Origin of the sequence: Acidovorax sp. 93 (genome assembly GCF_003633835.1) — a bacterium.
In the GTDB taxonomy this organism is placed as follows: domain Bacteria; phylum Pseudomonadota; class Gammaproteobacteria; order Burkholderiales; family Burkholderiaceae_C; genus Acidovorax; species Acidovorax facilis.
The window spans coordinates 2,978,006-3,035,676 of record NZ_RBIT01000001.1 but is presented as its reverse complement, the minus strand read 5'-3'; the positions used below and the strand labels follow the sequence as shown (position 1 = coordinate 3,035,676).

General features: G+C 65.5%; 43 protein-coding genes and 1 pseudogene (2 of these 44 running past the window's edge). 29 read left to right on the top strand and 15 right to left on the bottom strand.

The window, feature by feature from the left end; genetic code table 11:
- Positions 1-111, top strand: partial view of a lipoprotein-releasing ABC transporter ATP-binding protein LolD gene (gene lolD, locus C8C93_RS13815; RefSeq protein WP_121507281.1) — the 3' end only. The gene continues 579 nt to the left of window position 1, outside the view; the window shows 111 of its 690 coding nt (coding positions 580-690); the start codon falls outside the window, past its left edge; its stop codon occupies positions 109-111.
- 882 nt (positions 112-993) lie between these two features.
- On the opposite strand, the gene xdhB is transcribed toward lolD, so the two are convergent.
- On the bottom strand, positions 994-3,426 hold the full coding sequence (xdhB, locus tag C8C93_RS13810) for a xanthine dehydrogenase molybdopterin binding subunit (protein WP_121507280.1): 2,433 nt from the start codon (positions 3,424-3,426) through the stop codon (positions 994-996).
- Complete coding sequence (gene xdhA, locus C8C93_RS13805; protein WP_121507279.1) at positions 3,423-4,931, bottom strand: xanthine dehydrogenase small subunit; 1,509 nt, start codon at positions 4,929-4,931, stop codon at positions 3,423-3,425. Before xdhA ends, xdhB begins: the two co-directional genes overlap by 4 nt.
- A 104-nt stretch (positions 4,932-5,035) precedes the next feature.
- Here xdhA and C8C93_RS13800 point away from each other — a divergent pair, with 104 nt between their 5' ends.
- The 12 genes from C8C93_RS13800 to C8C93_RS13745 all read left to right on the top strand — a co-directional run bounded on the left by C8C93_RS13800 (position 5,036) and on the right by C8C93_RS13745 (position 18,762).
- On the top strand, positions 5,036-5,968 hold the full coding sequence (locus C8C93_RS13800) for a LysR family transcriptional regulator (RefSeq protein WP_121507278.1): 933 nt from the start codon (positions 5,036-5,038) through the stop codon (positions 5,966-5,968).
- 79 nt (positions 5,969-6,047) lie between these two features.
- Positions 6,048-7,643 (top strand): ABC transporter ATP-binding protein, encoded by a 1,596-nt coding sequence (locus C8C93_RS13795; RefSeq protein ID WP_121507277.1) that lies wholly within the window; start codon positions 6,048-6,050, stop codon positions 7,641-7,643.
- Positions 7,636-8,706, top strand: a complete 1,071-nt coding sequence (locus tag C8C93_RS13790) for an ABC transporter permease (protein ID WP_121507276.1) — start codon at positions 7,636-7,638, stop codon at positions 8,704-8,706. The genes C8C93_RS13795 and C8C93_RS13790 overlap by 8 nt, the downstream gene beginning before the upstream one ends.
- Positions 8,706-9,626 (top strand): ABC transporter permease, encoded by a 921-nt coding sequence (locus C8C93_RS13785; protein ID WP_121507275.1) that lies wholly within the window; start codon positions 8,706-8,708, stop codon positions 9,624-9,626. The genes C8C93_RS13790 and C8C93_RS13785 overlap by 1 nt, the downstream gene beginning before the upstream one ends.
- A gap of 110 nt (positions 9,627-9,736) precedes the next feature.
- Positions 9,737-10,903 (top strand): BMP family ABC transporter substrate-binding protein, encoded by a 1,167-nt coding sequence (locus C8C93_RS13780; protein WP_055401936.1) that lies wholly within the window; start codon positions 9,737-9,739, stop codon positions 10,901-10,903.
- A 159-nt stretch (positions 10,904-11,062) separates the two neighbouring features.
- Positions 11,063-12,043, top strand: a complete 981-nt coding sequence (locus C8C93_RS13775; protein ID WP_121507274.1) for an aromatic ring-hydroxylating dioxygenase subunit alpha — start codon at positions 11,063-11,065, stop codon at positions 12,041-12,043.
- Positions 12,043-13,095, top strand: a complete 1,053-nt coding sequence (locus C8C93_RS13770; RefSeq protein WP_121507273.1) for an adenosine deaminase — start codon at positions 12,043-12,045, stop codon at positions 13,093-13,095. The genes C8C93_RS13775 and C8C93_RS13770 overlap by 1 nt, the downstream gene beginning before the upstream one ends.
- A 225-nt stretch (positions 13,096-13,320) precedes the next feature.
- Positions 13,321-14,895, top strand: a complete 1,575-nt coding sequence (locus tag C8C93_RS13765) for a methyl-accepting chemotaxis protein (RefSeq protein ID WP_121507272.1) — start codon at positions 13,321-13,323, stop codon at positions 14,893-14,895.
- Between the two features lie 179 nt (positions 14,896-15,074).
- Entirely contained in the window at positions 15,075-16,175 is a 1,101-nt protein-coding gene (locus C8C93_RS13760; RefSeq protein ID WP_121507271.1) for a BMP family ABC transporter substrate-binding protein, read from the top strand.
- Between the two features lie 112 nt (positions 16,176-16,287).
- Positions 16,288-17,586 carry a guanine deaminase gene (gene guaD, locus C8C93_RS13755; RefSeq protein ID WP_121507270.1) on the top strand — a complete coding sequence of 433 codons (1,299 nt, stop codon included), beginning with the start codon at positions 16,288-16,290 and terminating at the stop codon, positions 17,584-17,586.
- An 81-nt stretch (positions 17,587-17,667) separates the two neighbouring features.
- Positions 17,668-18,240, top strand: coding sequence for a dCTP deaminase (gene dcd / locus C8C93_RS13750; RefSeq protein ID WP_055401412.1), 573 nt, complete (start codon positions 17,668-17,670; stop codon positions 18,238-18,240).
- Positions 18,241-18,393: 153 nt separating this feature from the next.
- A complete protein-coding gene (locus C8C93_RS13745; protein WP_055401424.1) occupies positions 18,394-18,762 on the top strand; it encodes a hypothetical protein in 369 nt (122 codons plus the stop codon).
- Positions 18,763-18,833: 71 nt separating this feature from the next.
- Here C8C93_RS13745 and C8C93_RS13740 read toward each other — a convergent pair whose 3' ends face one another.
- From C8C93_RS13740 to pcp, 3 genes are all read right to left on the bottom strand, one after another.
- Entirely contained in the window at positions 18,834-20,531 is a 1,698-nt protein-coding gene (locus C8C93_RS13740) for a diguanylate cyclase (protein ID WP_121507269.1), read from the bottom strand.
- Positions 20,528-21,493 (bottom strand): delta(1)-pyrroline-2-carboxylate reductase family protein, encoded by a 966-nt coding sequence (locus C8C93_RS13735; protein ID WP_121507268.1) that lies wholly within the window; start codon positions 21,491-21,493, stop codon positions 20,528-20,530. Before C8C93_RS13735 ends, C8C93_RS13740 begins: the two co-directional genes overlap by 4 nt.
- A 66-nt stretch (positions 21,494-21,559) precedes the next feature.
- Entirely contained in the window at positions 21,560-22,237 is a 678-nt protein-coding gene (gene pcp / locus C8C93_RS13730) for a pyroglutamyl-peptidase I (protein WP_121507267.1), read from the bottom strand.
- Between the two features lie 144 nt (positions 22,238-22,381).
- Here pcp and C8C93_RS13725 point away from each other — a divergent pair, with 144 nt between their 5' ends.
- From C8C93_RS13725 to C8C93_RS13715, 3 genes are all read left to right on the top strand, one after another.
- Positions 22,382-23,254, top strand: a complete 873-nt coding sequence (locus C8C93_RS13725; protein ID WP_121422587.1) for a neutral zinc metallopeptidase — start codon at positions 22,382-22,384, stop codon at positions 23,252-23,254.
- A 168-nt stretch (positions 23,255-23,422) separates the two neighbouring features.
- Entirely contained in the window at positions 23,423-25,558 is a 2,136-nt protein-coding gene (locus C8C93_RS13720; RefSeq protein WP_121507266.1) for a SulP family inorganic anion transporter, read from the top strand.
- Between the two features lie 162 nt (positions 25,559-25,720).
- Positions 25,721-27,211 (top strand): DEAD/DEAH box helicase, encoded by a 1,491-nt coding sequence (locus tag C8C93_RS13715; protein WP_121507265.1) that lies wholly within the window; start codon positions 25,721-25,723, stop codon positions 27,209-27,211.
- 81 nt (positions 27,212-27,292) lie between these two features.
- Here the strand turns inward: C8C93_RS13715 and C8C93_RS13710 are convergent, their stop codons facing one another.
- The 8 genes from C8C93_RS13710 to C8C93_RS13675 form a co-directional block, all read right to left on the bottom strand.
- Positions 27,293-27,934 carry a nitrous oxide reductase accessory protein NosL gene (locus C8C93_RS13710; RefSeq protein WP_233559391.1) on the bottom strand — a complete coding sequence of 214 codons (642 nt, stop codon included), beginning with the start codon at positions 27,932-27,934 and terminating at the stop codon, positions 27,293-27,295.
- A gap of 21 nt (positions 27,935-27,955) precedes the next feature.
- Positions 27,956-28,531, bottom strand: coding sequence for a nitrous oxide reductase accessory protein NosL (locus C8C93_RS13705; RefSeq protein WP_121507263.1), 576 nt, complete (start codon positions 28,529-28,531; stop codon positions 27,956-27,958).
- Complete coding sequence (locus C8C93_RS13700) at positions 28,528-29,343, bottom strand: ABC transporter permease (protein ID WP_057228618.1); 816 nt, start codon at positions 29,341-29,343, stop codon at positions 28,528-28,530. Before C8C93_RS13700 ends, C8C93_RS13705 begins: the two co-directional genes overlap by 4 nt.
- A gap of 2 nt (positions 29,344-29,345) precedes the next feature.
- Entirely contained in the window at positions 29,346-30,290 is a 945-nt protein-coding gene (locus C8C93_RS13695) for an ABC transporter ATP-binding protein (RefSeq protein ID WP_199727026.1), read from the bottom strand.
- Positions 30,265-31,542, bottom strand: a complete 1,278-nt coding sequence (locus C8C93_RS13690) for a nitrous oxide reductase family maturation protein NosD (protein WP_121507262.1) — start codon at positions 31,540-31,542, stop codon at positions 30,265-30,267. Before C8C93_RS13690 ends, C8C93_RS13695 begins: the two co-directional genes overlap by 26 nt.
- The gene (locus C8C93_RS13685) at positions 31,542-34,163 is read right to left on the bottom strand and encodes a NosR/NirI family protein (protein ID WP_121507261.1); all 2,622 of its coding nucleotides are present in this window, start codon (positions 34,161-34,163) and stop codon (positions 31,542-31,544) included. Before C8C93_RS13685 ends, C8C93_RS13690 begins: the two co-directional genes overlap by 1 nt.
- Positions 34,164-34,379: 216 nt before the next feature.
- Positions 34,380-36,305, bottom strand: coding sequence for a TAT-dependent nitrous-oxide reductase (gene nosZ / locus C8C93_RS13680; RefSeq protein ID WP_121507260.1), 1,926 nt, complete (start codon positions 36,303-36,305; stop codon positions 34,380-34,382).
- A 21-nt stretch (positions 36,306-36,326) separates the two neighbouring features.
- Positions 36,327-36,683 (bottom strand): DUF2946 family protein, encoded by a 357-nt coding sequence (locus tag C8C93_RS13675; RefSeq protein ID WP_121507259.1) that lies wholly within the window; start codon positions 36,681-36,683, stop codon positions 36,327-36,329.
- 238 nt (positions 36,684-36,921) lie between these two features.
- Here C8C93_RS13675 and C8C93_RS13670 point away from each other — a divergent pair, with 238 nt between their 5' ends.
- Together C8C93_RS13670 and C8C93_RS13665 are read left to right on the top strand one after the other, a co-directional pair.
- Positions 36,922-37,332: a cytochrome c5 family protein gene (locus tag C8C93_RS13670; RefSeq protein WP_055393536.1), complete on the top strand. Its 411-nt coding sequence runs from the start codon at positions 36,922-36,924 to the stop codon at positions 37,330-37,332.
- A gap of 11 nt (positions 37,333-37,343) precedes the next feature.
- Positions 37,344-38,390, top strand: coding sequence for an FAD:protein FMN transferase (locus C8C93_RS13665; protein WP_121507258.1), 1,047 nt, complete (start codon positions 37,344-37,346; stop codon positions 38,388-38,390).
- A 16-nt stretch (positions 38,391-38,406) separates the two neighbouring features.
- Here C8C93_RS13665 and C8C93_RS13660 read toward each other — a convergent pair whose 3' ends face one another.
- The gene (locus C8C93_RS13660) at positions 38,407-39,249 is read right to left on the bottom strand and encodes a symmetrical bis(5'-nucleosyl)-tetraphosphatase (protein ID WP_121507257.1); all 843 of its coding nucleotides are present in this window, start codon (positions 39,247-39,249) and stop codon (positions 38,407-38,409) included.
- Positions 39,250-39,353: 104 nt separating this feature from the next.
- On the opposite strand from C8C93_RS13660, the pseudogene C8C93_RS25425 reads away from it, so the two are divergent.
- The 3 genes and pseudogenes from C8C93_RS25425 to C8C93_RS13650 form a co-directional block, all read left to right on the top strand.
- Positions 39,354-39,583 (top strand): annotated as a pseudogene (locus C8C93_RS25425) (hypothetical protein); the annotation flags it as partial.
- Positions 39,584-39,758: 175 nt separating this feature from the next.
- Positions 39,759-40,151 (top strand): transporter associated domain-containing protein, encoded by a 393-nt coding sequence (locus C8C93_RS13655; protein ID WP_233559390.1) that lies wholly within the window; start codon positions 39,759-39,761, stop codon positions 40,149-40,151.
- The gene (locus C8C93_RS13650; RefSeq protein ID WP_055393525.1) at positions 40,148-40,450 is read left to right on the top strand and encodes an H-NS histone family protein; all 303 of its coding nucleotides are present in this window, start codon (positions 40,148-40,150) and stop codon (positions 40,448-40,450) included. Before C8C93_RS13655 ends, C8C93_RS13650 begins: the two co-directional genes overlap by 4 nt.
- 276 nt (positions 40,451-40,726) lie before the next feature.
- On the opposite strand, the gene C8C93_RS13645 is transcribed toward C8C93_RS13650, so the two are convergent.
- Positions 40,727-41,608, bottom strand: a complete 882-nt coding sequence (locus C8C93_RS13645) for a helix-turn-helix domain-containing protein (protein ID WP_121508796.1) — start codon at positions 41,606-41,608, stop codon at positions 40,727-40,729.
- A gap of 114 nt (positions 41,609-41,722) precedes the next feature.
- Between C8C93_RS13645 and C8C93_RS13640 the strand changes: the two genes are divergently transcribed.
- The 8 genes from C8C93_RS13640 to C8C93_RS13605 all read left to right on the top strand — a co-directional run.
- On the top strand, positions 41,723-42,130 hold the full coding sequence (locus tag C8C93_RS13640) for a hypothetical protein (protein WP_121422602.1): 408 nt from the start codon (positions 41,723-41,725) through the stop codon (positions 42,128-42,130).
- Between the two features lie 214 nt (positions 42,131-42,344).
- Positions 42,345-45,284 carry an aconitate hydratase gene (locus C8C93_RS13635; protein ID WP_121507255.1) on the top strand — a complete coding sequence of 980 codons (2,940 nt, stop codon included), beginning with the start codon at positions 42,345-42,347 and terminating at the stop codon, positions 45,282-45,284.
- Between the two features lie 159 nt (positions 45,285-45,443).
- Positions 45,444-48,764: an EAL domain-containing protein gene (locus C8C93_RS13630; protein ID WP_121507254.1), complete on the top strand. Its 3,321-nt coding sequence runs from the start codon at positions 45,444-45,446 to the stop codon at positions 48,762-48,764.
- The gene (locus C8C93_RS13625) at positions 48,761-51,274 is read left to right on the top strand and encodes a bifunctional diguanylate cyclase/phosphodiesterase (RefSeq protein ID WP_055401741.1); all 2,514 of its coding nucleotides are present in this window, start codon (positions 48,761-48,763) and stop codon (positions 51,272-51,274) included. The genes C8C93_RS13630 and C8C93_RS13625 overlap by 4 nt, the downstream gene beginning before the upstream one ends.
- Positions 51,275-51,370: 96 nt before the next feature.
- The gene (locus C8C93_RS13620; protein WP_055401739.1) at positions 51,371-52,582 is read left to right on the top strand and encodes an FAD-dependent monooxygenase; all 1,212 of its coding nucleotides are present in this window, start codon (positions 51,371-51,373) and stop codon (positions 52,580-52,582) included.
- A gap of 493 nt (positions 52,583-53,075) precedes the next feature.
- Positions 53,076-54,998 (top strand): PrkA family serine protein kinase, encoded by a 1,923-nt coding sequence (locus C8C93_RS13615; protein ID WP_121507253.1) that lies wholly within the window; start codon positions 53,076-53,078, stop codon positions 54,996-54,998.
- 60 nt (positions 54,999-55,058) lie between these two features.
- The gene (locus tag C8C93_RS13610; RefSeq protein WP_121419245.1) at positions 55,059-56,327 is read left to right on the top strand and encodes a YeaH/YhbH family protein; all 1,269 of its coding nucleotides are present in this window, start codon (positions 55,059-55,061) and stop codon (positions 56,325-56,327) included.
- Positions 56,324-57,671, top strand: partial view of a SpoVR family protein gene (locus C8C93_RS13605; RefSeq protein ID WP_121507252.1) — the 5' portion only. The gene runs 284 nt beyond the window's last position; 1,348 of the gene's 1,632 nt are visible here — the first part of the coding sequence; its start codon is at positions 56,324-56,326; its stop codon lies off the right edge, out of view. The genes C8C93_RS13610 and C8C93_RS13605 overlap by 4 nt, the downstream gene beginning before the upstream one ends.

The following is a 57,671-nucleotide window of genomic DNA, read 5'->3' as shown; positions in this document are numbered from 1 at the left end:
CTGCAGCTGGCGCGCGACCAAGGCACGGCGTTTGTGATGGTGACGCACGATGAGTCGCTGGCGGCGCGGTGTGATCGCGTCTTGCGGCTGGTGTCTGGGGTTTTGGGGTGATTTTGGACCCTGGCGCTTGTCTAGAGAGCGCGGGGTGCTATTGTTTTTGTAGTTTTGTGGTGCCCTCCTGTCCGTTCGGGCTGAGCTTGTCGAAGCTTGTTCTTGCTGGTTGGGACAGCATGCTTGGGTTGAGTGTGGAGGCCGGGAGTCGCCCGGCATGCGAGTAACTTTCTTTTGCTTCGCCAAAAGAAAGTCACCAAAGAAAAGGCGACCCCCAGTCTGCGACCCCTGCGCTTCGCTACGGGGCAAACCTGCGTCGGGGCGGTTGCGGGGTGCGCCGCAGAACTCACTGCGCGCCTGCGGCGCTCCGTTCGCACAACTGCGGCGAGTCAGAGCACGAAGCATGGGCGCTCCGACGCCCATGCCACCCCGCAACCGCCCCGCCGCAGGCGCAGCCAGCAGGGGGTTGGGCACCCGAACATCCAACATCCGAATAGCCACACGGGCCTTTGCTTCGCTCGGCCTCACCTCGCGGGCGCAAGCGCCACGCGCTGCGCAGCCTAGGCCGAGCGAAGCAATGGCCCGTGTGGATGTCCGAACCCTGGGTTCCCTTCAGGATGCGCCGAGGAGCGCAGCGGCCAGCGGATCAGGGCTCGCGATTGTCTGAGCGCAACGCAGTGGAGCGAGTTCGAGCGAGACCCCGCTGGACGCGAGCACCGCAGGTTGCCCGCAGTGAAGCGAAGGGACGCAGCGTGTAGGGTCGCCTTTTCTTTGGTGACTTTCTCTTGGCGAGGCAAGAGAAAGTTACAGCGCCGCCGGGCGCACACCCCGGCCTCCGCCCTTCAACCAGGCATGCGGCCAGCTTAGCGAGCGTGCCTGCCCTGGCTTCGACCAACTCAGCCCGAACGGATCGTGCGGTGAAGCGGTCGGGAGGCAAGCCCTTCACGCGCCCAATTTACCCAAGGCGCGCAACACATTCTCCGCAGTCGCCGGTGCCATCAACACCACGGGCTCCTTAGCGTCCTGCCCCTCACGTCCTGCAGCCACCGCATTGCGCAGAGCCTCGTACACACTGATCGCCAGCATGAACGGCGGCTCGCCCACCGCCTTGCTGCCTCCCACGTTGTCTTCCCGGTTGGCCTCGGGCCACAGTTCCACCTTGAAGTGTTGGGGGATGTCCCCCGTCGCCGGGATCTTGTAGGTGCTCGGCGCGTGCGTGGCCAGATACCCTTTGTCGTTCCACACCAGTTGCTCCGTGGTCAGCCAGCCCATACCCTGCACAAAACCGCCTTCGATCTGCCCGATGTCGATGGCCGGGTTGATGCTGTGGCCCACGTCGTGCAGGATGTCCACGCGCGCCACGCGGCTTTCCCCGGTCAGCGTGTCGATGACCACCTCGGAGCAGGCAGCGCCGTAGCTGAAGTAGTAGAACGGCCGGCCCGTGAGCGTGGCCTTGTCGTAGTGGATCTTTGGCGTGCGGTAAAAGCCATCGCTCCACAGCTGGATGCGGTTGGCGTACGCCTCCTTCACCACATCGTCGAACGGGCGCACCTTCTTGGGCGAGATCACCTGGCCGCCCTCGAAGCGAATGGCACCCGCACCGCAGCCATCGAGCCCGCACACGAACGAGGCCAGGTTGTCCCGCACATTGCGGGCTGCGAACTGCGCCGCGCGGCCGTTCAGGTCGGTGCCGCTGCTGGCGGCCGTGGCGCTGGCGTTGGGCACCTTGCTGGTGTCGCTGGCCGTGACCAGCACGCGGTGCAGCGGCACACCCAGCTCGTCGGCCACGATCTGCGCCACCTTGGTGTGCAGGCCCTGGCCCATTTCGGTGCCGCCGTGGTTCACCTGCACGCTGCCGTCGGTGTACACATGCACCAGCGCGCCCGCCTGGTTGAACAGCGTGGCGGTGAAGCTGATGCCGAACTTGACGGGCGTGATGGCCAGGCCGCGCTTGAGCACCGGGCTTGTGGCGTTCCACGCAGCGATGGCGGTCTGGCGCTGGCGGTAGTTGGCATCGCGCTCCAGCTGGGGCATCAGCGCGTGGAGGATGTTGTCCTCCACCGTCATCTGGTAGTGCGTGACGTTGCGGCCATCCGCTGCATCCTTGCCGTACAGATTGACCATCCGCACGTCCTGCGCATCGCGACCCAGCGCGCGGGCGATGTCGCCCAGGATGGCCTCGATCACGATCACGCCCTGCGGTCCGCCGAAGCCGCGAAACGCCGTGTGGCTCTGCGTATTCGTCTTGCAGCGGTAGGAGGCGATTTCCACATCGCTCAGGTAGTACGCGTTGTCGGCATGGAACACGGCCCGGTCGGCCACGGGGCCGGACAGGTCGGCGCTGAAACCGCAGTTGGCGGCCATCTGAAGCTTCAGGCCCGTGATGCGGCCGGTGTCGTCAAAACCCACGTCGTACTCGTACGCAAACGGGTGGCGCTTGCCGGTGACCATGAAGTCCTCGTCGCGGTCCAGCCGCAGCTTGACGGCGCGGCCGAACTTATTGGCAGCCACGGCGGCCCACACGGCCAGGTGGCCGGCCTGCGTTTCCTTGCCGCCAAATCCCCCGCCCATGCGGCGGCATTCCACCTTCACGGCGTGGTTGTCAATGCCCAGTGCATGCGCCACCCAGTGCTGCACCTCGCCGGGGTGCTGGGTGCTGGAGTAGATCCACCACTGCTTTTGCTCCAGCGGCAGCGCGTAGGCGATCTGGCCTTCCAGATAGAAGTGCTCTTGCCCGCCCACCTCGAACGCGCCTTGCAGGCGGTGCGCCGATTGGGAAAGGCCCGTGGCGACGTCACCCCGGCGCACTAACACGGGGGGCAGCACGTAGCTTTCGGCTTTCAGTGCCTCGTGCACGGAAAGCACGGCGGGCAGTGGGGCGATGTCGAGCTTCACGGCACGCACCGCACGCCGCGCCTGCATCACCGAGTCGGCCACCACCAGGCCGATGACCTGGCCGATGTGCTGCACGGTGTCGACTGCAAAAACGGGCTCGTCGTGCGCAAAGGCGGCCAGCAACTTGTCGCCGGGAACGTCTTGCGCCAGCACCACGCCGCGCACGCCGGGCAGGGCCAGGGCGGCGCTGGCATCCACGCCGTTCAAGGTGCCATGCGCCACCGTGGAGAGGATGGGCGCTGCGTACAACGTGCCCTTCACCTCCGGCAGGTCGTCGATGTAGTGGGCGGCACCGGCCACCTGGGCGCGCGCGCTTTCATGGAAGTGCGACTGGCCCATGGCGCGGGGACTGGCGGGTGCGCTGGTCTGCTGCGGGGCTTGGGGCTCGGCGGCGTGGGCGTCGGCGGTGGCAGCCACCGGGTCGTCCACGGCGTCGCGGCTCACCGGGAGGTCCGTGGGGAGAGATTCGCGCTGGTTCATACCGCAGCCTCCAGTCGGAAGTTCTCCACGCTCACGGCCTCTTCGCCCTGGCTCTCCAGCCAGAAGCGCTGCAGCAGGCTGGCCAGCACCGTGCGGCGGTAGGTGCCGCTGGCGCGCATGTCAGAGATGGGGTTGAACTCGCCTTGCAGCGCTTGCGCAGTGCGGGCGATGGTGTCGGCATTCCAGGGCTGGCCGGTCAGCGCGGCTTCGGTCTGGCGCGCGCGGGCTGGTGTGGCAGCCACACCGCCCGCGCCGATGCTGGCGCGGCGCACCACGTCGGCTTCGATGTCCAGGTTGATGACAAGGCAGACGGCAGAAATATCGTCGTCGAAGCGCTTGGAAATCTTGTAGGCCCGAAGCACTTCCGTGACACCCGGCCTGGGCACCACGATGCGTGCCAGCAGTTCGTCGGGCGCCATCACGTTCTGCCGGTAGCCGGTGTACAGGTCTTCCAGCGCCATGGCGCGTTCGCCGCGCACGCTGGCCAGCACCACCTGGGCGCGCAGTGCAATCAAGAGCGGCATCGAGTCGCCAATGGGCGAGCCGTTGGCCACGTTGCCCCCCAGCGTGCCCGAGTTGCGCACGGGCAGGCCCGCAAAGCGCGTGGCAAAGCTGTGCAGCTGTGGCCACTGCGCGGTCAGTGCCGCAAAGGCGTCGGTCAGCGTGACGGCGGCGCCTATGGTGATGTGGTGTGCGTCCTGCTGGATCTGCTGCAGCTCTGCCGCGCGAGTCACATCCAGAATCTGCGCGTACTGTTTGTGCTGCTTGGTCACCCACAGGCCCACATCGGTGCAGCCTGCCACGACCTGCGCCGCAGGGTGCGCGGCGCGTGAGGCCAGCAGGTCGGGCAGCGTGGTGGGTGAAATATAAGAAGAATTGGCATCTGGCGCTTGATGGTCAAGCGCGAGCAGCTCTAATTTTTGTAGCAAAAGCGGCTCGTTCACCGCCATCGCTGGCAGGGCGGCCATCTGCTGTGCGGCGTCCAGGATGGGGCGGTAGCCGGTGCAGCGGCACAGGTTGCCCGAGAGTTCTTCCTGCGCCAGCTCGCGGGTGATGGGTTGGCCATGGCACACATGGTTTTGGTACATGCCAAAGAGGCTCATCACGAAGCCGGGGGTACAAAAGCCGCATTGCGAGCCGTGGCACTGCACCATGGCTTCTTGTGCTGGATGGAGCGTGATGGTTTGACCAGGAGCCGTTGCGGCATCGCCCGCTGGCTGGATCAGTGGGTCTTCCGCCAGGTCCTCCACCGTCCACAGCGCCATGCCATCCACCGAATGCGCCAAGCGGATGCAGCTGTTCACCGCGCTGTAGTGCAGCTTGCCGTTCCGCGCCTCTCCCAGCACCACGGTGCAGGCGCCGCAGTCGCCTTCGCCGCAGCCTTCCTTGGTGCCGGTGCAGCCCAGGTCTTCGCGCAGCACCTCCAGCAAGGTGCGGTCGGGTGGTACATTGCCCAGCGCCACGGGCTGGCCTCGGCGCAGGAATTGCAAGGGTCTTGTTGTCATGACAAACGCCACTTCGATCTTGGATGGAAAGGTTCAGCAGAGGGTAGAACGCAGTACCGTTACCGGCATATGCGCAAGCTTATGGCACCCATGCCCACACCGCTATGAGAGACCACGCCCTTTTCGACAAGATAGACCTCCATCTCATAAGGGTCTTGCACACCGTGCTCACAGAACGCAGCGTATCGAGGGCCGCCGTCCGCCTGGGCATGCACCAGCCGGCGGTGTCGGCTGCGTTGAAAAGGCTGCGCGACCTGGCGGGCGACCCGCTGCTCGTGCGCTCGGGCGCCAGCATGATGCCCACCGATGCTGCGCTGCGCATGGTGGAGCCTGCGGGCGCGATCCTGCGCTCGGCCGAGGCGCTGTTTTCAGACGCACGCGGGTTTGACCCGCGCACAGCCACCCGCACCTTCCGCGTGGCCGCCAGCGATTACCTCGACCCCCTTTTTCTACCCCAGCTCGTGGCCCGCATCAAGGTCGAGGCCCCTTTGTGCCCCATCGAGATCCTGCCCCTGTCGGCCGACACGCACTATCACGCGCACCTGGCGCAGGGCGAGGTGGACGTGGTGATCGGCAACTGGCCCCAGCCGCCGGACGACCTGCACATGGGCCGCCTGTTTGGTGACGAAGTGGTCTGCCTGGTCGGCAAAGCCCACCCCGCCGTGCGGCGCGGCTGGGACGTGGAAAACTGGCTGGCCGCCGAACACATCGCGCCCACGCCCACCCACCCCGGCGCGCGCGGCGTGATCGACGCCCACCTGGACAGCCTGGGCATGCAGCGCCACATCACGGCGCGCTGCGCACATTTCAGCCTCATCCCCAGCATCGTGGCATCGAGCTTGCTTGTGCTGACCACCGGCCGCCAGTACTGCGAGCGGTATGTGGAGCAACTTCCGCTGGCTATATTGCCGTGCCCGGTGCCGTTTCCTCGGCTCATGTACTACCAGCTGTGGCACGCCCGCACGCACCACTCGGCGGCGGCCGCCTGGCTGCGAGATTGCGTGAAAACCGTGGCTGCTTCGCTACGAAAAGAATAGCTGCTTGAGCATGCTGAACAAGCGCCATGAGGTATTTTCATTCTTATAACAAGTTGTAAAACTGAGAGACAATCCCCGCATGAGTTCTCCCCCCAATCCTTCAGCGCCTGGTGCGGCGCCGCCACGGCTGCAGCTGGTGGGCATCACCAAGCGCTACCCGGCCGTGGTGGCCAACAGCGGCGTGTCGCTCACGGTGCTGCCGGGTGAAATCCACGCCGTGCTGGGCGAAAACGGCGCGGGCAAGTCCACGCTGATGAAAATCATCTACGGCTCGGTCAAGCCCGATGAAGGCAGCGTGTTCTTCAACGGCCAGGCCGTGCAGGTGCGCAACCCGCAAGAAGCGCGGGCCCTGGGCATCGCCATGGTGTTCCAGCATTTCAGCCTGTTCGACACCCTCACGGTGGCCGAGAACGTATGGTTGGGCCTGGACAAGAGCCTGACGCTGGCCGAAGTGACCGGCCGCATCACCGCCAAGGCCACCGAATACGGCCTTGACATCGACCCCCTGCGCCCCGTGCACACCCTGAGCGTGGGCGAGATGCAGCGGGTGGAGATCATCCGTGCGCTGCTCACCAACCCCAAGGTGCTGATCCTGGACGAGCCCACCTCGGTGCTCACGCCCCAGGCGGTCGAAAAGCTTTTTGTGGTGCTGCGCAAGCTGGCTTCGGAAGGCTGCAGCATCCTCTACATCAGCCACAAGCTGCACGAAATTCGCGCGCTGTGCACCGCCTGCACCGTGCTGCGCGGCGGCAAGGTGACGGGCGTGTGCAACCCGGCGGAGGAATCCAATGCCTCCCTGTCGCGCCTGATGATTGGCGCCGAGCCGCCCGCGCTGGAGCACCGTGTCGTACAGACCGGCGCCACGGTGCTGCGCGTGCAGGGCCTGTCGCTGCCGCGCGCCGACCAGTTTGGGGTGGACTTGATCGACCTGCAGTTCGAGGTGAAGGCCGGTGAGGTGGTGGGCATTGCGGGCGTGTCGGGCAATGGCCAGAAAGAATTGCTCTATGCCCTGTCGGGCGAAGACCAGCGCGCTGAGCCCGCCAGCATTCAGGTGTCGGGCCAGAACGCAGGCCGCATGGCGCCCAACCAGCGCCGCGCGCTGGGCCTGCACTTTGTGCCCGAAGAGCGCCTGGGGCGCGGCGCCGTGCCCACCATGGGCCTGGCGCACAACCTGCTGCTCACGCGTACCAATTCGGTCAGCGGCAGTGGCTGGATCAAGGTGGGGGCGTTGCAAAAACATGCCGAGGCCATCATCCAGCGCTTCAACGTCAAGGCCGGTGGCCCCCACGCAGCGGCCAAGTCGCTGTCGGGCGGCAACCTGCAAAAGTTCATCGTGGGGCGCGAGATCGACGCCAACCCGAAACTGCTCATCGTCTCGCAACCCACCTGGGGGGTGGACGTGGGCGCTGCGGCGCAGATTCGCGGGTCGATATTGGCGCTGCGTGACGCAGGCTGCGCGGTGCTGGTGGTCAGTGAGGAGCTGGACGAATTGTTTGAAATCTGCGACCGGCTGCATGTGGTGGCCAAGGGGCATTTGTCGCCCTCCGTGCCGCGCGCCGAGGCCACGGTAGAGCGCATTGGCGAATGGATGAGCGGCCTGTGGCATGCCGACGTGCAGGCCCACCTGGCCCAGCAGCAGCAACAAGCCCGGGCTGGGGAGGTGCAGCATGCTTAAGCTGGAACCCCGTCCCCAGGCGTCTGGCTGGTGGACCTATGGCTCGCCGCTGCTGGCGCTGGCCGTCACGGTGTTGATTGGTGTGGCCTTGTTCGTGGCGCTGGGCAAAGACCCGGTGCGCGGGTTGCAGGTCTTCTTCTGGGAGCCGGTCAAGACGCCGTATGCCGTGGGTGAACTCATGGTCAAGGCCACGCCGCTGTTATTGATTGCGCTGGGGCTGGCCGTGTGTTTTCGCTCCAACGTGTGGAACATCGGTGCCGAGGGCCAGTTCGTGATCGGTGCCGTGGTGGCGGGCGGCGTGGCGCTGCTGGCCGACAAGACCACCGGCCCCTGGATCGTGCCCGCCATCCTGCTCGCCGGGGTGCTGGGCGGCATGGTGTGGGCGGGGCTCACGGCGCTGCTGCGCGACAAGTTCAACGCCAATGAAATCCTGGTGAGCCTGATGCTGGTCTATGTGGCCACGCTGGTGCTGGGCTATCTGGTCTATGGCCCATGGAAAGACCCGATGGGCTACAACTTTCCGCAGACCAAGACGTTCGAGAAAGTGACGCAGATCCCGCGCCTGATGCAGGGCTCGCGCGTGTCCATCGGGCTGCTGCTGGCGCTGGCGGGTGCTGCAGCGTTGTGGGTGTTTCTGTTCCGCACACGTGCCGGTTTTGCCCAGCAGGTGGGCGGACTGGCCCCTGCAGCGGCGCGCTATGCGGGCTTCTCGTCGCGCAAGGCACTGTGGACGGCGCTGCTGATCTCAGGCGGTGCGGCGGGCCTGGCGGGCGCGCTGGAGGTGGCCGGGCCCATTGGCCAGCTCACGCCGTATGTGCCCGCAGGCTACGGCTTTGCGGCCATCATCGTGGCGTTTGTGGGGCGGCTGCACCCGGTGGGCATGATTTTGTCGGCCATTCTCATGAGCATGTTCTACATCGGCGGCGAGCTGGCGCAGTCGCGCATGGGCCTGCCCAAGTCGCTCACGGGCGTGTTCCAGGGCCTGCTGCTGTTTACGCTGCTGGCCTGTGACACCTTGATCGCCTACCGCATCCGCTGGGTGGCCGCGAAGGGAGGCAAGTAATGGAATCCTATGCACTCCTGATCGGCGCCACGCTGAGCGCGGGCACCGTTCTAGCCATCGCGGCCCTGGGCCTCTTGATCAATGAAAAAGCTGGCATCGTCAACCTGGGCGCCGAGGGCATGATGCTCTGCGCCGCCATTGCAGGGTTTGCCACCGTGGTGCACACGGGCAACACCTGGCTGGGGTTTGCGGCGGGCATGGCCGCTGGCGCGCTGCTGGCGGCCATCTTTGGTGTGCTGGTGATCTGGCTCAACACCAACCAGTACGCCACGGGGCTGGCGCTCAGCCTGTTCGGCGTGGGTTTTTCGGCCTTTGCGGGCATCAGCTACGTCCAGGCCAAGCTGCCAGAGCTGCCCAAATACGTGATCCCGGTGCTGGGCGATGTGCCGCTGCTCGGCCCTGCGCTGTTCCGGCAGCACCCGCTGGTGTATCTCACCATGCTGCTGGTGGCGGGGCTGATCTGGTTCCTGTACCGCACGCGCGCCGGGCTGGTGCTGCGCTCGGTGGGCGAGTCGCCCGAGTCGGCCCATGCGCTGGGCTACCCCGTGCGCCGTATTCGCTTGGCCGCCGTGGTGGCCGGTGGCTCGCTGTGCGGGCTGGCCGGCGCGTACATCTCTACCGTTTACACCCCGCTGTGGGTGGAGGGTATGGTGGCCGGGCGCGGCTGGATCGCGCTGGCGCTGACCACCTTTGCCACGTGGCGCCCGGCACGGGTGTTGCTTGGTGCTTATTTGTTTGGCGGCGTGACCATGCTGCAGTTCCATTTGCAGGCCACGGGCGTGCAGGTGGCCAGCCAGTTGCTGAGCATGCTGCCCTATGTGGCGACCATCGTGGTGCTGGCGCTGATCTCGCGCAATCCGGCGTGGATCCGCATCAACATGCCGGCATCGCTCGGCAAGCCGTTTTATCCGGGTTCGTGAACAAGCACTGGTCCCAAGAATTGCTGGTTACCCGGTGGTAGATCGCCCCATAATTAGTGTTTTCGTCCCTCAACCTTTGCAAGTCTTACTTCTTCAATAAGGAAACCGACATGACTGATCTGCAGAAACGCTCCATGCTCAAGGTGGCAGCGCTCTCCGCCGTGGCCGCTGCCGCCCTCGTGGGCTGTGGCAAGAAGGAAGAACCGGCACCGGCCCCCGCGCCCGCACCGGCTCCCGTGGCAGAAGCACCGGCGCCCAAGCCCGAGCCTCTGAAGATCGCGTTTGCCTACGTCGGCCCGGTGGGCGATGGTGGCTGGTCGTTCGCCCACGACAACGGCCGCAAGGCCATCGAGAAGGAATTCGGCGACAAGGTCGTGACGAGCTTTGTGGAAAGCGTGCCCGAGTCCGCCGACGCCGAGCGCGTGCTGCGTGACCTGGCCGGCCAGGGCAACAAGCTGATTTTCGGCACGACCTTCGGCTACATGGAGTCCATGCTCAAGGTCGCGGAAGACAACAAGGGCGTGAAGTTCGAGCATGCCACCGGCTACAAGACGGCCGAAAACATGCGCACCTACGACAGCCGCACCTACGAAGGCGCGTACATGGCGGGCATCATTGCCGGTGCCATGACCAAGTCCAACACGCTGGGCGTGGTGGGCTCGGTGCCGATTCCTGAAGTGATCCGCAACATCAACAGCTTCACGCTGGGTGCGCAGTCGGTCAACCCCAAGATCAAGACCAAGGTGGTCTGGGTGAACGAATGGTTCAGCCCACCCAAGGAAACCGAAGCCGCCACCAGCCTGATCAACGGTGGCGCGGACGTGTTGTTCCAGAACACCGATTCGCCTGCTGTGCTCAAGACCGCACAAGAGAAGGGCAAGCGCGCCTTCGGTTGGGACAGCGACATGACCGCCTACGGTCCCAAGGCCCACCTGGCTTCGGCCGTCATCAACTGGGGCCCGTACTACATCAAGGCCACCAAGGACGCGCTGGAAGGCCAGTGGGCCACGGGCCAGAGCTGGTGGGGCGTGAAGGAAGGCGCCATCGACATCGTCTCCATTGCCGAAGACGTGCCTGCCGACACCAAGGCCAAGGTCGAAGCCGTGAAGAAGGGCCTGGCCGACGGGTCGTTCCAGATCTGGAAGGGCCCGATCGTGGGTCAGGATGGCAAGGAAGTGCTGGCCAAAGACACGGTGGCTGATGACAAGTTTCTGGGCGGTGTGAACTTCTACGTCAAGGGCGTGGAAGGCAAGATCCCCGGCGGCGAGAAGAAGTAAGTCCATGGGTTGGTCAGCGGGCCTGACGGCTTGCTGCATACAGTGAGGGGGCCGCCTGCGGGTGGCCCTTTTTCATTTCTGTTTTGGTTTTAGAGCCTGTTTACGATCTCGCAGCGGTCGCCTGGGAGATCGTAAACAGGCTCTTAGAGGTACTGGCAGATGGTCGAATCAAGCTTGTGGCATCCGGTGGCCTTGGTGGGCAATGTGGCGCAGGCCCCTGTTGCCGTGCGGCTTCTGGAACAACCGGTGGTGGTGTGGCGCGACGCGGCGGGTGCGGTGCAAGCTTTTGCCGACCAGTGTCCGCACCGTGGAGCCCAGCTGTCGCTGGGCCGCGTGACACCGCAAGGACAACTGGAGTGCCCGTACCACGGCTGGCAGTTTGCGGCGGGCGGCCGCTGCACCCACGTGCCAGCGCTACCCGCGTTTGTTCCGCCGCCCGGGCACTGCGCACGGACCTTTGAGGCGCGGGAGGCCTATGGCCTGATTTGGGTGCGCATGGAGCAGGGCTGTGCAGCGCTCCCCGCGTTTGTGGCCGAAGGCGACGCGCGGTTGCGCAAGCTCAACTGCGGGCCGTACGATGTGGCGGCCAGTGCGCCGCGCATCATCGAGAATTTTCTCGACATGTCGCACTTTGGTTTTGTGCACGAAGGCTGGCTGGGCAGCCGCGACGTCCCTGCCATTGATGACTACCGCGTTGAGGCCACACCCACTGGCTTGCTGGCCACCGGCTGCAAGGCCTGGCAACCCCAGTCCAACCTGCACTCCACCGCCCCGGCCCAGGTGGAGTACACCTACGAAGTCACGGCACCCTACGCGGCTGTGCTGACCAAGGTGCCCGAGGCGGGCACCACGGCCGTGGATGGCTGGCGGGAGTCCATTGCGCTGTTCATCTGCCCGATCACCCCGGTGCGCAGCCGCGTGTGGTTTCGCCTGGCCGTGGCAGATTTCGATTCGCCCGATGAGAAGCTGCAGGCCTTTCAGCACACCATCTTCACGCAAGACCAGCCCGTGCTGGAGTCGCAGACGCCACAGTGTCTGCCGCTGGACCTGCGGGCGGAGTTGCATACCGCCGCCGACAAGGCATCATCTGCCTACCGCCGCTTCTTGCGCCAGAGCGGCATCACCTTTGGAGTCTGCTGATGTTTAAAGTGCCCCCCATTTCCGCCGAGCGCCTGCCCACGCTGCTGCGCGCCATGCCCAAGGCCGAGCTGCATATCCATATCGAGGGCTCCCTGGAGCCTGAGCTGATCTTTGCACTGGCGCAGCGCAACGAATTGACCTTGCCCTATGCCAGTGTGGAGGCACTGCGCAGCGCCTACGCGTTCACCAACCTGCAAAGTTTTCTGGACATCTACTACGCGGGTGCCAGCGTGCTGCTGCACGAGCAGGACTTTTATGACATGGCGCGCGCCTACCTGGGGCGAGCAGCGCGCGACAACGTGCTGCACGCCGAAATCTTCTTCGACCCGCAGACCCACACCGCACGCGGCGTTGCCATGGAGACGGTCATCAACGGCCTGTACCGGGCCTGTGAAGATGCACGCAGGGAGCTGGGCATCAGTGCCACGCTCATCCTGTGTTTCCTGCGCCACCTTAGTGAGGAGTCCGCGTTCGAGACCCTGGAGCAGGCGATGCCCCTGCTCGACAAGATCGTTGGCGTAGGGCTGGATTCCAGCGAACTGGGCCACCCGCCCGAAAAGTTTGCCCGCGTGTTCGCCCGCTGCCGCGAACTGGGCCTGCACCTGGTGGCCCATGCAGGCGAGGAGGGCCCTCCTGCCTACATCTGGAGCGCGCTCGATGTGCTCAAGGTCGAGCGCATCGACCACGGGGTCCAGGCGGTGCACGACGCGGCACTGATGCAGCGCCTGGCGCAGGACCGTATTGCGCTCACGGTGTGCCCCCTGTCCAACCAGAAGCTGTGCGTGTTTCCCAACCTGGCGGACCACAACCTGGGCAAGCTGCTCGACGCCGGGCTGGCCGCCACGGTCAACTCGGACGATCCCGCTTACTTTGGCGGCTACATGAACGAGAACTTCACCCAGGTGTTTGCCGCCACGGGCCTCACGGCGAAACACGCCTACCAATTGGCGTTCAACAGCTTTGAGGCGAGTTTTGCCAGCAATGCCGACAAGCGTGTGTGGGAGCACAAGCTCAAGGAAACCTTTGAGCGGTGTGTGGAGCACGACTACTGAGCTGTGTGCGGCGGGCATAGCGCGGATTGCCAGTGCGAATCGGCGGGTTGGTGCGCTGTCGCCCGCGCGGCAGGGCGGCGGCGTGGGTAAACCCTTAAAATAGTAAGTATTCGTTCGAATTGCGTCCGGCCCAGGCCCACGGGGTGATCCACCACCATGGCCCTTACCCAGCGCTCCCTTGCGGAGTGCTCGGGTGCCGTGTTGCCCCCTTTTTTGGAGCCTTCCATGTTTCTCAGTCAAATCTCCATTGGCAAGCGCCTGACCCTGGTGCTCGGCCTCATCCTGGCGCTGTTTTTTGCCAGCAGCGTGGTGGCCGTGGTCAAGCTCAGCCAGTTGGGCAAAGAGATCGACGCCATGGTCAACGACAACATCAAGACCGAGCGCGCTGGCTCGGACTGGCTGCGCCACACCACATCGGGCGTGCAGCGCGCGGCAGCCATTGCCAAGAGCAGTGATGCCAGCCTGATCCCCTACTTCGCGCCCGCCACGGCCGCGTCGATCCGCGATACCAACGAGCTGCAGAAATTCATCGAGTCCAAGATGGACACGCCGGAGAAGAAGCAGCTTTTTGCCAAGGTGGGAGACTTGCGCAAGGACTACCTGGCGGCCCGCGAGGAAGTGAGCAAGTTCAAGCAGGCGGGCGATGCCGAGAACGCCAACAAGGTTTTCACCGAGCGGTTTGAGCCCACCTCCCGCAGCTACCTGGCGGGTGTGCAGCAGATGGTGGATGGCCAACGTGCCGAGCTCGATGCTGCCGGCAAGCGCAGCGAAGAGCTGCGTGCCCAGACCACGCTGCTGCTGCAGATCTGCACCGGGGTGTCGCTGCTGCTGGGCGCTTTGCTGGCCTGGCTGCTGACCACCAGCATCACGCGCCCGCTGCGCAAGGCAGAGGCCATTGCAGAGACCATTGCCAACATGGACCTGACGGGTGCCCCCCAGGCGAGCTACGCCAATGACGAAACCGGCCACCTGCTGCGCGCCCTGGATGCCATGCGCAGCGCTCTGCACCGTTCGCTGCAGCAAGTGCGGGGTGTGGTGGACAGTATCTCCACCGCCAGCACCCAGATCGCCATCGGCAACCAGGACCTGAGCGCGCGCACCGAGCAGACAGCCAGCAGCCTGCAGGAGACCGCCAGTTCGATGGAAGAGCTGACCAGCACCGTGCGCCAGAGCGCCGATTCGGCCGTGCAGGCCAACCAGCTGGCCGTGTCGGCGGCGCAGGTGGCCCAGCGCGGTGGCGATGTGGTGGCACAGGTGGTGACCACCATGGACGAGATCAACACCAGCAGCAAGAAGATCGCCGACATCATCGGCACCATCGACGGCATTGCGTTCCAGACCAATATCCTGGCCCTCAACGCCGCCGTGGAAGCCGCCCGTGCGGGCGAGCAGGGCCGTGGCTTTGCCGTGGTGGCCAGCGAAGTGCGCTCACTGGCCCAGCGCTCGGCCCAGGCGGCCAAGGAGATCAAGACACTGATCGGCGTGTCGGTGGAGAAGGTCGAGTCGGGTGCTGCCCTGGTGCAGAACGCCGGCACCACCATGGGCGAGATCGTGAGCTCCGTGCGCCGCGTGACCGACATCATTGGCGAGATCAGCGCAGCCGCTTCGGAACAGAGCCAGGGCATTGGCCAGGTGAATGTGGCGGTGACCCAGCTGGACCAGATGACCCAGCAAAATGCCGCCCTGGTGGAAGAGTCCACCGCCGCCGCCGAGAGCCTGAAGGACCAGGCGTCGCGCCTGGCCGAGGTGGTGGGTGCCTTCCGCCTGGGCGCAGGCCCGCAGGCGCTGCGGCTGAGCTGAAATTGCTCACGGGGCTCTGCGCGCTGCCGCAGCGCCCCGCCCGTGCTTGAAAGCGCTTTTTTTCCGGCAGTCTTTGCAACATCGCTTCATGTAGTTTTCGCACAGTCTGACCTTCCCGGTGGTACCGTCGTCCTGCGGTGCTTCCGGTCCATTCCATCAGGGCCATGTAGAGGAACACCATGTACAAAAACCTCGCAGCCACGCTCGTGGCCGCCTGTTTTTTCTCTCCCGTTTTTTCCCAGACCACGCCCGCCAAGGGCAGTACGGCCGAGCCTGTCAGAGCCGGTTTTGTCTATGTCTCGCCCATCACCGAGGCAGGCTGGACGCGCCAGCATGACGAAGGCCGCAAGGCCGTCGAGGCCGCGCTGGGCAATCAGGTGAAGACCACCTTTGTCGAGAACGTGGCCGAAGGCGCCGATGCCGAACGCGTGATCCGTGATCTGGCGGCCACGGGCCACCAGATCATCTTCACCCCCAGCTTTGGCTACATGGAGCCCACGCTCAAGGTGGCGCAGGACTATCCACACGTGAAGTTCGAGTCCATCACGGGCTACAAGACCACGCCCAATGTGGCCGCTGCCAACGCGCGCTACTACGAGGGGCGTTACCTCGCCGGTATTGCAGCGGGCCGCATGAGCAAGACCGGCGTGGCCGGTTTTGTGGCGGGCTTCCCCATCCCGGAGGTGCTCCAGGGCATCAACGCCTTCACATTGGGCATGCGCTCGGTCAACCCGCAGGCCGCGGTGAAGGTGGTGTGGCTCAATGTGTGGTTCGACCCACCCAAGGAGCGTGATGCGGCCATGGCGCTGTTCAACCAGGACGTGGACGTGATTGCGTTCCACACGGGTTCCACCGCCGTGATGGCCGCCGCGCAAGAGCGCGGCAAGATGGCCGTGGCCTACCACTCCGACATGCGCAAGACCGGGCCTGACGCCCAGATCGTGGCCGTGACGCACCAGTGGGGCAGTTACTACACCGAGCGCGTGCGCGCCGTGCAGAACGGTACCTGGAAGAGTGCCAACCTGTGGGGCGGTGTGCGCGAGGGCATGATCCGCGTTGGCGACTTTGGCCCCAAGGTGCCTGCCGCCGTGCAGCAGGAGGTCCTGAATGCGCAAAAGGCCGTGGGCGCGGGCAAGCTGCACCCCTTCCGTGCGGGCAAGGCACCGGTACGCGACAACGAAGGGCAGGAGCGCATTGCTGCGGGCCAAGCGCTGTCGGATGCTCAGATCCTGCAGATGAACTGGCTGGTGGAAGGTGTCGTGGGCAAGGTGTCCCGCTGATCCTGCAAGGCATATCGCCCGTCGTTATCACCTGTCGGTGCTCCCCCAACCCCATAGCCACTATGGGGTGCTGCATATACAAACGGCGCCCCCTGCCGCTAAGCTTGCCGCCATGCCTGTTTACCGTTCCGCCCTTTTGCGATTTGCCGACGATGGCCGCGCCCTCTATGACGAAGATGGCCTGCTGGCCATTGGCCCGGATGCCCAGGGCCGCCAGCGGGTGCTGGCAGCCGGCGCCTGGCAGGCGCTGTCGCACCAGTATGCCCACGAGCCCGTCACGCACCTGCCGGGTCGCATCCTGGCCCCTGGGTTTGTGGACATGCACATCCACTTTCCGCAGACCGACGTGATTGGCTCACCCGCGGATGGTCTGCTGCCCTGGCTGGAGAACTACACCTTTCCCCATGAATCGCGCTTTGTCGCATCCGACTACAGCGCGCAGGTGGCAGAGTTCTTTGTGGCCGAGCTGCTGCGCCATGGCGTGACTACGGCGCTGGCGTTTGCTACCTCGCACCCCGCCTCGGTGGATGCCTTGTTCACCGAGGGGCAACGCCAGCACATGCGCCTGATCACTGGCAAGGTGCTGCAGGACCGCCACTCGCCCGATGGCGTGCGCGACGATACCGAACAAAGCCTCATCGACACCGAGGCGCTGATCCAGCGCTGGCACGGCGTGGACCGCCTGGGCTATGCCATCACCCCGCGTTTTGCGCCCACCAGTACCCATGAACAACTGCGCGGCGCGGGCGAGCTGGCTGCGCGCTACCCCGATGTTTGGATTCAGTCCCACGTGGCCGAGAACCGCGACGAGATCCGCTGGGCGCGCGAGCTGTTCCCCGCCGCACGCAGCTACCTGGGCGTGTACGACGACTTTGGCCTGATGCGCGAACGCGCGGTGTATGCGCACTGCATCCACTTTGACGATGACGACCGCGCGCTGATGCGCGACACCGGTGCGGTGGCGGCGGTCAGCCCCACCAGCAACCTCTTTCTGGGCAGTGGCTTTTTTGACTACGCCAGCGCCGACCGCGTGGGCTTTGGCTACGGCCTGGCCAGCGATGTGGGCGGGGGTACCAGCTTTAGCCCGTTCCACACCATGCTGGCGGCGTATTACGTGGGGCGTGAGGGCCAGACCAAGCAGGGGCTGAGCCTGTCGCCGCAGCAGCTGTGGTGGCAACACACGGCCGGGGCGGCCAAGGCGCTGGGTCTGGCGGGTGAGGTGGGCAATTTGCAGCCGGGCTGCGAGGCCGACTTTGTGGTGCTCAACCCTCGGGCTACGCCTCTGCTGGAGCGCAAGACCTGCCAGGCGCGCAGCCTGGATGAGCTTTTGTTTGCGCTGATCGTGCTCGGCGATGACCGTGTGGTGGAGCAAACCGTGATTTCTCAAGCAAAATACGGCCCCAGCGCTTGATCATCAAGCGCTAATAGCTACATATTTAATAGCGCCCGGCTGTTTGCCGACGGCCAGGGCCACAGCGCAGGAAATTCAGCCATGAGCATCAAGAGCGACAAGTGGATCCGCCGCATGGCGGCCGAGCACGGAATGATCGAACCCTTCGAGCCGGGCCAGGTGCGCGAGGTGGAGGGCCGCAAGATCATCAGCTACGGCACCAGCAGCTACGGCTACGACATCCGCTGCGCACCCGAATTCAAGGTGTTCACCAATATCCACAGCACGGTGGTGGACCCGAAGAATTTCGACGAGAAGAGCTTTGTGGATTTCGAGGGTGACAGCTGCATCATCCCGCCCAACAGCTTTGCGCTGGCGCGCACGATGGAGTACTTCCGCATTCCACGCAACGTGCTCACCATCTGCCTGGGCAAAAGCACCTATGCACGCTGCGGCATCATCGTCAACGTGACCCCGTTCGAGCCCGAGTGGGAAGGCTATGTGACGCTGGAGTTCTCCAACACCACGCCGCTGCCCGCACGCATCTACGCGGGCGAGGGCTGCGCGCAGGTGCTGTTCTTCGAGAGCGACAAGGACGATGTGTGTGAGGTCAGCTACCGTGACCGGGGCGGCAAGTACCAGGGGCAGGTCGGCGTGACGCTGCCCAAGGCCTGACCTCCCGTCCGCGGGACCTTCGGCATGCGCTGGAACGTGTTCGCAGGGGCTGCGTCCTACAGCGCCAGTGCCCATTGGCTGAAATGCAAGCGCAGGTAAGGTTCTTAGCATGGTGTCATGCCGCCGGGCCCTCCGGTGGTCACGGAGTCCACCATGCTGACCTTTGCTGCGATGACCACACCCGCCAAGGCCCGGGGTGCTGCGCTTTCTCTACATGACCCTGCAGGTGCCACAGGCGACTTGGCCTCGGACCACGGCGCATTGCGCCCGGCAGCCGTGTCCCACGCCCACTATTGGCCCTGCGAGCTTCTCAACGCTTTCGTTCTGAAGATGGCCGCCACGGGCCACTGTGTGAATACCGCCATGATGCTGGGGCACCGGCCCTACGCGCTCGAACAGCTGGCCGTGGCGCGGGCCATTCAGGACCACAGCCTGAATGCGCTGGCCTTGCGGCTGCAAGCCTATTTTGATGTTGCCGCGCCCCAGGGCTGCGCCGTGGTGGCCGAGATCAGCGAGGTTTAGAACAGGTTACTGGCGGGTTTCTTGCACGCCGCTGGCCTTGCTGTGCGCTGACCGCTGTTCATGGACTGTGGTCATGCCTCCACGCAGACCCTGTTGCGCCCCTGGCCCTTGGCTTCATAAAGCGCCGCATCGCCCCGGCGCAGGATATCGAGGCCGTTGTCCTGCAGGCCGCGCATGCTGGCCACACCCGCGCTCACGGTGATGCGGCCCACGACCGGGTCGTGTTGTTCGGCCATGGCTTCGACCAGGGCCTGGGCGATGGCTTGGGCCCCCAGAAGGTCGGTGTCGGGCAGCAGCACCACAAACTCTTCACCCCCCAGCCGTGCGATCACATCCGAGTTGCGCAGGCGCATTTCCAGCGTGCGGGCCAGCCGGCGCAGGACTTCGTCGCCGGTTTCGTGTCCATAAGTGTCGTTCACGCGCTTGAAATGGTCCACGTCGACTGTGATCAGGCTCAACGGCCGGCCGCTGCGCCGCGCCAGCGCCAGGGCAAACGCCATCTGCGTTTCAAAACCCCGGCGGTTGAGCAGGCCCGTCAGAGCATCGGTGCGGGCCTGCAGGTCCAGGGCGCGGTTGGCAGCCTCCAGCTCCAGCGTGCGCAGGCGCACTTTTTCCTCCATGGCTTCGTGGGCTGTCAGAAGCCGGTGCGTCATGCGGCCCAGTGCGCCTGAAAGCTTGCTCACTTCCCGGCTGCTGTGGGCCTGGGGAATGCGGGTGCCGGGCTTGTCGGCCTCCACGGCGCTGGCGGCATCGGCCAGCGCGTACAGGTCATCGCTCAGGCGGCGTGCCGCCAGCCACGCCAGCACCGAGGCCAAAAGCGCGGCGCCGAGCCCGATGGCCAGTGCCAGTTGCACGGTGCGGTGGGCCTCGGCGAAGGCCAGTTCCACGGGTTCGCGGGCGACAATGCGCCAGCCGAGGTCGCTGATGCTGTTGCGTGCCTGCATCGGTGCGGTGGCCGTGAGGTAGCTGCGGCCATCCAGCCACCTCGCCACGACGGCCCGGCCTGCGGCGCGGTCAGACGCCACCGGGTTGTTGGCCTCGACGGGCAGGCGCTGCCCGGCTACTTGCAGGGCCCGGGTCTGGCCCCCAGGGGCGTAGATAAGCTCGCCTTTGCGGTCGAAGACGAATAGTTCTACCGCCTTGTCGTCCGTACGTACCGGGGTCAGGCTTTCCATGACCTCATGGGTCCATTCCCAGCTGCCGTGGATACCCACCACGCCGATGGTGGTCGGGCCCAGGCGAATGGGCGCCGCAAAATCCACAAACCGGTAGGGCTCGCCCGAAGGCGGCGGGGCCAGCAGCTGCTCCAGCAGCTTGGCCGGGTGGACATCTCCCACGTGCAGTGTTTGCAGGCCTTCCTTGAACCACGGGCGCTCTGCGACGCTCTGGCCCACCAGCAGTCCGCCCGTGGCGGCGCGCACCACGCCCTGGGCATCGGCCACACCGATCCAGGCGCTGTGGGGGTGGGTGGCCTGACTGCGTGCCAGCATGTGGTGGGCTTCGGCACTGTCGAGCCCTTTGGTCCAGACGGCCTCGGCGGCCGCCAGGACCTCGGCCTCGCGGCTGCGCTCCTGCAGGCCGTTGGCCAGCAGCTTGCCTGCATTTTCGGCAATGACCTGCAGGGCAGTCCCGGCATCGCGCTCGATGCGCAGCTTGAGCAGTTCGCCAAATCCCAGTGACAGCAGCACCGCCAGGCCCACCACCAACGTACCGAACACCAGCGCGATCTGCGAGCGCAGGCTGTGGTCCGAGAACCGGAGCAGGCTCATGGCGTGGCCTGCGAGGGTGGTGCGCCCTCTGTGTCCAGGCGCATCGCCAGGCGGGCCGCAGCCAGGTCCCAGCCAGCCCAGCCGCAGCTCTTGAACAGCACCGGCCCTGCGGACGGAGCGCGCAGGCGTTGCAGAGCTTCCCGCAGTGTGGGCAGCATGCCCACGTCGAGGCCCGCCTGCAGCAGATCGCCCGCCTCGTGGCGTGCGTCTTCACTGTCCACCACGATATGCCCGTGTGCGGCCACATGGCGGCAGAAGGCGGGGGCCAGTTCTGCCATGGCCGGGGTGAAGGCTCCCACCGCTGCCACAAAGGCGTCGGGGCGTGGTGGCGCGCTCAGCGCCACGCTGTGCGCCGGGGTGCACACGGCAATCAGCGGGCAATGGGGCACCGCAGCGTCTGCATCGGCCACCGTGCGTGCCTGGGCGCCCAGCGCCTGGGCGCGCAGGACCAGGGCCTCGGCGCTGGCGGCACTGCGCGAGGCCACCCACACATCACGCACCCCCAGGCCCTGCACAAAGGCTTCCAGGTGGGCCAGGCCCTGCACGCCCGCACCGACGATGAGCAGAGGTCCCCGTGGCTGCGGCGCCAGATGCTGTGCAGCCAGCAGCGACACCGCCGCTGTGCGCCGTGCAGTGATGGTGGGGCCGTCCAGCACCAGGCGGCGTTCGCCCGTGGTCACGTCAAACACCACGACGTCGCCCTGGATCGCGGGGCGGCCGGTGCCCGTGTTGGCAGGGGTCAGCGTGATGAGCTTGGCCATCGCCACGCGGCTGTCGGTGGCAGGCATGACAAACAGGCTGCCGCCCTGGGGCAGTGGCAGCACCGTGCGGGCAGGCACCGAGACGGTGCTGTCCCGCAAGAGGGCCGCAATCTCGGTGGCCAGCGCGTCCCATGGCAGACACGCCGCTGTGGCTGCTGCGTCCAGCGTGCCGGGGGCCGGGGAGAGGGAGGTGAAGGACATGCGCCGACTTTACACAGCGAGGGCGGAGCCGGGGAGCGGGCAAGTCCCCAGTCCAAGGCCATGATTTCAGTGCGTGGCACCCGCCCCGAGCGCTATGTCGCTCTGGTGAAGCACAGCGGCCCACAGGGCTGCGTGGATGCCGCGCACCATGTCCCGCAGTGCCAGGGAGGGTGTGCCTTGCCCGGGCAGCCAGGGCACGTGCACAAATCCGCCCCGGGCGCCCGCAGGGCCAACGCCTTGTGCCTGCAGCATGTGCATCAGTCCGTACAGCACATGGTTGCAGACAAAGGTGCCCGCTGTTTGTGAAACCTCGCAGGGCACGCCAGCCTGCTGTACGGAGCGCAGCATGGCCTTGAGTGGCAGGCTTGCAAAGTAGGCGGCAGGCCCGCCGGGCACCACCGGCGTGTCGATGGGCTGGGCGCCCACGTTGTCGGGAATGCGGGCGTCGTTGATATTGATGCCCACCCGCTCCAGCGACAGCGCGCTGCGCCCTCCTGCCTGGCCCAGGCAGACGGTCAGCGCGGGCCGGTGGGCCGTGGCCAGCGCCCGCAGCTGTTGCATCGATTCGCGAAAGACGGTGGGCAGTTGCGCCGCCACCACGCGGTGGCCCGCGATGCGCTGCCCGTCCAGCGCCTGGGCCACCAGCCAGCTGGGGTTGAGGCTGTCGCCGCCAAAGGGGTCAAAGCCTGTGATCAGAATCACCTTGTCGCCGATGGGGGCGTAGTGCGAGGCGTCGTGGAGCATGGGGCGGTTCGGGTGGGGCGTGGAAGGGTGGAATCGTGCCAGCGGGCGCCGACAGGCAGGCCATCGTAATTGGGCCCTCCGGTTCCTGCACCGCGCGTAATATGCGCCATGCCCTCCGCACGGTGAGGGCGCTGGAGATACGGCATGAAATGGGAAGGCAATCGCGAGTCGGACAATGTGGAAGACCGGCGCGGTGGGGGCGGCGGCTCGCCGATTTTCGGAGGGCGCAGCATTGGCATCGGCACCATCGTCATCGCACTGGTGGGCGGGTGGGTGCTGGGCATCAATCCGCTGACGATCCTGGGGCTGCTCAGTGGCGGTGGGCCGCCCGCGCAGGTGCAGTCGCAGGGGCCTGCCCAGCGCCCCCCGGCCGACGACACCATGGCCCGTTTTGTATCGACCGTTCTGGCCGATACCGAAGACGTGTGGCAGGCCGTGTTCCGCCAGGGTGGCGGCACCTACCAGGAGCCGCGCCTGGTGCTGTTTCGGGGCGCTACGGCCACGGCTTGCGGCACCGGGCAGGCGGCGATGGGCCCGTTCTATTGCCCGGCGGACCAGAAGGTCTACATCGACCTGGGCTTTTATGAAACCCTCAAGAACCGCCTGGGCGCGCCCGGCGATTTTGCCCAGGCGTATGTGATTGCCCACGAGGTAGGCCACCATGTGCAGAACCAGCTGGGCATCAGCGGCAAGGTGGACCAGATGCGTGGCCGCGTGAGCAAGGCGGAGTACAACGCGCTCTCGGTCCGGCTGGAGCTGCAGGCCGACTGTTTTGCCGGGGTGTGGGCACACCATGCGCAGAACGCGCGCCAGATTCTGGAGCAGGGCGATGTGGAAGAGGCCATGAACGCAGCGGCCAAGATCGGTGACGACGCCCTGCAGCGCTCGAGCGGCGGGGCGGTGGTGCCCGAAAGCTTCACCCACGGCACCAGTGCTCAGCGGCAGCGCTGGTTTCACAACGGGCTGCAGAATGGCAGCGTCAAAGCCTGCGATACCTTCGCGGCGCGGAGTCTTTGAAACACCCCCCTGAGCCGCTTCGCGGCTTCCCCCCGCTCTCGCAACACTGCGCGTTGCGGGCAGGGGGACGCAGCCAGCGCGGCGGGGCGGCCCTTGCGCGGCTGCCCGGGCATGGGCCGCGCCGGTTTTTTGGGGTGTGGGTGACCTACGGCGCTATGGAGAACTGAGATGTCCCCTGCTGAGTCCCTGCAGCCTCTCCGGTCGCCGGGCATCGCCGCCGCGTGGTCGGCGGCGGCGGTCACGGTGCCGCATGCCGCCGGCCTGGGCCTGCTGGCTTTTGCGCCCCTGGCGGCCGACCATTCCCTCGCAGCGCTGGCGCTGTGGTCGGCGGCCCTGCCGGGTTTGCTGCTCACGCTGGTGGTGCCACGTTCCGGGGTGGTCTACGCGCCCACCACGGTAGTGGCGCTGCTGTTTGCGGCCGTGCTGGCCACCGCCCATGGTGCGGCCCCTGCGCTGGGCCTGAGTGCGCGCCAGGTGCTGGCCGTGAGCGGCGCCACGGTGGCGCTGGCGTTTGTTTTTCAGTGGTTGCTGGGGGTGCTGCGGCTGGCCTCGGTGGCGCGGTTCCTGCCCGTTTCGGTGACGCATGGTTTTGCGGCCGGGGTGGGGCTGTCGATGGTGGTGGGCCAGGTGCGCAACGGCTTTGGCGCGGGGGGCGACGCCCTGTGGAACGTCCGCACCGGCTGGCACCTGCTGGCGGCGCTCGCCGTGGTGGGGGTGGCCTGGGCGTTGCGCTGGCGCTGGCCCCGCATGCCGGGGCTGCTGTCGGCTGTGGTCCTGGTGGCGCTGGCCGTGGCGGTGGCGGGGGTGTGGGGTGGTGGCCTGGGGGATGTGTTTGCCCCCGCCGTGCAGCCCAGCCAGTTTGCCGGCCCGCTGTGGCCCGACTGGACGGGGGTTCCCTGGATGGCGCTGGCGCAACAGCACGGGTCGGACCTGGTGGTGCTGGCGCTGTTGATGGCGCTGGTCAACAGCCTGGAGATACTAGTGTTCAACCAGGAGCTGGAGCTGGACCACGGTCTGCGTGGCAACGCCAATCTGACCCTGCGCCGCGAGAGCCTGTTGGGCGTGTTGTGCGGGCTGGCCGGGATGATTCCTGCATCCACCAGCGCATCGCGCTCGCGCATTGTGCTGGCGCAGGCGGGCCCCTCCCGCGACGCACCGCGCTGGCATGCCGGCATCATGCTGGGCGTGGCAGTGACGGGCGCCTGGTGGCTGCACTGGGTGCCCATGGCCTGCCTGGCGGGTGGGCTGGTGCTGGCCGGGCTCATGCAGGTGCCGGGTCTCATGTGGTCGCTGCGCTACGCGCAGCGCTCGCGGGTGACCTGGGCGCAGAGCTGGCTGGTGGCGCTGGTGTTTGCCGTGATGGGCGGCGTGGGGGCTCTGGTGGCGGGTCTGGTGGTGGCCACCTTTGTGTTGCTGCACGACTCCGCCGCCAAGGTGCTGCGCCATGTGCGGCTCGATGGCGAACTGCGCTCACGCCGGCTGCGCCGGGCGGGCTCGGACACCTGGCTCTCGCCGCGCATGAACCAGGTGGCTGTGTTTGAACTGCAGGGCGTGATGTCGTTCGGCGTGGCGGCCCACTTGGCCGAGCAGGTGCGTTTGCTGCTGCAGCCGCGCCACCGCTGGGTGATTCTGGATGCGGGCCGCGTGCCCGCCTGGGACAGCACGGCACTGGCGCAACTGCGCGCGCTGGTGCGCGACCTGGGCCAGCAGGGCATTGCCGCTGCCGTGGCCGCGCTCGATCCTGTGGCCGCTGAACATGCAGGCGACCAGGTACGCGCCTTTGCCGACCTGGACCGCGCCTTGGAATGGGCCGAGGCCGGCATCCTCTCGCAGCGCCCCATTGAGCAACGCCCCGCGCGTCCCGAAAGGGATCTGCTGGGCGAGATTGGCGAGGGCGTGCCCCGGGCGGCGGCCAATGCTCTGATGGCCTTGCTGGAGCCTCTGGCCGTGCCGCCCCACGGGGTGGTGTTCAGCGCGGGAGACACCGACCACGACCTGCTGGTGGTGAAGTCGGGCCACATCACACTGGTGACCCAGTGGCCGCCCGACAAGGGGCTGCGCTTGGCCACGGTCGGGCCGGGCATGGCGTTTGGCGAGATGGCGTTCCTCAACGGCGCTGCGCGCAGCGCTTGTGCGGGGTCTGAGCGGGGGCCTGCGCACCTGGTGCGCCTGTCGCGGGCGCACTTTGATGCCTGGGCCCGGCAATACCCCGAGGCAGCGCTCACCGTGATGAATAACCTCGCCCAGATCGGGGCGAGGCGTCTGGCGGTGACCACACGCCAATTGCGGGCGGTGTTGGAGTAATTTTGAATAAAAAGTGCCACTAGCGCTTGATTGATAAGCGCTGATAGCTATTAAAAATGTAGCTTATTGCTGTGACTTGCTCAATGAATAAATGCGCTCTGTACCACGCCCCCATGGTGAAAAATCGCTTTTTGGGCCACCGGTGCGACAATAGAGGGCTAAATGACAAGTTCCTTTTCCAATCTATCGCTGGCTGAACCGCTCGCGCGCGCCGTAGCCGAAATGGGCTACGAGTCCATGACGCCCATCCAGGAGCAGGCCATTCCGGTGGTGCTCACAGGGCAAGACGTGATGGGCGCAGCCCAGACCGGCACCGGCAAGACGGCGGCTTTCTCGCTGCCCCTGCTGCAGCGCCTGCTCAAGCACGAAAGCAGCTCCACATCCCCGGCCCGCCATCCTGTGCGCGCCCTGGTGCTGTTGCCCACGCGCGAGCTGGCCGACCAGGTGGCCCAGCAGATCGCGCTGTACGCCAAGTACACCAAGCTGCGCAGCACCGTGGTGTTTGGCGGCATGGACATGAAGCCCCAGACCATCGAGCTGAAAAAGGGCGTCGAAGTACTGGTGGCCACACCAGGCCGCCTGCTGGACCACATCGAAGCCAAGAATGCCGTGCTCAACCAGGTCGAGTACGTCGTGCTCGACGAGGCCGACCGCATGCTGGACATCGGTTTCCTGCCCGACCTGCAGCGCATCCTGAGCTACCTGCCCAAGCAGCGCACCACGCTCCTGTTCAGTGCCACGTTCTCGCCCGAGATCAAGCGCCTGGCCAGCAGTTACCTGCAAAACCCCGTCACCATCGAGGTGGCCCGACCGAACGAAACGGCCTCCACCGTGGAGCAGCGCTTCTACAGCGCCAATGACGACGACAAGCGCCGCGCCATCCACCAGGTGCTCAAGACCCGGGGTATCAAGCAGGCGTTCATCTTCGTCAACAGCAAGCTCGGTTGTGCCCGTCTGGCGCGCAGCCTGGAGCGCGAAGGCCTCAAGACCACCGCGCTGCATGGCGACAAGAGCCAGGACGAGCGCCTGAAGGCGCTCGAAGCCTTCAAGAGCGGCGAGGTCGATCTGCTGGTGTGTACCGATGTGGCCGCGCGCGGCCTGGACATCAAGGACGTGCCTGCGGTATTCAACTTCGACGTGCCATTCAACGCCGAAGACTATGTGCACCGCATCGGCCGCACGGGCCGTGCTGGCGCCTCGGGCCTGGCGGTGACGCTGGTGTCGGGCAGCGATGCCCGCCTAGTGGCCGACATCGAGAAGCTGATCAAGAAGAAGATCGATCTCGAAGCCATCGAATACGAAGAAGACCAGCCCCGCGGCCGCATCAACGACGGCCGCCGTGCCTGGCGCGAAGCCGGTGAGACAGGCGACGGGCGCGATGCGCTGCCGGCCGCCCCCGCCGCGCCACGGCGCGAGCGTGACCAGCGCGTCGGGCGCGAGGGGCGTGAACAACACCGGGGCTTTCGCCCGGCCGTGGCATCGCGCGACCCCTTCTTTGAGAAGCCGTATGAGGCCAGCGCAGCTGCCGATGCAACCCCCGCCTGGGAAGCTGCCAAATCGGCCCCGCGCAGCAGCGTGTCGGCCAACATCAAGCCCAAGCGCAAGGTGGCAGCACTGTTCAAGGCTGCCCAGCCAGAGACTTCGGTGCAGTGATGAAATACAGGCCGTTTTAGGCCTGTAGCGATTGATGGATAAGCGCAAGAAGCTATATTTTCAATAGCAACTGAGGCCCCGTCAGTCTGAATGCAAACGGTGGTCGGCCCGGAGGTTCGGGGCCAGCCTGCGCAGCAAGGCCACATCGATGGCGCCGAAGGGGACCGCCCGCCCCCCACGCTGCTGCACAAACTCCTGTGCAGCCTCCGCATGGGCAAACGCGGGCAGATTGCCCGCCCGCATCGGCCCCCTGGCCGAAGACCCTGTCACATACACCGCCTCCTGCGCGTTCAGCCAACCACCCGTATCGGTATCGGTGACATACCGCGCGACGATGGCGTCGGCCGTGCGGCCCCGCGTGTAGTGGGCCACGTTGCCCAGGTACAGCATGAGGCTGAGCGGTGAGTCAAAAAAATACGCATCCCCGTCCGCAAAAATGACCTGCGTTGCCCACGCCCGTGTGCGGGCCGGGTACATGCCACACACCGGGCAGCGTGCGTCGGCGGGCACCTCGCGGGCGGCGGTCAGGGGCTGGCCCAGCACAGGGTCGTAGGGCGTTGGCGGCGCCACCACGCACACATCGTCGCCGATGCCCTCCAGGGCAGCGTTGCCGGATGGGCGGGGCGGAGTGCGCTGGGGCCATTGCCATGCCACCAGGCCTGCCGAGCCCAGCAGCAGGATTGCAAGGGCTGTGCGCCGGGTGGCTGCGTGTGGGCGGGGCATCAGCGCAGGCATGGGGGCGGCTCACATCCGCGTGTCGTGCAGCGCACCGCCGCTCAGGTCCACCATGGCGGGCGTGATCTCGGCAAAGCGCAGCACCTTGCCGCCATATTCAGCAGCAAACTTTTTCGCGTCGGCCTCTTGCGCAAAGCTGCCGATGGTGGGGCCCATGGAGCCGTGGCGCTTGCCGCCCACCACGTAGAGGGCGGTCTTGCCGTCGATCCAGTGGCCCTGTGGTGCATTCCAGTCGGCCTGGCCCATGTCCTGCACATACACGGCCTGCACGGCGCGGACCTGTTCGCCGGCCAGCAGGGTGCTGAACAGTTCCACCGTGTCGCAAAAGAACGAGGGCTTGTCCTGCCCCGCGAAACGCACCTGCGCCTTGGGGCCGGGGTAGTCGGCCAGCAGCATGCCGTCGAGTTCGCAGCTGGTGGTGCGGTCGATCTCCTGGGGTTGGAGAAATTGCGCGCTGTTGTCCGCCTGGCTGCAGCCCGTGAGGCCAGTCAGGCCCGTGAGTGTGCCGAGCGAAGCGAGTGCGGCCCAGCCCAGCAATTGCCGGCGCGTGGTGCAGCCGCACCGGGGTTGGTAAGAATGGTTCATGGTTTGAATCTCCAGCTTGCAAGACCGAGCGGCACTACGATCCAGCCCGCCATCACCGCGCCCATCAGCCATGGCTTGGCCAGGGCAGGGGGCACGATGCTGGTCAGGCCGTACAGGGTGCGCACGTCATCGAGCGAGAACACGTTGAGGATGCGGAAAACGTCGGCCGGGTTGAGCAGCAGCAGGTAGGCCATGGCCTCGCCGCCCACACTGCCGCCCGTGGCCACCAGGGCGCCCAGCAGCAGCAGGTCAAACACCAGCACAAAAAAGAACCAGGCGGCAATCGCCAGGCCCGAGGCGCGTGTGCGCTCGTGCGTGAGCACCGAGAGCAGCACCGCCATGCTCAGGAACGCCAGCCCCAGCAGCACCGAGCTGAGCATGAAGCCGCCGTAGTGGAACAGCGCAGCCCCGCTGAACTGCCGGACCAGCAGCACCGCCACCAAGCCAAACCCCGCCAGCGTGGAGAGCGTGAGCGCCGCCGCCAGCCCCAGGTACTTGCCCAGCAACAGCTCCAGCCGCGTGATGGGCAGCGACAGCAACAGGTCGAGCGAGCCGCGCTCGCGTTCGCCCACGATGGCGTCAAAGCCCAGCAGCAGCGCGATCAGCGGGATGAGGTAGATCACCAGGCTGACCAGACTGGCGATGGTGAACTCGATGGACCGAAAGCCCACGGTGCCCTGCTGCGCGCCGCCAAAGTAGGCGATGGCCAGCGAGAACACGGTGAACACGAGCGCCACGGCCAGCACCCAGCGGTTGCGCATGCGGTCGCGGAACTCTTTGCCCGCGATGGTGAAGATTTGTTGGAATTCCATGGCTAGCCCTTGCGCAGGTCAAAGTACACATCCTCAAGCGAGGGTTCCTGGATCTGCAGGTCCTGCAGCGCGGTGCCCAGCGGTGCCAGCGCACCCAGCACGGCCATCTTGCTGCCGCGTGGGCAGTCCACATGCAGGCCTTCCGGCGTTTCCGCTGCGGTGATGTCGGACACTGCAGAGAGCAACCCCAGCGCGGCAGGCCGGTCGGCCGCAGCCAGGGTGAGGTGGATGGTCAGCGGCATGTGCGCCTGTTCGCGCAGCGCCTGCACGCTGCCCAGGGCCTGCAGCTTGCCGGAGGCCAGGATGGCCAAGCGGTCCACGCGCTCCTGCAGCTCGGCCAGGATGTGCGAAGTGATGACGATGGTCACGCCACCCGTCTGCAGCTCGCGCAGTGTGGCGTAGAAGTCGCGGATGGCCTGCGGGTCCAGGCCGTTGGTGGGCTCGTCGAGCAGCAGCACCTGGGGCTCGCCCAGCAGGGCTTGCGCAAACCCCAGGCGCTGGCGCATGCCCTTGGAGTATTCGCGCACGGCGCGGTTGCCCGCGTGGGCCAGGCCCACGCGTTCCAGCAGCGCGGGGCATTGTGCGAGGGGCGCACCCTTGAGGCGGGCGAAGAAACGCAGCGTTTCCAGTCCGTTCAGGTTGTCGTAGAGCACCACGTTCTCGGGCAGGTAGCCCAGGTGGCGGCGGGCGGCGCGAAAGTCGCGGCCCTGCACGGTGGCGCCGCCCACCCGGATCTCGCCCGAGGTGGCGGGCGTGAGGCCCAGGATCATCTTGAACAGCGTGCTCTTGCCCGCGCCGTTGTGGCCGATGAGGCCGAAGATCTCGCCGCGCGCAATGCGCAGGTCGATGCCGTCCACGGCGTGCAATGCGCCGTAGTGCTTGTGCGCGCCCCGCACCTCGATGGCGGGGGGCTCGCTCAGGTCAATGGGGGGAGGGTTGCGTGTCACGCTGAAAATTCCGTTGAGGTTGGTTCGGTTGCATGCGGGGCTTTGGGTCCACCACGGTGGGCACGCGCAGCACCGGAAACTGCTGGCCCACCAGGCGCAGTGCCTGCACTGCGGGGCTGGCCAGCAGAAGCTTGATGGTGGGGTGGCGCCAGGTCAGGCGGTCCACCATGTCGTTGGCCTCGTAGGGCACGTCGCCCACGCCGTTGCCGTCGCGGTCCCAGCCCAGGTAGTTGCTCCAGTGGTTGCCGCCTTCGGTGCCCCAGCGCTCGTCGCGGGCGCCCACATAGCGCACCTGCTCGCGGTTGCCGATGAAGTCGTTGCCTTCGACCTTGTTGTTTTTGGAGCCGGCCGACAGGTGCACGCCCACCGTGTTGCGCGCCACCAGGTTGCCGCGCAGGGTGATGTACTCCACGTCGTAGATGAAGAAGCCTCGGGAGTTCTCGGCCACCACGTTGTTCTCGATCACCGAGTCCTGCAGGGTGCGCAGCATGATGCCGTGGTCGCTGTTGCCCCACGCGCGGTTGTTGCGCACCACCTGGTCGCGCACCTCCATCAGCGCCAGGCCGCCACGGTTGAGGTAGGTATCGTTGTCTTCCCACAGGTTGTAGTAAGAGTTCATGTAGTGCGTGCCGTAGCGGGTGTGGTGCAGCCGGTTGCCGCGAAACACCGCGTGGTGCGACACGTCCACATACAGCGCGTCGCGCACAAAGCTGATGTGGTTGCCCTCGATGCGTGCGCCCGTGGTGTTGTACAGCTGCACGCCGTTGCCGCGCTGCGACGAGTTCACATCGCGCAGGCCTGTGATGGTGTTGTGCAGCACCTGTACATCGTTGGCCTTCTCGATCCACAGGCCAAAGAGGTTGTAGGTGAGGTCGTTGTGGCGCACCACGGCGCGGTGTGCTCCGGGGTAGATGTAGATGCCTGCGTTCTGGTCCTTGAGGCTGGTGCCCGAGTCGCGCACGATCAAGCCTTCGATCACCACGTCGGGCGCGGTGACGCGGATGGTGTCGCCCGCCTGGCCGCCGCTGAGCGTGGGGCGGTCGATGCCGCGCAGGGTCACGGCCTTGTCGATGCGCAGGTTCACGCGGTAAAAGCCCCGCTGCACCTCCACCGTGTCTCCCGGTGCCGCTGCCGTGATGGCGGCCTGCAGGTCCTGGCCGGGGCGCACCAGCACGGTGGCAGCCGCCGCAGGAAGCGCGATCCACAGCGCCAGGGCCATGGCAACCGCAGCGAGTGCAAGGGGGGACTTCATCACGCCAGTCCCACCAAGGCCTTGATGGCCAGGAAGAGTGCTGCGCCGATCAGCAGGTTCTTGAAGCCCACGTAGCTCAGCATGTCCATCACGCCCGCCCGGCGGTACTGGTCGCGCCACCACGGGCCGTCCTTCACATAGCGCTTGCCCGACAGGCGGATCAGCACCTCGTACACGCTCCAGCCAAACCACCAGCCGATGATGGCGCCCGACGACAACGTGCCCAGGGCGGTCATCACCCAGGCCACGCTGGCAGCCAGGGCGAGCGAGAAGCCCGCGATCTGCAGCGCGCGCCGCGAGGCCCAGCCTTCGCGGCTCCAGGGCCACAGATGGTCCACCAGCTCCTTCGCCATCCAGCGCAGGCCGCGCGAGCCTGCCTTGGTCTGCGGCAGCACTGGCGCCGTAGGCCAGCGTGGGTCCGGCCCCTTCGCGGCCTTGGCCGAGATCTGGTCCTGCACCGTGGCAGGGTGGATCGGGATGAAATAGCCGTTCTTGCCGATGGGCGTGATTTCCAGGCCATCTTTCTCGCGGCGCTTGCGCTCCTTGGCCAGGGGCGGGCAGCCCTTGGTGTCGGTGTAGAGAATCATGCAGTCGAGGCAGTGCAGGCATTCGCGGTGGTCGATGCGGCCGTCTGCGTCGATGGCCTGTGCACCGCAGCCCACTGCGCAGGCCTTGCAGCTGTTGCAGTCCTGCTTGCGCTTGAGGCCAAACCAGCGGAACGTGCTGGGCATGGCCAGCGAGGCACCCAGCGGGCAGATGTATTTGCAGTAGGGTCGCTCGATGAAGATCGAAACGCCCAGGATGGCCGCCACAAACAGGCTGTAGGGCCAGGCGCGGTTCAGCACACCGACGAGGAAGGTGGTCTTGAACGGCTCCACCTCGGCCAGCTTCTCCGCCAGTCCCATCGAGAACATCGACACCACCAGCAACCCGAAGAACACCGCGTACTTGACCCACTTGAGCTGGTCGTGCCACTTCTGCGGCAGCTGCGTCTGAAAGCGCTTGAAGCCCACCGCACGCGCGATCTTGTAGATGCCCTCCTGCAGCGAGCCAAACGGGCACATCCAGCCGCAAAACAACCCGCGCCCGAACAGGAACACGGTGACGATGATGAAGATCCAGAACAGGAAGATGAACGGGTCGGACAGGAACAGCGACCAGGTCCACTGGAACAGCAGCGCGTGGAACCAGGTCAGCACCTGCGTGATGGAAGGCTGTGCCATGGCGCCAAAGCCGATCCAGCCGATGCTGAGGGCCCAGAAGCTGTACTTGAAGGCGTTGACCGGCCACTTGTTCTTGTGGGTGGACAGGCGCGTGAGCTTCTCGCGCAGGGCGTACACCACGGTGACGGCAATCAGCAGCGCGGCGAACAGCGCAATCTCTACCGCACGCGACTTCCACACGCGCACCCAGGGGTCGTCGGGCTCGTTGATGGTGGGGCGCCCGCCTTGCAGCATGGCGGCGGGCAGCCAGTAGGGCGTGTCAAAGCTGGTGAAGCTGCGTGTGCCCGTGGCCCGGTCCACGCGGTTGCCCAGAAAGCTCAGCTTCCACGGGTAGGCGGCCGAGAAGGCGGGTGAGCGGATGATGAAGATGACCGATTCGTTGTAGCTAGGTGCGCCTGCGGCCTCGATGCCGTACAGGTTGAGCGCGTCCAGGTCGCGGAAGGTGAACGAATCCGCCCCCTGGCGCACCTGCACGCGGTCGTAGATGCCGCCGCGCACAAAGCCCGAGCCCTTGAACGATTCCTTGCCGCCGGTGCGGACGATGAAGAAGGCGTGTTCGCCCTCCTTGAGCTGCAGGCGCAGGTTGTTCCAGCCGTTGTCGCCCAGAAGGCTCTTGCCAATGTCGGGGTGGTTCAGGTCGCCAAACCACAGCTCGATGAACGGGTCGGGGCCCTTGTCCAGGCCCACCTGTTCGGGCAGCACCCGCAGGCGCTGCACAGTGCCTTGTTGCACCAGCTCGGCCCAGCTCAGGCGCTTGCCGGTTTCGGCATAGCGTGCGGGCTCGCGCACCGTGGGCGCGAGGATGCCCACCTGCCGCGCCACGGCGGAGCCCGAGGCCATCATGACCTGGTTCTGCGCGATGACGGTGACCGTGGCGCCCGAGATGGCGTCGAGACCCAGCACGTTTTCATCAGGGCGCGACTGGCCCACCTCGATCTTGTCGGCCACCGACTTGCCCAGGTACTGGGCGTTGAACTTCAGCAGCGCAGATTCAGGGATGCCCAGCAGCAGGATGGGCTCGGAATGCTTGAGCACCTTCACGCCCACGAAGCGGCCCTGTGTGTCCATGCCGATCAGCGTGACCACGGGCTTGCCCGAGTAGGCAGGGGTGTCGGTGATGTCGGTGGAGAGCATCACGTAGCCCAGCAGCTTCTTTTGCGCGCTGTCGTTGTCGTAAGCCTCTACGTAGGGCGGCTGGCCCTTGCGTTCAGAGAAATGGCTGGCGCCGGGAAACACGTCCTTGCACGGCACCAGTGCGCACATGTCGCGCGCGGTAGAGAGTTCCGCAGGCAGCTCGGCCTCGTAGGCGCCTGCTGCAGCATGCGCGCGCGGCGCCAGCCAAAGTGCTGCCAACAAGACCAGAAGAAGCGTGGCGAACTGCCGACGGAGGGATGTCATGAAACTATCTTTTTGATAGCTGCTAGCGCTTATCCATTAAGCGGTAGAGCACGATTTGACATAAAAATGAGCGTGGCCTGCGCAACTGGCGCGGCCCAAGCCAGCGACCGCCGCGCAAGGGCCGCCCCGCCGCGCTGGAGGTGTCCCCCTTCCGCAGCGCGTAGCGCTGCAAGAGAAGGGGGAAGGCGCGCAGCGCCTCAGGGGGATGCCGCCTAGCTATGCTTCCACAATCATCCGAGTGCGCATTTCCAGGTGGAGTGCGTGGCAGAAGTGCGTGCAGTAGCACCAGAACACACCGGGCTTGTCGGCCACAAAGCTCACCGACTTGGTCTCCAGCGGGTTCACGATGAAGTTCACGTTGTAGTTCGGGATCGCAAAGCCGTGCGTCAGGTCTTCGATCTTGTCCAGGTTGGTCAGGATCAGCGTGACCTCGTCACCCTTCTTGAGCTTGAACTCGCGCAGGCTGAAGGCCGGGGCTTGCGAGGTCATCTTCACGGTGACCTTCTTGCCGCTGCGGAACACGCCGGACTCCTTGGGGTCCTTGACCGCCAGCGGGAACTCGTCGAGCGTATAGACCTGCTTGGGGCGCACCAGGTCGCGCTTGAAAATGATGAAGTCATGGGGCTCGCCGCGCACGGGGTGGTCGGCCAGCAGCACCATCTTCTCGCCCGAAATGTCGATGAGCTGTTCGTTCTCGGGGTGCAGAGGGCCCACGGGCAGGAAGCGGTCCTTGGAGAACTTGCAGCCCACGGCCAGGTACTTGCCGTCGGCGGCCTTGGTCTCGGACTGCGAGGCGTTCAAGTGGCCCGGCTGGTATTGCACATCGAGGCGGTCCACCACGTACTTAGCGGTCTTGTCGCCCGCGTGGAACTTGATGGCGGCCTCCACGTTCCACTTTACGACCTGGCTGTCCAGGAACAGGGTGGTGTAGGCATTGCCACGGCCGTCGAAGGCGGTGTGCAGCGGGCCCAGGCCCAGCTCCACCTCGGCCACGATGGCGGAGTCCAGCTTTTCGAGCTTGCCGTCGAAATAGTCCAGCACCTTGGCCAGTTCAATCACGGTGCCGGTGGGCGACAGCTTGCCGGCGCAGATGAAGTATTTGCCATCGGGGCTGGCGTTCACGCCGTGGGGGTTCTTGGGCACCGAAACGTAGGCAGTGAGTGCTGTCTTGGGGTCCTTGTTGGCTTCATGGGTGCCGTCCACCACGGGCACCTTGCTAGTGCCGATGGTCTTGAACTTGCCAGCCTTCACGGCAGCCTCGATGCGGCCCACGTTGAAGAACAGGCAGGCATCGCGTTCGGCGGACATCATGTCCTCGTACTTCGCGCCCATCTCCACGTTGTACTGGTTGGTGGCGGCCAGCTTGCCGTCGTATGACGTGGCGACCAGATCGCAGTTGCCGTCGATCAGCACCTGCCAGCGCACTTCCATCGTTTCTGCATCGACGCAGCTGAACATGGAGTGGTATTTGCTGGAGTCTTCCGTGCCCGTGTTGGGCAGGGGGATGGCGAACTCACCGCCGCAGAACACGCGCGTGGTGTAGTTGATGGCCGGGTCCACCGGGTCGGCCTTGTCCGGGAAGATGCCGTGAAAGCCCTGCACGTTGGGCAGCTCGGTGATCTTGTCGCACACGAAGTAGTCGAGGCGTATGCGCGCGATGCGGCTGTTGATCTTGTCGTTGATCCAGGCGTAGCGGCCGTCGTAGTTGCCGTCCTTGTACGAGGCATGTGTGTGGTGGGTGTCGGCCACCGTGTACTTCAGGCTGCCATCGGCCTTGGTGCCCATCACAGCTTTGGATTCATTCGTGATGCCCCAGCCCACCAGGGCGTCGGGTACGAAGCAGGGGATGCGGGTGATCTCGCGGCCCGAGGGCAGGCCCAGGACGCGCATGTCGCCCGTGTGGCCGCCGCTCCAGAGGCCGTAGTAGGTGTCCAGCTCGCCGGGCTTGAGGTGCACGTTGGCGCCAGCGGCGGCATGGCTGGCCGCAGGTGCTGCAGGGGCGGGGGCCGCAGGCGTTGCAGCGCTGGGCTTTTCGTTGCATGCGGCGACGCCTGCAGTCAGCCCGACCAGGGCCGCCGTGTTGATGAAGCTGCGTCGGCCCAGGCCAGCAGCGGGAAGGGGACTGTCTTTTCTCTCGGTCATGGTTTTCCTCTTTGGGATCGCTCAGTTGAAAAGGGGTGGTGCGCGTGCAGGGGGGCTGAACGCCACCCCTGTGCGTGGAAAAAGTGGTGTGTGAAAACGGGGCTGGAAGGTGGGGGCTGCGGCAGTGGTTGCCGCTGCGAGATGGGTGGTGGGTGGCGTGTCGGCCCCGAGGCACACAGGGCAATCGAGACCGGTGGCGTCTGCCGCTACCAGGCCCTCAGCGGTCTTCACCACCAGCTTGGCGCTGCCTGTGCCGGAGCAGACCAGCTCCATGCTTCGCGGCACTACCAGCGGTGAAGCCACCGCAGCAGCCAGCGCCATGACAAACCACGCCAGCACCCAAAGGCGCAGTGTTCGCAGGTTGTGATGGCTTTGCATGGCACGGATAATAGATTCACGTAATATGAATCAATTTGATCTGGATCATGCTTTGGCGGCGCTCGCCTCTGCCCAAAAGTGCTTCTTGCACCTACAGTCAATGCACCGGTCTGAAGCGGTGCCTGTGCAATGCCGGTAGGTTTTTTCAGGCCAGGTGCTGGACGCATTTCGTCGCATTTCTCGCGCAGCCACAGGCCCTCTCAGGTATTTTTTAACCCCCAAGAACAGGATGTATGCGATGCAAAAGAAAACCGTGATGGTCGCCGTAGCGATCTTGGCCACACTGCTGGCCGGTTGTGGCGACAAGAAGTCGGAACCTGCTCCGGTGGCTGCACCCGCTGCGGTGACGGCCCCAGCGCCCGCAGCGGCCCCCGCCGCACCGGCTGCCGCAGAGAACGAACTGGGCAAGAGCGTGTTTGGCAAGACTTGCGCCATGTGCCATGCCGCTGGCGTGGCCGGTGCCCCCAAGCCGGGCGACAAGGCCGACTGGGGCCCGCGCATTGCCCAGGGCAAGGACACGATGTACAAGCACGCGATCGAGGGCTTTACCGGGGCGAAGGGCATGATGCCTGCCAAGGGGGGCTCCGCCAATCTGACCGACGCTGAGGTCAAGGCCGCCGTGGATTACATGGCCGACAAGTCGCTCTGAGCGGAGGCGCCATGCAGCAAGCTTCTCTGCCCCCTCAGGGTCTGTCGCGCCGTCGCATGGTGATGGCATTGCCCTTGCTGGGTGGTGCGGTCTGGGGTGGTGGCGCGTCAGCGGGCGCACGGGTGGTGTCTGAACGCAGCTCGCGTCCCCTGATGGGAACGCAGGTGGATATGGCGGTGGAGGGCGTTGATGGCCCGCAGCTGCGCCGCGCCATGGACCGGGCCTATGCAGAGATGCAGAGGCTGGAGGCGCTCATGAGCCGCTACCAGCCACGCAGCGTGGTCAGTCGCATCAACCTGGCAGCGGGCGTGACGCCAGTGATGGTTCCGGCCGAGGTCATGGCGGTGCTGCAGAGCGCGCAGCGTGTGTCGGCAACAAGCCGTGGGGCCTTTGATGTGACCGTGGGGGCTTTCAAGTCCTGGAACTTTGGCCCTGGCGAAAAGGTGGTGCCCGGCGCCAGCGAGATCGCGCGGCAACTGCCGCTGGTGGATGCGCGCGGCCTGGTGCTGGACGTGGCAGCAGGCACTGCCTTCCTGGCCCGCCAGGGCATGGCGCTGGACCTGGGCGGCATCGCCAAGCTACCGATCCTGGAAGCCGGCATGAACACGTTGCGCTCCGAGGGTGTCGAGAACGCCATGATCAACGGCGGTGGCGACGTGATGACCCACGGGCTGTGGCAAGGCAGGCCCTGGCGTGTGGGGCTGCGCGACCCACGGTCTCCCGAGCGTCTGCTGGGTGTGGTGGCCGTGGCGGGCGCCGGTGTGGTGGCCTCGTCGGGTGACTATGAACGCTTCTTCTTCCACCAAGGCCAGCGCCAGCACCATGTGCTCAATCCGCGAACAGGGCGCCCGGCATCGGGCGTGCATGGCGTGAGCCTGGTGGCGCGCGACGTGGCGGCTGTCAACGGACTGGGCGCCGCGCTGATGGTGCAGGGCCCGCAGGCGGGCAGGGCACTGGCGCAGCGCATGCCAGGGCTGGCCGTGCTGATCGCCGGGCAGGACGGTGGTGTCTGGCAGTCCACCGCCATGTCGGCGTTGCTGGAGCCAGTGCCGTCCTGAACCTGCTGCGGTTTATTCAGCCCGGGGCCTGTGCCTGCTCGCAATGCACCTGCAGCAGCTCACGCTCGGCCAGCGTCGCGCCAAAACGCACGGCGCTCAGGCAGCCGCCCCACACGCAGCCCGTGTCCAGTCCGAGCAGATCGCTGCGGTTGAGCCAGCCCAGCGTGGACCAGTGACCGAAGGCCATCAGCGTGTCCGCTGTGCGCCGCCCTGGCACGTCGAACCAGGGCATGAGGCCGGGTGGGGCGGCGCTGGCGCTTTCGGTGCTTTCAAAATCCATCACGCCGTCGGCCGAGCAAAAGCGCAGCCGGGTGAGCGCATTCACGATCACCCGCAGGCGATCCGTGCCGGTCAGGTCGTCACTCCAGCGGTCGGGGATGTTGCCGTACATGGCGTGCAGAAAATCGGGCAGGTCTGGGCCGCGCAGTACTGCATGGACTTCGTCCGCGTACGCGAGAGTCTCTGCGGCCGTCCAGGTGGGCAGCACACCGGCATGCACCATCAGCAGCGTTTGCCCCGCATGCGTGTGGGTGCGGGCCAGGGGCTGCTGGCGCACCCAGTCGAGCAGGGCAGCGCGGTCGGGGGCGTCCAGCACCGTGCCCAGCGTGTCGCGCCGCGAGGGCTTACGCGCACCGTGTGCGGCGGCCAGCAGGTGCAGGTCGTGATTGCCCAGCAGGCATCGGATGGCGTCGCCATGGCGCATGCAGCGGCGCAGCACGGCGGCCGAGTCAGGCCCTCGGTTGACGAGGTCACCCAGCAGGTAGACCGTGTCGCGGCTAGGGGAAAAGCCGATGGTGTCCAGCAGGCGGTCCAGCGCGGCGTCGCAGCCCTGGATGTCGCCGATACAGTAAAGCGCCATGGTGATCTTTATGAGTGAAGCACGGATTTTCTGCTGATCGCGTCGCCGACCTTGCTCAGCATGTGCCGGAGTTGGGCGTTGAGGCCGAGGACGCGCGGTGTCCGCATGGACGGGCGGCGAAATTTCTGCCCGAAACCCTCAATGGGGTGGAGTTGCTGGAGCAGTTACGGGCCCGTTCTGGGCGCATGGTGTTTGTGGGCGATGAATATGGTGTGGCGCAATGCACCATGACCCGCGCCATTTACTGAATGCCATTTCCGTTGAATTGCAGCCCTGGGGGCGCCGCGATGCCTGGGCCCCGCAGCGCGATGACGGAGGCGGGCTGTTGGATGGCTGGGGATGTCCTGCATAACCCTCGCGAGTCGGTGGTAGTGCGGATCGGGATGGGACGCAAGGCGTCTTTTTGCAGCCAATAGCCCAGCTATTGGCAAGAAAAGCAACGCAGCGAACCGCCCGAGGCCGCGCTATCACAGACCGCAGGGAGTTATGCAGGTCATCCCTGGATACCGGTGTCGGAACTCAAGGCGCGCCTGGATATTCGCAATTTAGCGTGTGAGGACCGTGGTTGCTATAACACGCGGGCGGCCCGCTTGAGGGAAGAAACGGGGCATTTGATGGAAGTGGGCGACCGCATTCGGTGCATGGGCTGGGTATTTGAGGTGCTGGCGCTGGAATGCAATCGTATCGACAACGTATTGCCCCAGCCAGAAGACGGAACCCCGGTCGCCTCCAGCAAGCATCAATACCCCGGTTGTTCAGCCAGACGCAAACCATGCATCAATGGGTGTTGGGGGTTAATGCCAAGAATTTTTAATGAAATTCTGAAAGTGGTTGCACAAAAAAGGCACATTATTCTTATAATTCGCGGGTCTTCACCCTTATCCAAAATCCAGACACCATGACCAGCTACAAAGAACTGTTGAAGCAGCGCGAAGCCCTTGAGCAACAAATCAGTGAAGCCCGGCGCCGGGAACTGTCGGACGCTGTGTCGCAGGTCCGTTCACTGGTGGCCGAATATGGGCTGACTGCCCAGGACGTGTTCCCCACCGGCAAGGCGTCTGGCAAGACAGGCCGCAGTTCTACGGCCGGCACCAAGGTGGCGCCCAAGTACCGCAACCCCGCCACCGGCGAAACCTGGACAGGCCGTGGCAAGGCTCCAAAGTGGATTCAAAACGAAAACCGCGAAAAGTTTGTGATTTAAGGGTCTTTGCCCTGCATTAAAAAAGCCCGCTGATGCGGGCTTTTTTAATGGGCTACTCTTGGCCAGGACAAAAGGTGCTCAGGCGGGTGGCGCCTCGACAACTGTACGCACTGTGCGACGAACAGGAAATGCATGTGCGGTAACTCCGCGCGCAGTGTCTGCGATTTATCGGCAGCGCAATGTACTTTGTGGAGCCATTTGGTGAATCGGATGGTCATCGTTTTAATTTTGCACTGCGCGCATTGATTGCACCCTCACAGTGCACAGGCATTACGTTCAGCCTTCTGCAACCCCGGGGTTTTCCTGCGCAATCTTGCGCAATACCTGTGCCGTGAAATCGTCCGCCGGAAAGAAGGATTCCACAGCCAGCTCCTGCAATGTCACATCCACCGGCGTTCCGAATATCGTGGTGGTGCTGATGAGGGAGAGCATTCCATGCACGCTTTCAAAGCAGAACGGCATTACCACGCCCAGCATTTCACCTGCCAGTACCAGGGCATCGGATTCCGGCGGGGCGGGATATTGCAGCAGTTCTGCCTGCAGTGCGATCAGTGCCGGGTCGGCCGTGGCCTGTATCTGCTGGCGCAGGCGTTCAAACAGGTGCGCCCGCCACTGCGCCAGATTGGCGATGCGCGGCGCCAGCCCCTGGGGGTGCAGGCTCAGCCGGAACACGTTGACAGGTGGCGCCAGCAGTTCGGGACTGACGTGGGCAGACAGCAGGGCCAGCGCGGCGCGGTTGGTGGCCACCACGTTCCAGCAGCGGTCGAGGGCAATGGCGGGGCAGGGTTCGTGGCCCTTGAGCACCAGTTCCACCGCCTGGCGCGCCGCGGCCAGCGCAGGGTCGTCCAGCGCGCGTTCGCGGTACATGGGGGCGTAGCCGGCGGCCACCAGCAGGGCGTTGCGCTCACGCAGTGGAATGGCCAGGCGCTCGCACAGGCGCAGCACCATGTCGCGGCTGGGGTTGGTGCGGCCGGTTTCCATGAAGCTCACATGGCGCGTGGAGATGTCCGCCTCGTCGGCCAGCTCCAGCTGGCTCAGGTGCCGCTGCTGGCGCCAGGTGCGCAGGTGGTCGCCAAACGAGGTGGGCCCCGCCGGTGCCACGCGGTGCGGCAAAGGATGGCGCGGAGAGCGGTGAGAGGACGGTGCGGTGGAGGTCATGGCCGCCATCCTAGGCGCTAACCGCACACGGGCCATTACCTGGCAGGTCATCGACGCGGTGCGCCAGGGCGGGAACGATGGAGCCTTCTTTCTTCCTCAACCAAGGAGCTTTCCATGTTCAAGCTGATGTCCTCCCCCCGATTCCTGCGTGCCGTGGTCTGGTTCGATGCCTCCACGGGGGTTCTGCTCGGCGCCCTGCACCTGCTGCTGACAGCGCCCCTGGCCGAGTGGCTGGGCCTGCCGCCCGGGCTGCTGCAGGTGACGGGCGCCATGCTGCTGGGCTATGCCGCCCTGGCCATAGCGATTGCCCGGTCTGAGCCCATGCCGCGTGGCTGGCTGTGGGTGCTGATCGTGGGCAACTTGGCCTGGGCGTTGGCCAGCCTGTTGCTGCTGCTGGGCTCCACGCTCACGCCCACCTTGCTGGGCCAAGCCTATTTGCTGGTGCATGTGGTCTCGGTGGCCATGCTGGCCGAGCTGCAGTGGTTTGGCGTGCGCCGCCTGCCAACCTGGGCTGCGGCGTGATGGAGATGGTTGTTTGCTCCTGAAAATATAGCTGCTTGCGCTTGTCCATCAAGCGCCAGGGGCATTTTTTATGCCGATATCGGGCACGGGTGGCGTGGATCGGGCGACCCGACCACGCCACACAGGGTTGGGAGCCGCGTTTGCATAGCCCCACGATTGCACCGCCATGCAGGACTGCCAGAATAGGCTTTGTTGCCTTTCACAGGAGTTTGCCATGGCCGTATCACGCAAGTTGTCGCCCAAGCCCGCCCGCCACGCGTTTGCCAACACCCTCAAGAGTTTCAAGACAGCGTCTGGCAAAGAAGGCCAGTTCTACTCGCTGCCCGCGCTGGCCAAGCAGTTCCCCCAGATCCAGCGCTTGCCCGTGTCGATCCGCATCGTGCTCGAATCGGTGCTGCGCAATTGCGATGGCCGCAAGGTGACCGCCGAGCATGTGCAACAGCTTGCGCACTGGGCGCCCAATGCCGCGCGTACCGACGAGATTCCATTTGTCGTCTCCCGCGTGGTGCTGCAGGACTTCACCGGCGTGCCGCTCTTGGCCGACCTGGCCGCCATGCGCAGCGTGGCCGTGAAACTGGGCAAGAACCCCAAGAAGATCGAGCCGCTGGTGCCCGTGGACCTGGTGGTGGACCACTCCATCATGGTCGACCACTACGGCAAGAAGAATTCGCTCGACCTGAACATGAAGCTCGAATTCCAGCGCAACCGCGAGCGCTACGAATTCATGAAGTGGGGCATGCAGGCCTTCGACACGTTTGGCGTGGTGCCGCCGGGCTTTGGCATCGTGCACCAGGTCAACCTCGAATACCTGGCGCGCGGCGTGCACAAGCGCAAGGACGGTGTGTACTACCCCGACACCCTCGTGGGCACCGACAGCCACACCACCATGATCAACGGCATTGGCGTGGTGGGCTGGGGCGTGGGCGGCATTGAGGCCGAGGCCGCCATGCTGGGCCAGCCGGTGTACTTCCTCACGCCCGACGTCGTGGGCTTTGAGATGACGGGCCAGCTGCGCGAGGGCGTGACCGCCACCGACCTGGTGCTCACGGTGACCGAGCTGCTGCGCCAGCACAAGGTGGTGGGCAAGTTCGTGGAGTTTTTTGGTGAAGGCACGCGCACCCTGGCGTTGCCCGATCGGGCCACCATCGGCAACATGGCGCCCGAATACGGCGCAACCATGGGGTTCTTCCCGGTGGACGAAAAGACCATCGACTATTTCAAGGGCACGGGCCGCACCAAGGCCGAGATCGAAGCGTTTGAGGCCTACTTCAAGGCCCAGGGCCTGTTCGGCGTGCCGCTGGCGGGCGAGGTGGACTATTCGCAGGTGGTGAAGCTCGACCTTGGCAGCGTCACCCCCAGCCTGGCTGGCCCCAAGCGCCCGCAAGACCGCATCGAGCTGGGCAAGGTCTGCAGCCAGTTTGCCGACCTGTTCAGCAAGCCCAATGCACAAAATGGTTTCAATCGCCCGGCCGAGCTGCTGCACACGCGCCACCATGTCCGGGCCAGTGATGCTCCTGTCGATGTGGGCGCTCCGGCAGAGGTGCCAGCGCCATCGGGTGCACCGCGATTCATCGTGGAGATGGAGCAGAACAAGCCCACGCTGGCGGCCGCGCATGCCGAAGTCCCCGCCCAGCAAGCCAGCCGCACGGGTGACGTGACCGTGGGCAATGGCGACGTGCTGATTGCCGCCATCACCAGCTGTACCAACACCAGCAACCCCAGCGTGCTGCTGGCCGCAGGCCTCTTGGCCAAGAAGGCAGTGGAGGCGGGGCTCAAGGTCAAGCCGCACATCAAGACCTCGCTCGCCCCTGGCTCGCGCATCGTCACCGAATACCTCACGCAGACCGGCTTGCTCCCTTACCTGGAAAAGCTGGGCTTTGCGCTGGCGGGTTACGGCTGCACCACCTGTATCGGCAATGCGGGCGACCTCACGCCCGAGCTGAACGAGGCCATCACCAGCAACGACCTGGTGTGTGCCGCGGTGCTGTCGGGCAACCGCAACTTCGAGGCGCGCATCCATCCCAACCTCAAGGCCAACTTCCTGGCCAGTCCGCCGCTGGTGGTGGCCTATGCCATCGCCGGCACGGTGCTCAAGGACCTGATGACCGAGCCGGTGGGCAAGGGCAAGGGTGGCAAGGACATCTACCTGGGCGACATCTGGCCCAGCAGCGAAGAGGTGCACGCCCTGCTCAAGTTCGCCATGAACGGCAAGGCCTTCCGCGAGAACTACGCCAAGGTGGCCACCGACCCTGGCAAGCTGTGGGAAAAGATCAAGGGCGTGAGCGGCACCGCCTACACCTGGCCCGCCAGCACCTACATTGCAGAGCCTCCGTTTTTTGCACAGTTTGCTCTTGAAAAAGGAGCTGCTAACGCAGATCCATCAAGCGCTGGAGGCCAAAATGATGCCAAACTTCCATCGGTGATCGGTGCCCGCATCATGGCACTGTTTGGCGACTCCATCACCACTGACCACATCTCGCCCGCAGGCTCCATCAAGGAAAGCTCACCCGCTGGCCAGTGGCTGCGGCAGCATGGCGTTCAAAAGGCCGACTTCAACAGCTACGGCGCGCGCCGGGGCAACCACGACGTGATGGTGCGCGGCACCTTTGCCAACGTGCGCATCAAGAACCTGATGATCCCGCCCACTGCCGACGGCTCGCGCGAAGAGGGTGGGGTGACGGTGTTCCAGAACGAAGGCGCGCTGCAGGGCGAGAAGATGTTCATCTTCGATGCCGCCATGCAGTACATGGCGCAAAAGACGCCCACGGTGATCTTTGCGGGCGAGGAATACGGCACCGGCTCCAGCCGCGACTGGGCCGCCAAGGGCACGCAGCTGCTCGGCATCAAGGCCGTGGTGGCGCGCAGTTTTGAGCGCATTCACCGCTCCAACCTGGTGGGCATGGGGGTGCTGCCGCTGCAGTTCAAGGCGGGCGAATCGTGGGAGACGCTGGGCCTCACGGGCAATGAGCTGATCGATGTGGTGCCCGACCCGGCGCTCACACCACAAAGCGACGCGCAACTGGTCATCCGCCGCGCGGACGGCTCGCGCCAGGAAGTCACCGTCACGCTGCGCATCGACACGCCCATCGAGGTGGACTACTACCAGGCCGGCGGCATCCTGCCGTTTGTGCTGCGCCAGTTGTTGCAGGGGTGACACTGCCCTGTCGGCGGTGCAGGGCACCGGCATCGTCGGCAACGGGGCTTCGGCCCCGTTTTGCATGGAGCCCGATGGTGGGGGAAACACGCACCCCCGCGCCTTACTCGTCGATACACTTGTGACGCTATGTAGAACCCGGTAGAAACACTCCAGACCATGCCGCTGTCCTCGTCACCCACCCGCACCCCGCCTGCGCGTTCACCGTGGGCGGATGCGCCCGCCCTGACAGTGGTGCTGGTGGTCGCAGCATTGACGCTGGTGATCGTGCCAGTGGCCCAGATGCTGGGGCCGGGGGCGGGTTCCCAGCACGGCCTGGAGCCATTTATGGAACTGGTGGCAGTGCTGTTGGGGTTGCTGGTGGTATCGGTATCCCTGCACACACTGGACCCGTCCGAGCAGGCCCGGGCCAATGTGCTGGTGGCGGGCTTTGGCGTCGCCGCGGTGTGCAATTTTCTGCACGGCGTGCTGGCACATTCCACGCCCGTGCACATGCCATCGGGCACGGCCCACATCTCTCTGTGGCTGAGCAGCTGGGCGCGGGTGGTCGAAGTCGTCACCCTGCTGCTCACAGCTGCGCGGCTGGCAATGCCCGGCCCGGCCAAGGTCTGGCTGGCCGCCTCGGGCGTGGTGGCGCTGCTGCTGGTGGGCTCGGCCATGGGGCCCCTGCCAGGCTGGTTTGCCGCTGCGGCGGGCGGGTCATTGCGGCAATACCTGGCCTTTGTGCTCGTGGTGGCGCTGGGCGTAGCTGCAGTGTGGCTCCACCGCAATCCGGGCCGGCGCGAACGGGTGTTTGCCTGGGCCGCCGTGGCCTTTCTGGGGGGTGAGCTGGTGGTGGGCCTGATGGGTGGGCATTCGCCCATCGGGGGGCCGTTGGCGCACGGTCTGCGGGTTTTGGCGTATGCGTTGTTGTACCAGGCCGTTTTTGATGCGGGCATACGGGCGCCGTTCGCCCGTGTGCAGGAGGCCGAGCGGCGCCTGCGCGAGAGTGAAGGGCGTCTGTCGCTGCTTGGGCGCAACCTGCCCCACAGCGTGTTGTTCCAGGTGGTGCGCGAGCTGGATGGCTGCTCACACTTTGTGCACATGGGCGATGCGATCGAGCGGCTCAATGGGGTGACGGTGCAAGAGGTCATGGCCGATTTCCGGGTGTTGTATCGCCAGGTGTTGCCCGAAGACATCGACCGCCTGCGACAGGCCGAGCGGCAGTCTTTTCTGACCATGACCAGCATGGAGGCCGTTTTTCGCGTGCGCCGCACCGATGGCCAGATACGCTGGATGCACCTGAGTTCATCGCCCCGTCTGCTCGACGACGGGCGTGTGCTGTGGGATGGTGTACAGACCGACATCACGGCCCACCGCCTGGCCGAGGAGGCTGCGCATGCCCACGAAGCGCTGATGGCCAACATGCTGCGCCAGGTGCCCGGCGGTGTGGCGCGCTTGGACCGGGATCTGCGCGTCTTGTATGTCAATGCGCAGCAGGCCAGCTGGCTCTACCGCAAGCCCGAGGAGCTGCAAGACCGCCTGCTGCAGGAGGTGATCCCGGCCGATGTTTTCGCCCGCATGCAGCCCCATTTCGCCAAGGCCTTTGCGGGCGAGACGGCCGTGTTCGAGAACCGCATAGACGGGCCTGACGGCCTGCAGGTTCGCCACACCACCATCGCGCCCGAGAGCGTTACCGAGCAAGGCGTGCCTGCCGTTGTGCTGTTTGCCTACGATCTGACCGGGCTCAAGCGCGTGGAGGCCGAGCTGGCCGACCAGAAGGCCCATCTGGCCCGCGTGGTCAACGCCATGCCCGACATGGTGTTCTTGAAGGATGCCAGCGGCGTGTACCTGTCCGTCAATCCGGTGTTCGAGCGATTTGCGGGCAGGTCGGAGCGGCAGATCGTGGGCTGCAACGATTTTGACCTGGTGGCCCCCGCCGAGGCTGAGCGCTTTCGCAAATATGACCAACGCGCCATGCAGGCCTGGCAGCCGCTGGTTTACGAAGAAACACTGACCTTTGCCGAAGATGGCTACCGAGGCCAGTTCGAGACCATCAAGACCCCCATCCGTGACCTGACCGGCCGGGTGACGGGGGTGCTGGGGGTGTGCCGCGACATCACAGACCGCAAGCGCGCAGAACAAGAAATCGAGCGCCTGGCCTTCTTCGACGCCCTCACAGGCCTGCCCAACCGCCGCCTGCTGCTGGACCGCCTGCAGCGCTCCATCGCCGCCTGCCAGCGCACCAAGAACCTCGGCGCCCTGCTGTTCATCGACCTTGATAACTTCAAAGACCTCAACGACACCCTGGGCCACGACATGGGCGACCAGCTCCTGTCCCAGGTCGCCACCCGCCTGGTGGGCAGCGTGCGCGAAGCCGACACCGTGGCCCGCTTTGGCGGCGACGAATTCGTCGTCATGCTCGAAGCCCTGGCCCCCGACCTGCAAGACGCCGCCACCCAGGCAGAAACCGTGGCCGAGAAACTCCTGGCCAGCTTGAACCAGCCCTTCGAACTCGACGGCGCCCAGCACTACAGCACCCCCAGCATCGGCATCACCCTCTTTGGCGACGAACGCCTCACGGTGGACGAACTCCTCAAACGCGCCGACCTGGCCATGTACCAGGCCAAAGCGGCAGGGCGCAACACCCAGCGCTTCTTCGACCCCGACATGCAAGCGGCCGTCAACGCCCGCTCCAACCTGGAAGCCGACCTGCGCCAGGGCCTGGCCCGGGGCGAACTCCTCGTGCACTACCAGCCCGTCGTGGACCACCAGTCCCAGCTCATGGGCGCAGAAGCCCTGGTGCGCTGGCGCCACCCCCAGCGCGGCATGATCAGCCCCGGCGACTTCATCCCCCTGGCCGAACAGACCGGCCTGATCCTCCCTTTAGGCCAATACGTGCTGCAAACCGCCTGCGAACAACTGCAGCGCTGGGGCCAGCACGAAGCCACCGCCCACCTGTCCATCTCGGTCAACGTCAGCGCCCGGCAGTTCCGCCAGCCCGGCTTTGTGGCCGAAGTGCTGCAGACCCTCAAGAACCACCACGCAGACCCCCGCAAACTCAAGCTCGAACTCACCGAAAGCCTGCTGCTGGGGGACATCGAAGACACCATCGCACGCATGGTGCAGCTCAAGAGCGAAGGCGTGGGCTTTGCGCTGGATGACTTTGGCACCGGCTACTCATCGCTCTCCTACCTCAAGCGACTGCCGCTGGACCAGGTCAAGATCGACCAGAGCTTTGTGCGGGACGTGCTGACGGACCCCAACGACGCGGCGATTGTGCGGACCATCCTGGCGCTGGCCAAGAGCCTGGACCTGGAGGTGGTGGCCGAGGGGGTGGAGACGACGGGGCAGCTGAGTTTCCTGAGGCTGCATGGGTGTGAGGGGTTTCAGGGGTATCTGTTTGGGCGCCCGGTACCCATGGATGTGTTTGCGCGCGAACACCAGCTGGGCTTGTTTGCCCAGCCCGCGCTGGCCCTGCCGGAAGGACGCAAGCCATGACCGAACCGGGCATTCTCTGGGTGGACAGCGACACGCAGCATGCAGCGGCAGCGCGGCATCTGATCGCCACCCGCTACCCCGACTGGCGTGTCGTGAACAGCCCCACACCCGAGGCCGCCCGGGCGCCGCTGGCGTCGCAGGCCTGGGATGCCGTGGTGTTGTGCCTCAAGCCTTCGGTGCAGGACCTGCCCGGCGTGCTGGAGCTGTGCGCGGGCCGTCCGGTGCTGATGTGCATCGACGCCCACCAGGAGGCATTGGCCGCACGCGCGTTTCGCTGCGGGCTGGGTGACTACATGGTGCGCGAGGCAGATGGTGTGGCACACCTGCCGGAGCTTTTGCACCGTCTGGCCGTGCTGCTGCAGGGAGCTCAGGGGCAGGGCCAGCCCGTGCGCATGGTGGACGCCCGCATCTGGCAAGAAGCGCTGACTTTGCTGCAGGAGCAGCGCACTGCTCTGCAGGCCACCCTGGCCAGCATGAGCCAGGGCATCTTCAAGACGGCGCCGGATGGCAGCATCACCGTCTACAACCAGCGTGTGCTGGAACTGCTCAACCTGCCCGAATCGCTGATGGCCACGCGGCCCACGCTGGCCGACTTGACCCGCATCCAGGCCGAGCGTGGTGACTTTGGCGAAGGCCACCGCCTGGTGGACCGGCGCGGGCATGACTACGTGGCAGGGGGGGCCGTGGCGCCTGCGCCCGCCGTCTACTGGCGCACCACATCCGATGGCCGCACGTTTGAAGTGCGCACCACCGGGCTGCCCGATGGGGGGCTCGTGCGCACTTTTGCGGATGTCAGCGACTACGTGCGCGTTGAGAACGAGTTGCGTGAGAGCGAGGCGCGCTTTCGATCGCTGAGTGACCTGTCGTCCGACTGGTACTGGGAGCATGACGCCGAAGGGCGCTTTGTGCAGCTGGCGGGCGACCTGAGCGTCAATGGCATACCGCTGTCCAACGTGATGGGCCGCACGCGCTGGGAGATCGGCGCGCTCAACATGACCGAGACCGACTGGGCTGCGCACCGCGCGGTGCTGCAGGCCCACCAGCCGTTTCGCGATCTGGAGCTGCAGCGTCAGCGGCCCGATGGCAGCATGCACTGGATCTCGGTCAGCGGTGTGCCTGTGTTTGACGCGCAGGGCGCCCTGTGGGGCTACCGGGGCGTGGGCCGCGACATTACCGAGCGCAAGCGGGTCGAGAGCCAGATCGAGCAGCTGGCGTTTTACGATGTGCTCACCGGCCTGCCCAACCGCCGCTTGCTGGTGGACCGGCTGCAGCGCGCCACGGCGGCCGTGGCACGCTCAGGCGCGCAAGGGGCTCTGCTGTTCATCGACCTGGACAACTTCAAGGACCTCAACGACACCCTGGGCCACGATACAGGCGACCAGCTGCTGGTGCAGGCGGCCCAGCGTCTGAAGGCTTGCGTGCGCGAGGCTGACACCGTGGCACGGTTTGGCGGCGATGAATTCGTGGTGCTGGTGGAAGGCCTGAGTGCCGATGGCCCGCACGCCAGTGCCGAGGCCGCGCTGGTGGCCAGCCATATCGCCACCACGCTGGGCAAGCCCTACGCGCTGGGCGATACCAGCCACCACAGCACCCCGAGCATCGGTATTGCGCTGTTTGGCCAGCAGACCGTGAGTGTGGACGAGCTGCTCAAGCACGCGGACCTGGCGATGTACCAGGCCAAAGCTGCAGGGCGCAACACCCAGCGCTTCTTCGACCCTGACATGCAGGCCGCAGTGAGCAACCGTGCGGCCCTGGAGGCCGACCTGCGCCGAGGTCTGCAAGACAAGGAACTGGTGCTGTACTACCAGCCCGTGGTGGACGGCAAGGGCCGCCTGCAGGGCGCGGAAGCCCTGGTGCGCTGGAAGCACCCCCGGCGTGGGCTGGTGTCGCCAGCTGAATTCATCCCGCTGGCCGAGCAGACAGGGCTCATCCTGCCGCTGGGGCAATGGGTGTTGCAGGCCGCTTGCGAGCAGCTGGTGGTGTGGTCGCGCAGCTCGCTCACGCGACAGTTCTTCCTGTCGGTGAACGTGAGCGTGCGGCAGTTTCGCCAGCCCGATTTTGTGGAGCAGGTGCTGGGCTCACTGCAGTCCAGCGGGGCCAACCCCGAGCGCCTGAAGCTGGAACTGACGGAAAGCCTGCTGCTGGCCGATGTGGAGGATGTGATCTCGCGCATGGAGTACCTGCGGCGCTATGGTGTGGGCTTCTCACTGGACGACTTTGGCACCGGCTATTCCTCCTTGAGCTACTTGAAGCGCCTGCCGCTGGACCAGCTCAAGATTGACCAGAGTTTTGTGCGCGACCTGCAGACCGACCCCAACGATGCCGCCATCGTGCGAACCATTCTTGCGCTGGCGCACAGCCTGGATCTGGCCGTGGTGGCCGAAGGCGTGGAGACCACGGGCCAGCTGGAGTTCCTGCAGCGCCATGGCTGCCAGGCTTTCCAGGGCTACCTGTTTGGCCGCCCCATGCCACCAGAGGTTCTGGAGCGGGCGCTGCGGCCTGCGCTGTGACGAGCGACGTATGGCGTGGTGTGGTGTCTGGATGTGGTTGCAGGGCCCCTGCGCCATGACAAACATCCAGGCACGCCCGCACGGCACAATCGGTGCATGAAGAAGCAGGTATTGGTCGCCGGTGGCGGCATTGGCGGCTTGGCCGCCGCGTTGGGCGCATCGCGCGCGGGGTGGGACGTGCGGCTGTACGAACGCGCGGCAGCATTCAGCGAAGTGGGCGCCGGCGTGCAGATCGGGCCGAACGTAGTGCGCCGCCTACAGGCCTGGGGCCTGCAGCAGCCGTTGCAGGCAGTAGCCGCGTTCCCCAGCCGCTTGCAGGTGCGCAACGCCGTCAGTGGCAAGGAACTGGCCGTGCTGCCGTTGGGCCCCACGGCGGTGCAGCGCTATGGTGCGGCCTACGCCACCATCCACCGCGCCGACCTGCATGGCCTGCTGCTTTCCGCGGTGACCAAATACACCGACACGCAGTTGCATCTGGAGCACGCCATCGACGGATTCACCGATGCCGAGGGCGTCGTGACTGTGCGCACCAGCCGGGGCAAGGAGGTGGAAGGCGATGCGCTCATTGGTGCCGATGGTCTGTGGAGCCGCACGCGCACCCAGCTGCTCGGTGCCGTGCCGCCCCGCGTGACGGGGCATCTGGCCTACCGCGCGCTGGTGCCGCAGCATGCACTGCCCGATGCATTGCGCACAGGCCAGGTCACCGCCTGGCTGGGCCCGCGCCTGCATGCTGTGCAGTACCCCGTGCGCCGGGGCGAGTTGCAGAACATCGTCGTCATTGTGCAAGGCCCCGCGCCGCACGATCTGGAAAACTGGGACCACGCTGCCAATGCTGCGGGCCTGGAGCACGCCCTGCAAGGCACCTGCACGGCGCTGCAGGATGTCGTGCGCAGCGTAGGTGCCGCTGGTGGCCCCGGCTGGCGCCTGTGGCCGCTGTGCGACCGCCCACCGGTGCGCGCTGCCGACGAGATGGCGCAAGGCCTGGTGGCCCTGCTGGGCGATGCGGCCCACCCCATGCGCCCCTACCTGGCCCAGGGCGCTGGCATGGCCATTGAAGACGCGGCCGAGCTGCAGCGTGCGCTGGCCATGCACGACCTGGACGTGCCGCTGCGCCTTACCCGCTACGCCCTTAACCGCTGGGAGCGAAACGCCCGGGTGCAGGCGCGCTCCATCCGCAACGGCCGCATCTTCCATGCCACCGGGCCTGTGCGCTGGGGCCGCGATCTGTCGCTGCGCCTGCTGGGCGAGCGGTTGCTGGATGTGCCCTGGTTGTACCGGGGCGATGGCTCCAGCGCCAGTTCGTTGTGAGTTCATTGCAGTGGGCGGGGTGGTGGTAACTGCCCGCCCCGAGCCGCCCGGTTCATGACCCTGCAGGGTGGGTGAACAGCGCCGCTAGGGATGACCTGCATAACTCCCTGCGGTCTGTGATAGCGCGGCCTCGGGCGGTTTGCTGCGTTGCTTTTCTTGCCAATAGCCCGGCTATTGGCTGCCAAAAGACGCCTTGCGCCCCATCCCGATCCGCACTACCACCGCCTCGCGAGGGTTATGCAGGACATCCCTAGGTTGTCAGGATATTCCCTATCCGGGGCAACCCCTGCATGCGCTGCGCGGGATGAACTTTGCGCAGTGTGCCACGCTCTATCCCTGTGTGTGCAAAGCCCCGAAAAGGCAACGGATGCGCCAGCGAATTTGCTGTTCAAGCGCACGCCGTGGTGCTACAAAGGGCCAAGCCGGTAGCGATTCCCACTGCAACACCGTGGCACCACCCGAGCCCGCCGGGGGTGCCGCCACAGGAGGTCGTATGGATGCCATCAGCAGTTTCGCCGCGCGTTATGCCCGTAGCCGCGAAGAGGAAATGTCGATTGACGAGTACCTCGCCGAGTGCAAGCGCGATCCCATGGCCTACGCCACGGCCGCCCAGCGCATGCTGGCCGCCATTGGCGAGCCCGAGATGGTGGACACGCGCAATGACCCGCGCATGTCACGGCTTTTTGCCAACAAGGTCATCAAGCGCTACCCGGCCTTTGCCGAGTTCTACGGCATGGAGGACGCCATCGAGCAGGTGGTGAGTTTCTTTCGCCATGCCGCGCAAGGGCTGGAAGAGCGCAAGCAGATTCTTTATCTGCTGGGCCCTGTGGGTGGCGGCAAGAGTTCGATCGCGGAGCGGCTCAAGCACCTGATGCAGAAGGTGCCTTTCTATGCGCTCAAGGGCTCGCCGGTAAACGAATCGCCGCTGGGCCTGTTTGATGCGCTGGAGGACGGCCCCGTGTTGGAGGAACAGTTCGGCATTCCGCGCCGCTACCTGCAGCGTGTGCTCTCGCCGTGGGCGGTCAAGCGGCTCGACGAGTTTGGCGGCGACATCCGCCAGTTCCGCGTGGTCAAGCGCTACCCCAGCATCTTGAAGCAGGTGGGCATTGCCAAGACCGAGCCGGGCGATGAGAACAACCAGGACATCTCCAGCCTGGTGGGCAAGGTGGACATCCGCAAGCTAGAAACCTTTGCGCAGGATGACACCGACGCCTACAGTTACAGCGGAGGCCTCTGCCTGGCCAACCAGGGCCTGCTCGAATTCGTGGAAATGTTCAAGGCACCCATCAAGGTGTTGCACCCGCTGCTCACGGCCACGCAGGAGGGCAACTACAAGGGCACGGAGGGCTTTGGCGCCATTCCGTTTGACGGCGTGGTGCTGGCGCACAGCAACGAGAGCGAGTGGAAGGCATTTCGCAACAACAAGAACAACGAGGCGTTTCTGGACCGCATCTACATCGTCAAGGTGCCGTACTGCCTGCGCGTGAGCGAAGAGACCCGCATCTACGAAAAACTCATCCTCGAGTCGTCGCTGGGCAACGCAGTGTGCGCGCCGGGCACGCTCAAGATGATGTCGCAGTTCGCCATCCTCACGCGGCTGAAGGAGCCCGAGAACTCCAGCATCTTCAGCAAGATGCAGGTGTACGACGGCGAGAGCCTGAAAGACACCGACCCGCGCGCCAAGAGCTACCAGGAGTACCGCGACTACGCAGGCGTGGACGAGGGCATGACGGGTATATCGACCCGCTTTGCGTTCAAGATTTTGTCGAAGGTGTTCAACTTTGACAGTGCCGAGGTGGCCGCCAACCCGGTGCACCTGATGTATGTGCTGGAGCAGCAGATCGAGCGCGAGCAGTTCCCTGCCGAGCTGGAGACCAAGTACACCAGCTACATCAAGGAGTTCCTGTCCCCCCGCTATGCCGAGTTCATTGGCAAGGAGATCCAGACCGCCTACCTGGAGAGCTACAGCGAGTACGGCCAGAACATTTTTGACCGCTACGTGACCTACGCAGACTACTGGATCCAGGACAACGAGTACCGCGACACCGACACCGGCGAGGTGTTCGACCGGGGCGCACTCAACGCCGAGCTGGAAAAGATCGAGAAGCCTGCAGGCATTGCCAACCCGAAGGACTTTCGCAACGAGATCGTCAATTTTGTGCTGCGCGCGCGCGCCAACAACCAGGGCCAGAACCCCAGCTGGACCAGCTACGAGAAGCTGCGCCTGGTGATCGAGAAGAAGATGTTCTCCAACACCGAAGAACTGCTGCCCGTGATCAGCTTCAACGCCAAGGCCAGCGCCGAAGAGGCGCGCAAGCACGAGGACTTTGTCACCCGCATGGTGAACAAGGGCTACACGCCCAAGCAGGTGCGGCTGTTGTGTGAGTGGTACTTGCGTGTGCGCAAGAGCAGCTGACCAAGGGACTGGATTGCCAGCGCAGCCCTGCGGGCGCTGGTTCATGCATGGGGGCAACGGATGGCATTGCAAATCATCGACCGCAGGCTCGCTGGCAAGAACAAGTCGGTGGGCAACCGCGAGCGATTTGTTCGCCGTTACAAGGAACAGATCGCGGACGCGGTGCGCCGTGCTGTCTCGCAGCGCGGCATCCGCGACATGGAGCAGGCCGAGAGCATCACCATACCGCGCAAGGACATCAGCGAGCCCGTGTTCCACCATGGCCAGGGCGGCATCCGAGACACGGTGCACCCCGGCAACGCAGAGCATGTGCGCGGCGACCGCATCGAACGGCCCCAGGGTGGAGCGGGCGGGCGCGGCTCGCAGGCCAGCGACAGTGGGGAGGGTGAGGACGACTTCACCTTCACGCTGACCAAGGAAGAGTTCATGCAGCTCTTTTTTGAAGACCTGGCGCTGCCGCACCTGCTGCGCACCCACATCGGCGAGAACCCGCAGTGGAAGTCGCGCCGCGCGGGCTACAGCCAGGATGGAATCCCCAACAACCTGGCTGTGCTGCGCACCATGCGCGGGGCGCTGGGGCGGCGCATTGCGCTGGGCAAGTCGACCCACCGCGAGCTGCTGGCGCTGCAGGCCGAGCTGGACGCCCTGCTGGCGCAGGACGACGGCACGAGCGAAGCGGTGGCCGAGCTGCAGCGCCGCATCGACGCGCTGACAGCGCGCATCGACAAGATTCCGTACCTCGACCCCATCGACCTGCGCTTTCGTGCGCGTACGCCGGTGCCAGTGCCCAGCAGCCAGGCGGTGATGTTCTGCGTGATGGACGTGTCGGGTTCCATGGACGAGACGCGCAAGGATCTGGCCAAGCGGTTCTTCATCCTGCTGTACCTGTTTCTTACGCGGCACTACGAGACCATCGACATCGTGTTCATCCGCCACCACACCCAGGCGGCCGAGGTGAGCGAAGAGCAGTTCTTTCACTCCACCGAGAGCGGCGGCACCGTGGTCAGCAGCGCGCTGGCGTTGCTGGACCAGATCATCCGTGCGCGCTATCCGCAGGGCGACTGGAACATCTACGTGGCCCAGGCCAGTGATGGCGACAACTTCACCAACGACAGTGGCATCTGCCGCAACCTGCTGGTGGACAAGATCCTGCCGCTGGTGCGCTACTTTGCCTATGTGCAGGTGGCAGAAGAGGAGCAGAACCTGTGGGACGAGTACAGCCAGTTGATGCCGCTGTTCTCCCACTTTGCAATGCGCAAGGTCGCCGCACCCGGCGACATCTACCCGGTGTTCCGCGACCTCTTCAAGAAAGAGGGGGTGGCCGCATGAACAACGTTGTGCAGTATCCCGTGCTGGAGCGCCGCATCAGCGACAACCCCTGGAAGGCCGCCGCCGTGGGTGAGCGCCGCCACCGCGCCGTGCCCGGCCAGCCCCTGCCGGCGGGCGCGCGGCCTGCCGAGCCGTTGCCCGACCCGAGCGACTGGACGTTCGAGCTGATCGAGCGCTACCACGCCGCCATTGCCGCCACGGCCGAGCGCTTTGGCCTCGACACCTACCCCAACCAGCTGGAGATCATCACCGCCGAGCAGATGATGGATGCCTACTCCAGCGTGGGCATGCCGGTGAACTACCGGCACTGGAGCTACGGCAAGGAGTTTCTGGCCACCGAACGGCGCTACCGGCGCGGGCACATGGGCCTGGCATACGAGATCGTCATCAACTCCAACCCCTGCATCAGCTACCTCATGGAGGAGAACACCACCGCCATGCAGGCGCTGGTGATTGCGCATGCGGCCTATGGGCACAACAGCTTCTTCAAGGGCAACTACCTGTTTCGCATGTGGACCGACGCGTCCAGCATCATCGACTACCTGGTGTATGCCAAGGACTACGTGGCCCAGTGCGAAGAGCGCTACGGCATGGCCGAAGTGGAGCGGCTCATGGATTCGTGCCACGCGCTGGCCAACTTTGGCGTGGACCGCTACCGCCGCCCCTCCAAGAAGAACCTGGCGCGCGAACGGCTGGAGCGCGCGCAGCGCGAGGCCTATGCCCAGCAGCAGGTGAACGAGCTGTGGCGCACCCTGCCCATGCGTCCCGGCAAGGAGGATGCCACGCAGGAGCACAACCGCTTTCCGCAGGAGCCGCAAGAGAACATCCTGTACTTCATCGAAAAAAACGCGCCCCTGCTGGAACCCTGGCAGCGCGAGATCGTGCGCATCGTGCGCAAGATCGCGCAGTATTTCTACCCGCAGCGCCAGACCCAGGTCATGAACGAAGGCTGGGCCACCTTCTGGCACTACACGCTGCTCAATACGCTGTACGACGAGGGCTACCTGAGCGACGGGGTGATGATCGAATGGCTGGGCTCGCACACCAACGTCATCTACCAGCCGCCCGTGGGCCACCGCGCCTACAGCGGCATCAACCCCTATGCGCTGGGGTTTGCCATGTACCGCGACATCCAGCGCATCTGCCAGAACCCTACGGAGGAGGATCGGCACTGGTTCCCCGACATCGCGGGCACACCCTGGCTGCCCGCGCTGGACCACGCCATGCGCAACTTCAAGGACGAGAGTTTCATCGGCCAGTATCTCAGCCCGCATCTGATGCGCGAGATGCGTCTGTTTGCGCTGCACGACGATGCCAACGAGCGCGAGCTGGTGGTCAGCGAGA

Coding starts and splice junctions, on each gene's coding strand:
- C8C93_RS13720 (WP_121507266.1), top strand. CDS start 23,423: ATGTCCCCTGCTGAGTCCCTGCAGCCTCTCCGGTCGCCGGGCATCGCC.
- C8C93_RS13660 (WP_121507257.1), bottom strand. CDS start 39,249: ATGGCGCTTTACTGTATCGGCGACATCCAGGGCTGCGACGCCGCGCTG.
- C8C93_RS13670 (WP_055393536.1), top strand. CDS start 36,922: ATGCAAAAGAAAACCGTGATGGTCGCCGTAGCGATCTTGGCCACACTG.
- C8C93_RS13800 (WP_121507278.1), top strand. CDS start 5,036: ATGAGAGACCACGCCCTTTTCGACAAGATAGACCTCCATCTCATAAGG.
- C8C93_RS13705 (WP_121507263.1), bottom strand. CDS start 28,531: ATGAACCATTCTTACCAACCCCGGTGCGGCTGCACCACGCGCCGGCAA.
- C8C93_RS13625 (WP_055401741.1), top strand. CDS start 48,761: ATGACCGAACCGGGCATTCTCTGGGTGGACAGCGACACGCAGCATGCA.
- C8C93_RS13715 (WP_121507265.1), top strand. CDS start 25,721: ATGACAAGTTCCTTTTCCAATCTATCGCTGGCTGAACCGCTCGCGCGC.
- C8C93_RS13610 (WP_121419245.1), top strand. CDS start 55,059: ATGGCATTGCAAATCATCGACCGCAGGCTCGCTGGCAAGAACAAGTCG.
- C8C93_RS13685 (WP_121507261.1), bottom strand. CDS start 34,163: ATGACATCCCTCCGTCGGCAGTTCGCCACGCTTCTTCTGGTCTTGTTG.
- nosZ (WP_121507260.1), bottom strand. CDS start 36,305: ATGACCGAGAGAAAAGACAGTCCCCTTCCCGCTGCTGGCCTGGGCCGA.
- C8C93_RS13770 (WP_121507273.1), top strand. CDS start 12,043: ATGTTTAAAGTGCCCCCCATTTCCGCCGAGCGCCTGCCCACGCTGCTG.
- C8C93_RS13620 (WP_055401739.1), top strand. CDS start 51,371: ATGAAGAAGCAGGTATTGGTCGCCGGTGGCGGCATTGGCGGCTTGGCC.
- dcd (WP_055401412.1), top strand. CDS start 17,668: ATGAGCATCAAGAGCGACAAGTGGATCCGCCGCATGGCGGCCGAGCAC.
- C8C93_RS13690 (WP_121507262.1), bottom strand. CDS start 31,542: ATGAAGTCCCCCCTTGCACTCGCTGCGGTTGCCATGGCCCTGGCGCTG.
- C8C93_RS13790 (WP_121507276.1), top strand. CDS start 7,636: ATGCTTAAGCTGGAACCCCGTCCCCAGGCGTCTGGCTGGTGGACCTAT.
- xdhB (WP_121507280.1), bottom strand. CDS start 3,426: ATGAACCAGCGCGAATCTCTCCCCACGGACCTCCCGGTGAGCCGCGAC.
- C8C93_RS13635 (WP_121507255.1), top strand. CDS start 42,345: ATGGCCGTATCACGCAAGTTGTCGCCCAAGCCCGCCCGCCACGCGTTT.
- C8C93_RS13675 (WP_121507259.1), bottom strand. CDS start 36,683: ATGCAAAGCCATCACAACCTGCGAACACTGCGCCTTTGGGTGCTGGCG.
- C8C93_RS13760 (WP_121507271.1), top strand. CDS start 15,075: ATGTACAAAAACCTCGCAGCCACGCTCGTGGCCGCCTGTTTTTTCTCT.
- C8C93_RS13740 (WP_121507269.1), bottom strand. CDS start 20,531: ATGAGCCTGCTCCGGTTCTCGGACCACAGCCTGCGCTCGCAGATCGCG.
- C8C93_RS13725 (WP_121422587.1), top strand. CDS start 22,382: ATGAAATGGGAAGGCAATCGCGAGTCGGACAATGTGGAAGACCGGCGC.
- C8C93_RS13615 (WP_121507253.1), top strand. CDS start 53,076: ATGGATGCCATCAGCAGTTTCGCCGCGCGTTATGCCCGTAGCCGCGAA.
- xdhA (WP_121507279.1), bottom strand. CDS start 4,931: ATGACAACAAGACCCTTGCAATTCCTGCGCCGAGGCCAGCCCGTGGCG.
- C8C93_RS13640 (WP_121422602.1), top strand. CDS start 41,723: ATGTTCAAGCTGATGTCCTCCCCCCGATTCCTGCGTGCCGTGGTCTGG.
- C8C93_RS13775 (WP_121507274.1), top strand. CDS start 11,063: ATGGTCGAATCAAGCTTGTGGCATCCGGTGGCCTTGGTGGGCAATGTG.
- C8C93_RS13630 (WP_121507254.1), top strand. CDS start 45,444: ATGCCGCTGTCCTCGTCACCCACCCGCACCCCGCCTGCGCGTTCACCG.
- C8C93_RS13735 (WP_121507268.1), bottom strand. CDS start 21,493: ATGTCCTTCACCTCCCTCTCCCCGGCCCCCGGCACGCTGGACGCAGCA.
- pcp (WP_121507267.1), bottom strand. CDS start 22,237: ATGCTCCACGACGCCTCGCACTACGCCCCCATCGGCGACAAGGTGATT.
- C8C93_RS13795 (WP_121507277.1), top strand. CDS start 6,048: ATGAGTTCTCCCCCCAATCCTTCAGCGCCTGGTGCGGCGCCGCCACGG.
- C8C93_RS13780 (WP_055401936.1), top strand. CDS start 9,737: ATGACTGATCTGCAGAAACGCTCCATGCTCAAGGTGGCAGCGCTCTCC.
- C8C93_RS13665 (WP_121507258.1), top strand. CDS start 37,344: ATGCAGCAAGCTTCTCTGCCCCCTCAGGGTCTGTCGCGCCGTCGCATG.
- C8C93_RS13710 (WP_233559391.1), bottom strand. CDS start 27,934: ATGCCCCGCCCACACGCAGCCACCCGGCGCACAGCCCTTGCAATCCTG.
- C8C93_RS13745 (WP_055401424.1), top strand. CDS start 18,394: ATGCTGACCTTTGCTGCGATGACCACACCCGCCAAGGCCCGGGGTGCT.
- C8C93_RS13700 (WP_057228618.1), bottom strand. CDS start 29,343: ATGGAATTCCAACAAATCTTCACCATCGCGGGCAAAGAGTTCCGCGAC.
- C8C93_RS13650 (WP_055393525.1), top strand. CDS start 40,148: ATGACCAGCTACAAAGAACTGTTGAAGCAGCGCGAAGCCCTTGAGCAA.
- guaD (WP_121507270.1), top strand. CDS start 16,288: ATGCCTGTTTACCGTTCCGCCCTTTTGCGATTTGCCGACGATGGCCGC.
- C8C93_RS13785 (WP_121507275.1), top strand. CDS start 8,706: ATGGAATCCTATGCACTCCTGATCGGCGCCACGCTGAGCGCGGGCACC.
- C8C93_RS13645 (WP_121508796.1), bottom strand. CDS start 41,608: ATGACCTCCACCGCACCGTCCTCTCACCGCTCTCCGCGCCATCCTTTG.
- C8C93_RS13765 (WP_121507272.1), top strand. CDS start 13,321: ATGTTTCTCAGTCAAATCTCCATTGGCAAGCGCCTGACCCTGGTGCTC.